At 67.2% G+C, this 56,301-nt stretch carries 51 protein-coding genes (1 of these 51 only partly in view); 19 read left to right on the top strand and 32 right to left on the bottom strand.

The features are described 5' to 3' along the window. From MFF62_RS17730 to bcsB, 10 genes are all read right to left on the bottom strand, one after another. On the bottom strand, positions 1-516 hold the 5' end (the start) of the coding sequence (locus MFF62_RS17730; RefSeq protein ID WP_238264447.1) for a SpoIIE family protein phosphatase. The gene continues 744 nt to the left of window position 1, outside the view; the window shows 516 of its 1,260 coding nt (coding positions 1-516); the start codon lies at positions 514-516; its stop codon lies beyond the left edge, outside the window. A gap of 96 nt (positions 517-612) precedes the next feature. Continuing rightward, complete coding sequence (gene bcsR / locus MFF62_RS17725) at positions 613-864, bottom strand: BcsR/BcsP family cellulose biosynthesis protein (RefSeq protein ID WP_238264446.1); 252 nt, start codon at positions 862-864, stop codon at positions 613-615. Further along, complete coding sequence (gene bcsG, locus MFF62_RS17720) at positions 861-2,417, bottom strand: cellulose biosynthesis protein BcsG (RefSeq protein ID WP_238264445.1); 1,557 nt, start codon at positions 2,415-2,417, stop codon at positions 861-863. Before bcsG ends, bcsR begins: the two co-directional genes overlap by 4 nt. Before the next feature lie 21 nt (positions 2,418-2,438). Further along, entirely contained in the window at positions 2,439-5,033 is a 2,595-nt protein-coding gene (bcsA, locus tag MFF62_RS17715) for a UDP-forming cellulose synthase catalytic subunit (protein WP_238264444.1), read from the bottom strand. Further along, positions 5,030-5,800, bottom strand: coding sequence for a cellulose biosynthesis protein BcsQ (gene bcsQ, locus MFF62_RS17710; RefSeq protein ID WP_238264443.1), 771 nt, complete (start codon positions 5,798-5,800; stop codon positions 5,030-5,032). The genes bcsA and bcsQ overlap by 4 nt, the downstream gene beginning before the upstream one ends. Then, positions 5,797-5,997 carry a hypothetical protein gene (locus MFF62_RS17705; RefSeq protein WP_238264442.1) on the bottom strand — a complete coding sequence of 67 codons (201 nt, stop codon included), beginning with the start codon at positions 5,995-5,997 and terminating at the stop codon, positions 5,797-5,799. The genes bcsQ and MFF62_RS17705 overlap by 4 nt, the downstream gene beginning before the upstream one ends. A 3-nt stretch (positions 5,998-6,000) precedes the next feature. Continuing rightward, on the bottom strand, positions 6,001-7,764 hold the full coding sequence (gene bcsE, locus MFF62_RS17700) for a cellulose biosynthesis protein BcsE (RefSeq protein ID WP_238264441.1): 1,764 nt from the start codon (positions 7,762-7,764) through the stop codon (positions 6,001-6,003). Between the two features lie 22 nt (positions 7,765-7,786). Then, complete coding sequence (locus tag MFF62_RS17695) at positions 7,787-11,587, bottom strand: cellulose synthase subunit BcsC-related outer membrane protein (protein ID WP_238264440.1); 3,801 nt, start codon at positions 11,585-11,587, stop codon at positions 7,787-7,789. After that, on the bottom strand, positions 11,569-12,759 hold the full coding sequence (bcsZ, locus tag MFF62_RS17690; RefSeq protein WP_404990781.1) for a cellulose synthase complex periplasmic endoglucanase BcsZ: 1,191 nt from the start codon (positions 12,757-12,759) through the stop codon (positions 11,569-11,571). Before bcsZ ends, MFF62_RS17695 begins: the two co-directional genes overlap by 19 nt. A gap of 1 nt (position 12,760) precedes the next feature. Beyond that, entirely contained in the window at positions 12,761-15,031 is a 2,271-nt protein-coding gene (gene bcsB, locus MFF62_RS17685) for a cellulose biosynthesis cyclic di-GMP-binding regulatory protein BcsB (RefSeq protein WP_238264438.1), read from the bottom strand. A 318-nt stretch (positions 15,032-15,349) separates the two neighbouring features. Here bcsB and MFF62_RS17680 point away from each other — a divergent pair, with 318 nt between their 5' ends. Both MFF62_RS17680 and MFF62_RS17675 read left to right on the top strand, forming a co-directional pair. After that, positions 15,350-16,198 (top strand): D-amino acid aminotransferase, encoded by an 849-nt coding sequence (locus MFF62_RS17680; RefSeq protein WP_238264437.1) that lies wholly within the window; start codon positions 15,350-15,352, stop codon positions 16,196-16,198. Positions 16,199-16,272: 74 nt separating this feature from the next. Beyond that, positions 16,273-16,548, top strand: a complete 276-nt coding sequence (locus MFF62_RS17675; RefSeq protein WP_238264436.1) for a hypothetical protein — start codon at positions 16,273-16,275, stop codon at positions 16,546-16,548. Positions 16,549-16,552: 4 nt separating this feature from the next. Here MFF62_RS17675 and MFF62_RS17670 read toward each other — a convergent pair whose 3' ends face one another. From MFF62_RS17670 to yfiR, 4 genes are all read right to left on the bottom strand, one after another. Beyond that, positions 16,553-19,099 carry an EAL domain-containing protein gene (locus MFF62_RS17670; RefSeq protein ID WP_238264435.1) on the bottom strand — a complete coding sequence of 849 codons (2,547 nt, stop codon included), beginning with the start codon at positions 19,097-19,099 and terminating at the stop codon, positions 16,553-16,555. Positions 19,100-19,372: 273 nt separating this feature from the next. After that, positions 19,373-19,900, bottom strand: coding sequence for an outer membrane lipoprotein YfiB (gene yfiB / locus MFF62_RS17665; RefSeq protein ID WP_238264434.1), 528 nt, complete (start codon positions 19,898-19,900; stop codon positions 19,373-19,375). 10 nt (positions 19,901-19,910) lie between these two features. Next, positions 19,911-21,188 (bottom strand): diguanylate cyclase DgcN/YfiN, encoded by a 1,278-nt coding sequence (gene dgcN / locus MFF62_RS17660; protein WP_238264433.1) that lies wholly within the window; start codon positions 21,186-21,188, stop codon positions 19,911-19,913. Continuing rightward, positions 21,185-21,742: a regulatory sequestration protein YfiR gene (gene yfiR / locus MFF62_RS17655; RefSeq protein ID WP_404990780.1), complete on the bottom strand. Its 558-nt coding sequence runs from the start codon at positions 21,740-21,742 to the stop codon at positions 21,185-21,187. Before yfiR ends, dgcN begins: the two co-directional genes overlap by 4 nt. Positions 21,743-22,077: 335 nt before the next feature. Here yfiR and MFF62_RS17650 point away from each other — a divergent pair, with 335 nt between their 5' ends. The 3 genes from MFF62_RS17650 (at position 22,078) to MFF62_RS17640 (ending at position 23,159) form a co-directional block, all read left to right on the top strand. Beyond that, a complete protein-coding gene (locus MFF62_RS17650; protein WP_238264432.1) occupies positions 22,078-22,281 on the top strand; it encodes a hypothetical protein in 204 nt (67 codons plus the stop codon). 108 nt (positions 22,282-22,389) lie between these two features. Beyond that, a complete protein-coding gene (locus MFF62_RS17645) occupies positions 22,390-22,812 on the top strand; it encodes a hypothetical protein (RefSeq protein ID WP_238264431.1) in 423 nt (140 codons plus the stop codon). 125 nt (positions 22,813-22,937) lie between these two features. After that, positions 22,938-23,159, top strand: coding sequence for a hypothetical protein (locus MFF62_RS17640; RefSeq protein ID WP_238264430.1), 222 nt, complete (start codon positions 22,938-22,940; stop codon positions 23,157-23,159). Positions 23,160-23,239: 80 nt separating this feature from the next. Here MFF62_RS17640 and MFF62_RS17635 read toward each other — a convergent pair whose 3' ends face one another. From MFF62_RS17635 to glpK, 3 genes are all read right to left on the bottom strand, one after another. Then, positions 23,240-23,623 (bottom strand): hypothetical protein, encoded by a 384-nt coding sequence (locus tag MFF62_RS17635; protein ID WP_238264429.1) that lies wholly within the window; start codon positions 23,621-23,623, stop codon positions 23,240-23,242. Between the two features lie 68 nt (positions 23,624-23,691). Beyond that, positions 23,692-25,305, bottom strand: a complete 1,614-nt coding sequence (locus tag MFF62_RS17630; protein WP_238264428.1) for a glycerol-3-phosphate dehydrogenase/oxidase — start codon at positions 25,303-25,305, stop codon at positions 23,692-23,694. Between the two features lie 21 nt (positions 25,306-25,326). After that, positions 25,327-26,862, bottom strand: coding sequence for a glycerol kinase GlpK (gene glpK, locus MFF62_RS17625; RefSeq protein WP_238264427.1), 1,536 nt, complete (start codon positions 26,860-26,862; stop codon positions 25,327-25,329). A gap of 33 nt (positions 26,863-26,895) precedes the next feature. Here glpK and MFF62_RS17620 point away from each other — a divergent pair, with 33 nt between their 5' ends. Both MFF62_RS17620 and purU read left to right on the top strand, forming a co-directional pair. Beyond that, positions 26,896-27,717, top strand: a complete 822-nt coding sequence (locus tag MFF62_RS17620) for an NUDIX hydrolase (protein ID WP_238264426.1) — start codon at positions 26,896-26,898, stop codon at positions 27,715-27,717. A 56-nt stretch (positions 27,718-27,773) separates the two neighbouring features. Beyond that, positions 27,774-28,640, top strand: a complete 867-nt coding sequence (gene purU / locus MFF62_RS17615) for a formyltetrahydrofolate deformylase (protein WP_238264425.1) — start codon at positions 27,774-27,776, stop codon at positions 28,638-28,640. Between the two features lie 66 nt (positions 28,641-28,706). Here the strand turns inward: purU and MFF62_RS17610 are convergent, their stop codons facing one another. Next, positions 28,707-29,477, bottom strand: a complete 771-nt coding sequence (locus tag MFF62_RS17610; RefSeq protein WP_238264424.1) for a DeoR/GlpR family DNA-binding transcription regulator — start codon at positions 29,475-29,477, stop codon at positions 28,707-28,709. 158 nt (positions 29,478-29,635) lie between these two features. On the opposite strand from MFF62_RS17610, the gene MFF62_RS17605 reads away from it, so the two are divergent. From MFF62_RS17605 to MFF62_RS17580, 6 genes are all read left to right on the top strand, one after another. Next, on the top strand, positions 29,636-30,754 hold the full coding sequence (locus tag MFF62_RS17605; RefSeq protein WP_238264423.1) for an ABC transporter ATP-binding protein: 1,119 nt from the start codon (positions 29,636-29,638) through the stop codon (positions 30,752-30,754). Between the two features lies 1 nt (position 30,755). Then, positions 30,756-31,856 carry an ABC transporter ATP-binding protein gene (locus tag MFF62_RS17600; RefSeq protein ID WP_238264422.1) on the top strand — a complete coding sequence of 367 codons (1,101 nt, stop codon included), beginning with the start codon at positions 30,756-30,758 and terminating at the stop codon, positions 31,854-31,856. Then, positions 31,853-32,737, top strand: coding sequence for a carbohydrate ABC transporter permease (locus MFF62_RS17595; protein ID WP_238264421.1), 885 nt, complete (start codon positions 31,853-31,855; stop codon positions 32,735-32,737). Before MFF62_RS17600 ends, MFF62_RS17595 begins: the two co-directional genes overlap by 4 nt. After that, entirely contained in the window at positions 32,730-33,560 is an 831-nt protein-coding gene (locus MFF62_RS17590; RefSeq protein ID WP_238264420.1) for a carbohydrate ABC transporter permease, read from the top strand. The genes MFF62_RS17595 and MFF62_RS17590 overlap by 8 nt, the downstream gene beginning before the upstream one ends. Before the next feature lie 10 nt (positions 33,561-33,570). Next, positions 33,571-33,879 carry a DUF2160 domain-containing protein gene (locus MFF62_RS17585; RefSeq protein ID WP_238264419.1) on the top strand — a complete coding sequence of 103 codons (309 nt, stop codon included), beginning with the start codon at positions 33,571-33,573 and terminating at the stop codon, positions 33,877-33,879. A 115-nt stretch (positions 33,880-33,994) separates the two neighbouring features. Continuing rightward, positions 33,995-35,725 carry an ABC transporter substrate-binding protein gene (locus tag MFF62_RS17580; RefSeq protein WP_238264746.1) on the top strand — a complete coding sequence of 577 codons (1,731 nt, stop codon included), beginning with the start codon at positions 33,995-33,997 and terminating at the stop codon, positions 35,723-35,725. A gap of 104 nt (positions 35,726-35,829) precedes the next feature. Here the strand turns inward: MFF62_RS17580 and MFF62_RS17575 are convergent, their stop codons facing one another. Together MFF62_RS17575 and MFF62_RS17570 are read right to left on the bottom strand one after the other, a co-directional pair. Then, positions 35,830-37,794 (bottom strand): diguanylate cyclase domain-containing protein, encoded by a 1,965-nt coding sequence (locus MFF62_RS17575; protein ID WP_238264418.1) that lies wholly within the window; start codon positions 37,792-37,794, stop codon positions 35,830-35,832. A 287-nt stretch (positions 37,795-38,081) separates the two neighbouring features. After that, complete coding sequence (locus MFF62_RS17570) at positions 38,082-38,942, bottom strand: LysR family transcriptional regulator (protein WP_238264417.1); 861 nt, start codon at positions 38,940-38,942, stop codon at positions 38,082-38,084. A gap of 88 nt (positions 38,943-39,030) precedes the next feature. Here MFF62_RS17570 and MFF62_RS17565 point away from each other — a divergent pair, with 88 nt between their 5' ends. After that, positions 39,031-39,648, top strand: a complete 618-nt coding sequence (locus MFF62_RS17565; protein WP_238264416.1) for a cysteine hydrolase family protein — start codon at positions 39,031-39,033, stop codon at positions 39,646-39,648. A gap of 7 nt (positions 39,649-39,655) precedes the next feature. Here MFF62_RS17565 and MFF62_RS17560 read toward each other — a convergent pair whose 3' ends face one another. The 6 genes from MFF62_RS17560 to MFF62_RS17535 all read right to left on the bottom strand — a co-directional run bounded on the left by MFF62_RS17560 (position 39,656) and on the right by MFF62_RS17535 (position 45,700). Further along, the gene (locus MFF62_RS17560; RefSeq protein WP_238264415.1) at positions 39,656-40,339 is read right to left on the bottom strand and encodes a hypothetical protein; all 684 of its coding nucleotides are present in this window, start codon (positions 40,337-40,339) and stop codon (positions 39,656-39,658) included. Positions 40,340-40,484: 145 nt separating this feature from the next. Then, entirely contained in the window at positions 40,485-41,684 is a 1,200-nt protein-coding gene (locus MFF62_RS17555; RefSeq protein WP_238264414.1) for a c-type cytochrome, read from the bottom strand. A gap of 21 nt (positions 41,685-41,705) precedes the next feature. Beyond that, positions 41,706-42,488, bottom strand: coding sequence for an ABC transporter ATP-binding protein (locus MFF62_RS17550; RefSeq protein ID WP_238264413.1), 783 nt, complete (start codon positions 42,486-42,488; stop codon positions 41,706-41,708). Continuing rightward, on the bottom strand, positions 42,482-43,510 hold the full coding sequence (locus tag MFF62_RS17545) for an ABC transporter permease (RefSeq protein ID WP_238264412.1): 1,029 nt from the start codon (positions 43,508-43,510) through the stop codon (positions 42,482-42,484). Before MFF62_RS17545 ends, MFF62_RS17550 begins: the two co-directional genes overlap by 7 nt. A 27-nt stretch (positions 43,511-43,537) precedes the next feature. After that, positions 43,538-44,563, bottom strand: coding sequence for an ABC transporter substrate-binding protein (locus MFF62_RS17540; protein ID WP_238264411.1), 1,026 nt, complete (start codon positions 44,561-44,563; stop codon positions 43,538-43,540). Between the two features lie 45 nt (positions 44,564-44,608). After that, positions 44,609-45,700 carry an LLM class flavin-dependent oxidoreductase gene (locus MFF62_RS17535; RefSeq protein WP_238264410.1) on the bottom strand — a complete coding sequence of 364 codons (1,092 nt, stop codon included), beginning with the start codon at positions 45,698-45,700 and terminating at the stop codon, positions 44,609-44,611. Positions 45,701-45,905: 205 nt separating this feature from the next. On the opposite strand from MFF62_RS17535, the gene MFF62_RS17530 reads away from it, so the two are divergent. The 3 genes from MFF62_RS17530 (at position 45,906) to MFF62_RS17520 (ending at position 49,470) form a co-directional block, all read left to right on the top strand. Beyond that, on the top strand, positions 45,906-47,123 hold the full coding sequence (locus MFF62_RS17530; RefSeq protein ID WP_238264409.1) for an acyl-CoA dehydrogenase family protein: 1,218 nt from the start codon (positions 45,906-45,908) through the stop codon (positions 47,121-47,123). 119 nt (positions 47,124-47,242) lie between these two features. Beyond that, entirely contained in the window at positions 47,243-47,863 is a 621-nt protein-coding gene (locus MFF62_RS17525) for a cysteine dioxygenase family protein (protein WP_238264408.1), read from the top strand. Continuing rightward, positions 47,860-49,470, top strand: a complete 1,611-nt coding sequence (locus MFF62_RS17520; RefSeq protein ID WP_238264407.1) for a rhodanese-related sulfurtransferase — start codon at positions 47,860-47,862, stop codon at positions 49,468-49,470. Before MFF62_RS17525 ends, MFF62_RS17520 begins: the two co-directional genes overlap by 4 nt. A 22-nt stretch (positions 49,471-49,492) precedes the next feature. On the opposite strand, the gene MFF62_RS17515 is transcribed toward MFF62_RS17520, so the two are convergent. From MFF62_RS17515 to MFF62_RS17490, 6 genes are all read right to left on the bottom strand, one after another. Further along, a complete protein-coding gene (locus tag MFF62_RS17515; protein ID WP_238264406.1) occupies positions 49,493-49,951 on the bottom strand; it encodes an MEKHLA domain-containing protein in 459 nt (152 codons plus the stop codon). A gap of 21 nt (positions 49,952-49,972) precedes the next feature. After that, entirely contained in the window at positions 49,973-50,221 is a 249-nt protein-coding gene (locus tag MFF62_RS17510) for a hypothetical protein (protein ID WP_238264405.1), read from the bottom strand. A gap of 176 nt (positions 50,222-50,397) precedes the next feature. Beyond that, positions 50,398-50,763, bottom strand: a complete 366-nt coding sequence (locus MFF62_RS17505) for a response regulator (RefSeq protein WP_238264404.1) — start codon at positions 50,761-50,763, stop codon at positions 50,398-50,400. 56 nt (positions 50,764-50,819) lie between these two features. After that, the gene (locus tag MFF62_RS17500; protein ID WP_238264403.1) at positions 50,820-51,359 is read right to left on the bottom strand and encodes a hypothetical protein; all 540 of its coding nucleotides are present in this window, start codon (positions 51,357-51,359) and stop codon (positions 50,820-50,822) included. Next, positions 51,356-52,087: a methyl-accepting chemotaxis protein gene (locus MFF62_RS17495; protein WP_238264402.1), complete on the bottom strand. Its 732-nt coding sequence runs from the start codon at positions 52,085-52,087 to the stop codon at positions 51,356-51,358. The genes MFF62_RS17500 and MFF62_RS17495 overlap by 4 nt, the downstream gene beginning before the upstream one ends. A gap of 62 nt (positions 52,088-52,149) precedes the next feature. Further along, a complete protein-coding gene (locus tag MFF62_RS17490) occupies positions 52,150-54,525 on the bottom strand; it encodes an MCP four helix bundle domain-containing protein (protein ID WP_238264401.1) in 2,376 nt (791 codons plus the stop codon). Between the two features lie 251 nt (positions 54,526-54,776). Here MFF62_RS17490 and MFF62_RS17485 point away from each other — a divergent pair, with 251 nt between their 5' ends. Continuing rightward, a complete protein-coding gene (locus tag MFF62_RS17485; protein WP_404990786.1) occupies positions 54,777-55,577 on the top strand; it encodes an AadA family aminoglycoside 3''-O-nucleotidyltransferase in 801 nt (266 codons plus the stop codon). A 180-nt stretch (positions 55,578-55,757) separates the two neighbouring features. Beyond that, on the top strand, positions 55,758-56,201 hold the full coding sequence (locus MFF62_RS30910; protein WP_404990779.1) for a DUF6932 family protein: 444 nt from the start codon (positions 55,758-55,760) through the stop codon (positions 56,199-56,201). The last annotated feature ends 100 nt before the right edge of the window (positions 56,202-56,301 follow it).

Raw genomic sequence — 56,301 nt, 5'->3', positions numbered from 1 at the left:
CGTACGCAGCATGGCCCGCTGGATCGTGCTCGCGTAGTCGATGCTGTGCATGATCTGGCGGTTGCGCTCGGCCTGCATGTCGGCTACCACGCGCATCAGTTGCAGGCCGTGGCCCAGGCCGATGTACTGCCCGGCGCGCGCCACGATAAAGCCGTCGGCCAGCGCCTTCTCGCCATACTCCACCGTGCGGAACGTCAGCGCGTCGATGCTCATCTCGGCGTCGACGACCAGCGGTTCCTTATCCATGAACGCGATGCAACTCTTGCGGTTGTAGAGCTCGCGGTGATACGGCTTGCTCATCTGCGACAGGAAGATCGACCGGTTGATCAGGCCGATCGGCCGGCCTTGCTCGGTGACGGGCAAGCAGGCGAGCTCACGGTGCAGCGCAAAGACTTCCAGCACGTCCTGGTTCGTGTGGTCGGTGGTGACCGATGGCGTAGGCACGGCCAGGTCCTCTGCGCATGGCTGCCGGAAGCGCGGTCGCGCAGCAGGGGAATCCACCAGGAAGCCGGACATGAGGAAGCAAGCGGGGAATTGGAAAATGGCCCCGAGTCTAGGCGGCGTTTATGTCGAATCCGTGACGAAAACTGCTGTAAATCCGGTGAGGCGGCCCTACTCGCGAGGGGTGGCGGCATTAGCGTATTGCGCGGGTTCTCCGGTCTCCGGGGCGGTAAGGTCCAACCCCATCGCCCGCGCCAGCAGCGGCCAGCGTTGCGTGGCCTCGGCGGTCTCCACTTCGCCTTGCTGGTCGAAGTAGTTGCCGTTGTCAAAGCCGTCCACCTTCTGGGCCAGCGCGTCGACATCGTTGTAGGCGATGGCCGCCTTGCGCGACGTGATCAGCCGGGTGATCGGGCGCGCGCTCATTTCTGTTCCACCCAGACGCCATCGGGCGTGTGCACCACATAGCCATCGGTGCGCTTCATCGTGACGGTGCCTTCGTTCTCGCCCACCATCTGGGTCTGCGGCAGGTCGTCCGAATAGTGGGACAGCTCCGGCGCGCCCTGGCGGAACGGACTGTCGGCGATCAGGTTGAACATCAGCTGCGACAGGCCCAGGAAGCTCATCGGCGCATCGATGGTCACGGGCTGCGGCGTTTCCGTGCCCGGCAACCCGACGAGTTTCACACCCACGGGTACGTGGATGATGTTCGGCGTCGGAATCTCGCGCAGGCCCGAGATCTGGTTCTTGTCCCCGCGCAGCGCGGCACCGTGCTCCGGCACGAAGATCACAACCGCCTTGCGACCCGATTTGGCGATGGTGTCGATGATCCGGTCCACGTCGTCCAGCAGCGCCTTGAGCCGCAGCGGGTACGACTCCAGGCTGGTCAGGCGCTTGCCTGGCAGCCGGTTGCCGTCGTGCAGCGTCACGGTGTTGTAGTAGAGCGCCACGGGCTTCTTGTCCTGCGCCAGCCGCTTGGTGTACCAGCTGTCGAACGTGTTGAAATCGCCGAGCACCGGCGAGTCGTCGAAGGCGCGCATGGCCACGGGCACGCCGTCGGTGGCCTCGGGCTGGATGCCGGGCATGCCGATTTCCTTGTCTACGAAGCCACGGAAATCGTCGAAGCGCCCGTCGTGGTTCATCAGCACATGCGGCGTGAAGCCGGCCTGCGCCAGGTCCGCGAAGATGTGGCATTCGGCCGGGGCCGGATCGTACAGGTTCTTGTGCGGTTGCTGTCCGCAGGCGCCGCGCAGCACGCGGATCGCGGCCGGGCCGCTGTAGCTGGCGGCCGAGCTGAAGTTTTTGAACAGGTAGTCGAAGCGCGACAGCAGCGGATGGTTCAGGCTGCGGGCGGCATCCAGGTCGTCCCACGACAGCGAGCAGATGTGCAGGATGATCACATCGAACTGCGCGTCGGGGCTGGCGGTCAGCGGTGCCACGGTGGCGGTGCGTTGCGCCTCCTGCTGACGGAACGCGGCCAGGATCGCGTCGTAGTTGTTGGTGGCGTTGATGTCGGCGCGTGGGCTGTCGGCGGCGCGTGCCACGGCCTGGCTCCTGCCCGGCAGCTCGATGCCCAGGCCGTACCAGAACGGCATCGCGAACAGCGCGATCAGCACGAACGTGGTGGTGCGCAGCCAGCGGTTCACCAGCAGGAAGACCGCCAGCACCAGCAGCACGGCCACCACCATCTGGATCGACACCAGCCGCTGCAGCAACTCCACCAGGTAGGCCGGCGTGAACGCCCGGATGTTCGAGAACTGCGAGATCACGCGTTCGAACGGCGGCAGCATCGATTCGCGCCACGCCAGCGCGGCGCCCACGCCTATCGCCAGGACCTGCCGGATCACGCGCAGCGGCCGCGATTCCATGGGCGCCACCAGCAGCAGCGCAAAGACGATGTTCAGGATCCATATCGGCTTCATCTGCCCGGTATGGAACAGGTAGAGCTTGGCGATGAAGTAGAGGTTCCAGAGTCCCATGTCGTGCTCGTCTGGCGGGGATCAGGGTGCGCGCGACCGGCGTCGCGCCAGCACCAGGTCCACCGCATCGATAAAGGCGTCGTAGAGCCGCAACAGGCCCTGGTAGCCCATTTCCATGACTTCCTTCAGGCTGCGCAGCGGCGCGTCGGCGCGCTCGTCGTCCAGCCAGTCGACCCAGGCGTCGGCGCGGCCGAACGTGCACTGGATCAGTTGCGTCTCGCGTTCCATCGTCAGGTCTTCCATGCGCACGCCCAGGTGCCGGTTGACGTTGCGCGTGACCACCGATGGAAAGTGATAGGTGCGCGACCCGCGCGACAGGCACACGCCCACGCGCGCCCCTTCCGGCAGCGCCACGTCGATCGGTAGCACCACGCCAAGCCCGCCCATCGAATAGTTCTCGGTCTTGCAGGCCAGCGTGCGGCCGTCGGGCAGCAGCAGCGTGGCCGGCACGCGCATGGGAATGCGGTGCGACACGCGCACCTGGCGCGCCTCGCGGGCCACGCCAATCGCCGCGCCCAGCATCATCAGGTTGAATAGCGCCCACGCCATGTTCATCAGCACCGTGGCGGGCTCCTCGGTACCCCAGAACAGCAGCCGCGTAATGCCGGCCGCAAGCCCGATCACGTTGAGCGCCAGCAGGAACAGATAGGGCTTGGAGATGGTCCAGTCCAGGTAGTCGTCGGCAATCTGGCCGCCCTTGGCCGTGACGTTGAACTTGCCTGCGCGCGGGTTGATGAACGCCACCGTGGTGGGCAGCACGATGTACCAGGCCAGCACCGACTCATAGACCTCGGCCCAGAACGAATGGCGGAAGCGGCCCTGCAGGCGCGAGTTGGTGATGTTGGCGATCAGCAGGTAGGGCACCACGTAGGCGGTGATCAGCAGCGCCGAGGTGTTGATCACGTGCAGGCCGAAGTACAGGTACGCGATCGGCATCGTCAGGAAGATCAGCCGCGGAATGCCGTAGAAGAAGTGCAGCATGGCGTTGCTGTAGCACAGCCGCTGGAAGAACTTCAGGCCACGCCCCAGCATCGGGTTGTCGAGCCGGAAGATCTGCGCCATGCCGCGCGCCCACCGGATGCGCTGGCCGATATGGCCCGACAGGCTTTCGGTGGCCAGCCCGGCGGCCTGCACCGTGCGCAGGTAGGCGCTGTTGTAGCCGCGCCGGTGGAGCTTCAGCGCCGTGTGGGCATCCTCGGTGACCGTTTCCACGGCAATGCCCCCGATTTCCTCCAGAGGCGTGCGCTTGATGACCGCGCACGATCCGCAGAAGAACGTCGCGTTCCAGAAGTCGTTGCCGTCCTGGATCAGGCCGTAGAACAGGCTGCCTTCATTGGGCACGCGCCGGAACGTGTCGAAGTTGCGCTCGAACGGATCGGGCGAGAAGAAGTGATGGGGCGTCTGCACCAGCGCGCATTGCGGGTCGGCCAGGAACTCGCCCATCGTCATCTGCAGGAACGAGCGCGTCGGGATGTGGTCGCAATCGAATATCGCGATGTAGTCGCCATCGGTCTTCGGCAGCGCGGCGTTGATGTTGCCGGCCTTGGCGTGGCGATTGTCGGTGCGCGTCAGGTAGCCCACGCCGGCGGCCTCGGCGAACTCGCGGAACTGGGGCCGGCGGCCATCGTCCAGGATGAAGACACGCAGCTTGTGCGCGGGCCAGTCCATGCTGCGCGCGGCGAACACAGTGGGCTGGATCACGCTCAGCGATTCGTTGTACGTCGGAATGAAGACGTCCACGGTGGGCCACTGTTCCGGATCGGCGGGCAGCGGCTTGGGCTTGCGGTGCAGCGGCCAGGCCGTCTGCAGGTAGCCCAGCGCCAGCACGATCCACGTATAGACTTCGGCCGCGTACAGCACGTAGCCGACGGCAGCCTCGATGGCGCTGGAGAACTGCAGCGTCTGCGTGGATCGCCACCAGATGTAGCGGCCTGCCATCAGTATGGAGATCGCGATCATGGTGATGGTGGCCAGCCGTCCCGGCACGCGACGCACCACGCTCAGCACCACCCAGACCACGGCGAACAGCACCACCTGGTCGGTCAGCGGCAGCGGCGTGGTGCTGACGGCGGCAGCCGCGATGGCGGCCAGCACCAGCGACACCGGCAGCACGAACGGAATACGGCCGATGCGTGCCGATACCGCTTCCGTGGCATACGCCACGCGATTCCAGTCGGGGCGCGGCAGGTGCGTCCGGATCTTGCGCCGCAGTCTGGCGGTGCCGTACCAGACCGGTTCCAGCACGTGATCGAGCCCCCGTCGCAACCAGTTCTTGCGGGCGGGCTCGACGTTGGCGCGCTGCTTGCGCGGATCGGCGGCCAGCCGCACGCGCGGCCGGGGCGGCCGGATGAACAATCGCCAGACCCATGTGCCGGCCGGAGGGCGCCGGCCCACGCCCATGCGCGCCACCGCGCGCCGGTAGAGCAGGGCGGCCCACTCGGCCGGTATATCGGGCTTGCCCGCGCGCGGCGGCCGGAAGAACACGCGTAGCACCCAGTCGCCCAGATGGGGCACGGTGCCGGTGGCGGTGCCCACGCCCAACTCGCGCGCAAGCCGGTCGCGTATCGCCGCCAGCCAGTGCAGGACTCCCGCCGCGTGCGCGTTATGCATCTTCATGGCTGGCTCCCGCCGACGGCGTGCGATTCGATCCACGCCGACAGCCACGATGCCAGCCCGTTCAGATCGTGCGCGGCCTGCGAATGCGGCGTGCTGCGGCTGAAGCATTCGCTGCGCGCCAGCGCTTGCGGCACGCTGCTGTCCTCGTGCACGTGGTACGGCAGCATGGCGTTGCCGAGCATGGCTTGCAGCATCGCCACGATATCGACGTCCAGTTGTCGTGCCGGCTGCAGCCGCGTGGCCAGGTAGCGAGCGGTCTTGCCGCGCGTGGCCAGGCTGTCGGTCAGGCGCCGGATCGTCAGGCAGGTCTCGGGCTGCGTCGGCATCAGCACCAGCACCAGGTCGGCCGCATCGATGGCCTGATTGGCGTAGGCCGACGGCCAGGGCGCGGTGTCGATCAGCACGGCGCCGTGGCGCGACAGGTCCACCTGCTCGATCTGGCGCGCCAGCCAGTTCGCGGGCAGGCGTTCGATGGCGCCCAGTTCCGCACTGTCGCCCCAGGGCACGAACAGCACGCCGTCATCGCTGCGCTGGCCGCTGGCCGCCCAGGCCGACGGCGACGCGTCGTGCAGGTGGGCGCCGATGCCATCGGCCGGGATGTCGCGCAGTCCGAAGTGAAAGCCCAGCACATTGCGCGGGTCGCACTCCAGTGCCAGCACGGCATGCTTGCGCCATGCCAGCAGCGACGCCAACTCGGCGGTCAGCGTGCTGCGGCCCGCGCCGCCCGTGGTGGAGACGATGGCGATGGTGGCGGCGTCGCTGCTCATCGATGGCCTCCGCCGCCAGTCCGGCGCTTGCCCCGGATCACCAGCGCGTCCAGTTGCGCGGGCAGCCGCACGGCGCGGCGTGGACGCGGCGCAGTCCAGCGCGGCAGCCAGCGCAGCAGGTCGAAGCGCCAGGTGATCCAGGCCAGCGGCGCCGCCAGGATCAATCCCCAGATGAAGTAGCCGAGAAAGATCGCCATGGTTCAGTCCTGCCTCTTGAGTGGCACCGGATGGGGATCCGGCAGCGCGCGTGGGGCGGCGTTCGCGCCGGCGCGGCGCGGTGCCAGCAGCGGCAGCGTGGTGGGCGGCGGTTCGGCGTCGTCGTGCTTGTCGTCGCGGTTGTCGTCTGGCCCCGGTTCATCGCGCCGCACAGCGGCGTCCGCCGGCGCCGGCAGCCATGTGCTGTAGTCGGGCGGCGGATGGTCGGCGATCGCGGCTTCAAGGCGCGCCAGTTCCGCCGTGATCGAATCGTTGTCGCCGCTGCGCAGGTCGCCTTCGAACAGCTCGGCCATCGGGCGCTTGAACACGCGCTGGCAGACGGCGTCCACGTCGTCCATGCGGCAGGCGAAGAAGAATGCGTAGAGGCTGTCGCCGCCGGCCGTGCACAGGTCGCCCGCGCGGCTCATCCGGCAGGCGCGCAGTGCGTCGACATGCGCCACCTCGGGCAGCAGCGGCAACTGCAGCAGCACGTGTGGCAGGCGGATCATGCGGCTGCGCGCCACAGCATCGCGTACCAGCGCGATGAACGTCGTCGCGGTGACATAGCCGCTGGTCGTGGTGGTCAGCACGGCGGAAAGCGCGGTGTGATAGTCGGCCAGGATCGGCCGCGAGAACACCTGGCCCTGCAGCCCGTCGATCATCGCCTGCATGCGTGCGAACGGCGTGCGCTGCGCAATCACAGCGTTGGCGCCAAGATTCAGCATCAGCAGTTCGTAGTGCTGGCGCATGGCCTCGCGATCTTCACGGACCACGATCTTGAGTGCGCGGCCGGCGCTGCGTCGCAGCCGGTGCACCTGGCCCGCCAGCGTTTCCAGATCGTGCGTGCCGGCATAGTGCAGGATCACCGTGGCGGCCACCGAGCGGCTGGCCGTGGCCACGGCGGCCTCGTTGCTGTCCACCACGCGCCAGTCCTCGGGGATGAAGCGTTCGCGCAGCACCGCATCGCGGCTGACGATCAAGCGCTGTTCGTCGGGCGCCAGCATGCCGGCTTCCTCGATGGTGTCGCTGTAGGTCTCCGATGCCACCATCAGCCGATGCTCGTCGGGCGCAAAGCGCAGGCGCAGCACCTCGCCGGCCACCACGGCCTGGTTGTCGCGCCAGAACGCCACCTCCCAGGTGTACTGGCCCTGCTGCTGCGACAACTGCACCGCGCCGGCGAAGCGGCCATGAAAGCCGTGCAGGTCCGGCGCGGGCCGCTCGTCGTCCGCCGTGGGTGGCGCCATGACCAGCAGCAGCGCGCAGCGCTCGCCCGCACACCATTCGCTGAGCCGCACGCCTTCTTGCGCCAGCGCGGTGGCGTCGCGCCAGTTGAAGAACGACTCCGCGCCTTCGATCAGGAACGTGGTGCCGCGCGCGCCGCATTGTTCGACCAGCGCGTCCAGCGCCTCCATCAGCGTGTCGATGCCGGACCGTCCGTCCTGCGCGCGCAGCGCGCACAGGTTGGCGCGTGCGTGCAGCGCTCGGTTCACCTCGATATCCAGGCCGTGTTCGCGCAGTGCCATGGCAATCGCGTCGGCATCGCGTGTGGACAGCACGCAGGCAGGGCCGCGCAGCGCGGTGGCGGCGGTCTGCCAGAACAGGGCATCGCGTGCCGGAGACGGCCTGGCGTACACCACATGGGCGCGGCCCGGCGCCAGCGCGGCCAGCGTCGGCGCCAGCCCCTCGATTGCCAGCAGGGTGCGCGCTTGCAGCCGGACCCTCAGCGGCGAGGCGCGTGGCGGGGCAGAGGTGGAGGCGGCGTCGTTCATCGCGGTTCCCTGGTTGTGCCGCTCAATAGGCCGAATACGGCCGGACCGGTGTGGGCGGGAAGGGCACCGGCAACTGTCGCTTGTCGAACAGGTACCGCAGCCACGCCATCGCACGATTTGGCGCATAGTCGCGTGAGCGGTCGATCGAGAAGCCGGCGCCCACCACCCAGTGCGGCGCGAACGTGTATTCGACCGTCGCGCCGATCGTGTAGCTGAATCCGCCGCCCGATCCGCCGCCGTAGGTGGCATTGCCGCTCATGGCTTGCAGGTCGGGCCGCGTGGGAAAGAACGGTGCGGCGTCTTCATAGGTCCATGACCAGCCGGCCGATCCGAGCAGGCGCCATGACCACTTGGCGTAGCGTCCGGTCCAGTCCAGTGGGATGCCCACCGATACATAGCGCTGCGGGCTGTAATAGCCGCCATGGCCGAAGGTATAGAAGCGCTGGTTTTCCGAGTAGTGCCACCAGTTGAGTACCAGACCGCTGGTCACGCGCTGGTCGCGCTGCGTGTAGACCGGTACGTCGAAACCGGTTCGCAGCGTGAGTTCACGGTTCGTCTTGACGTTCTCACCAGTGTAGAGGCCGGCACCGACGTCGGCAAACAGCCCAAGCCGGCCTACGTCGCGCGCATAGCGCAGGTGTACGCCATTGCGCACGATGCCGCCCCAGGTCTCGCCCGTGACCGGGTCGCGTGCACCCGCGTACGAGATCAGCGAGCTGGTCTGCGCGCGGCGCGACACATCCACGCTCACCGACTGCACGCCCAGGTCCGCGCGGTAGCGAAAGCCACCCACCACCGTGGACTCCAGGAAGCCTAGCGGCGTAGTGCCGATATCGGCGCGCCAGCTGTTGTAGGCGCCGTCGTACTCGTAGCCGGCGGCCAGCGCCACGCCCTTGTCGGTCTGGCCGATGTTGCCCAGCCCGGCGTTGCCGAGCGCCGGAATCTTGCCGAATTGTAGGTTGCGCACCGGGTCCCCGCCGTGCAGCGTGCCGGCATCGAGCAGCACGGTATCGGCGTGGAAGAACGCATGGCCCGTGTAGCCGTGCGGCACGCGCACGTAGAGTGGTATCTCGGTGGCGTGCAGCCGCGAGATGCCGTCGTCGCCCGACTTGTTCGATTGCATGACGGCCGTGGCCACTTCGCCATCGCGGCGTGCCTCCAGACCGGCCAGAGCGCGCTGGGCAGGTGTGCCATCGGGGCCAGGCAGCACGCTTTCGCGCTGCTCCAGCGGCAGGGCCGCACGGTAGATGTCGGCGGCTTCGTCGAAGTCGCCGCGCGACTGGGCGATGCGGCCGCGCTGCACGGTGATGTCGGCACGGTTCGGAAAGCGCGCGTCCAGCGCATCGACCACTTGCGCCGCCTCGTCCTCGCGCCGCATCGCGGTGAAGCGGCGCGCGACCGACAATCGCGTGTCGATGTCGTCCTCGGGTGTCTCCGCCAGCACGGTGCGCACGATGTCCAGCGCCTGGCTGGTCTGGCCCATCAGTTCGTACTGGCGCGCCAGCGTGAGCTGGGCGCCGGCATCATGCGGCGCGGTGGCCAGCACCTGGCGCGCCGCCTCGGCCGCGCCCCGGTAGTCGCCGCCGGCCTGGCGCAGGTCGGCCAGTTCCAGCAGCCAGCGGCGGTCGGTCTGCTGCGCGGCCGGCACGGCATACAGCACGTCGTGCGCGCGCCGCAGGTCGCCGGCTTCGATCTGGCGGTCTGTATCGCGCAGCGCCAGCCGCAGTGACTGGTCGGCAAAGTCGGCGCGCTGCTCGGCGGTGATGCCGGGCAGGGCGGTCGACTCGGCGATCCACTGGCGCAGCGCGTCGTCACGGTCGGCGGCCGCGAGCAGTTCGGCATAGCGCAGGCGGATGTCCTGGTTCGGCGCGTCGGGATGCGCCGCCAGCCAGTCGCTCACCAGCCGCAGGCCCTTGTCGGTCTCGCCCAGTGCAATCCATTCGCGGCCAATCGAGGCCAGCATGTGCGGATCGTCCTTGGCCTCCACGGCGGCCTGGTCGAGCAGTCGCCGCGCCTCGTCATCGCGGCCCTGAGCCACGAGCTGGCGCGCGTCGCGCAGCATCTGCTGGGCGGCCAGGTTGTGGGACAGGTTGCGCATGCCTTCCGAGCGCTGCGCCTCGGGCACGGCGGCCAGCGTGGTGGCGGCCGCGTCGATGTCGTCGACGCTGTTCAGGTAGAGCGCCGTGGCATAGCGCATGTCGTTGCCGGGCGCCACGCGCATGCCATCGTCCATCACGCTGCGGCCCAGCGCGGGCAGGTTCACGTCGCGATAGACGCGCGCCAGCGTGAACCGCATCCACGGGTCGTCGGGCCGCAAGCGGATGGCCTCTTCGAGATCGCGCATGGCCGGGCTACGCGCTTGCCGCGCCAGGCTCTGATCCGCGCGCACGGACAGCAGGTCGGCACGCATCGCGCGCAGTTCGGCGGCCGAGCCCTGCATGCGCGATGTCTGGCTGGCGATCAGCGGGTCTACCTCGGCGTCGCGGCCTTCCTTCTGCAGCACCTGCACCAGCAGGCGCAGTGCGTCGATGTCGGGCTTGGGGCGGGCCAGCATCTGGCGCAGCATTGCCTCGGCTTCCTGGTTGCGGTTCTGCGCGACCAGCGCTTCGGCCAGGATGTGCTGGGCGTCCGCGTTGTCGGGCTGTTGCGCCAGCGCCTGGCGAGCGAGCCGCTCGGCATCGGCCGGCTTGCCTTGCCGGTTCGCTTCGCGCGCCTTGGCCACCGTGCCCCAGAACGTGGCAGTGGCGATCAGGCTGCGCCACTTGTTGCTGGGGTCGAGCTGGTTGGCACGCGTGAACAGCTCGCGCGCCTCGTCGTGACGGCCTTCGCGCAGCCGCACCAGCCCCAGGCCGCCCACCACTTCGGCGTCGTTGCGACGCTTCTGATAGGCCTTCTGCAGCGCGATGTCGGCGTCCTTGAGTTGCCCGCGCTCGAGCTGGGCCAGCCCGCGCTGGCGCGCCTGGTACGCCGGGTCCGCCTCCAGCTTGCGCTGCGCGGTCACCTTCTTGCCGAGTGCGGCCAGCGTTTCCTGTGTGGGCTTGTCGTCGGGCACTTCCTTGAGGTAGCGCTCGAACCAGACGTAGTAGGCCGGGTCCTCGTTGACGCGGTACAGCGTGCGGCGCCAGATATCGAGCGCGGTCGTGCGGTCGCCATCTGGCCGCTGCGTGACCTCGTAGAGCAGGGCCATGCCTTCCTGGCGGGTACCCTCGCGGTCGGTCAGCAGGTCGCCCAGCGTGAGCTTGAGCTGCATGTCGTTCGGATTGGCCCGGATGCGCTGGCGTAGTTCGGCGATGGCGCGCGTGCGGCCGGCAGGCGTGCCGGACAGCACGCGGTAGTAGGTGCGCGCCAGGCTGCCGGCCGGTGCGCCGCGCGGAAACAGTTTTTCCAGCCGTTGCACGGCTTCCTCGTCGTGGCCGCTGCGCGAGAGCAACTGGATATTGGCCATTTCGCGCTTGTCGCGCGTGGCAATCCGGTACGCGTCATCGAGTTCCAGCGTGGCCGCGCTGTCGGGTGCCGCGGCGCGTAGCTTCCGCAGCAGCTTCTCGGCTTCGGCCGGCCGGTTCGAACGGATCTCGATCAAGCCCAGCAGCTTCAGTGCTTCGGGCTGGTTCGGGTCGATCAGCAACGCCTTGTCCAGGATGCCGCGAGCCATGTCCGTGCGGTTCTTGGCCTCCCACATCCTTGCGGCCGCCAGCAGTTGCGCCATCTGCGCGGAGGGCGCGGCCTGCGGGGCAGGGGTGGGGGCGGGGTCTGCGGCGAAGGCAGGCATGGCGGGCGTGGCCAGCAACAGCGCCAGCGTGGGGGCTAGCGCGTTGCGGGGCATGGGGATTCCCAGGCCGGCACCAGCGTGCCGTCCGCTTCGAAGCGGAAATGTCCGTCGAGATGGCCCAGGCCGAACAGCGCCAGGACCTGGCTGTAGTAGCCAAACGAGGGTTCCTTGGCCAGCGTGCGAGCGCGGGCCGCCTGCGCGCTGGCCGCGTCGCCAAGCCCCAGCGCGGCAAGGTACGGCGCCACCGCGGCGGAAAAGCCCGCGTTGCCCGCATTGGGCCCGAACGTGCCCGCCTGCGTGTCGACGCGCTCGGGCGGGTGGCCGTGGGCCACCACGTAGTCGGCCATCGGACGGAATGCGTGCAGCACCGATTGGCGCAGCGGGTCACGCGGGGCGGTCATGCCGGCCCACAGGTACACACGGATGGCGTTGTACGAGCCGCCGGCCTGCGTCTGCGTGTCGGGCAGGAAGCCGCGCCCCTTGCGGTACAGCACCCAGTCAGGCGAGAAACCCTTCGGTGCGGTATCCACCACCAGCCGCGCCGATGTTTCGACCAGCGTCTTCCATCCGCTGTCTTCGGCCCCGAGCAGGGCCGCGAGGCGGCGCATCAGCGGCAACGGTACATAGCTCGGATTCAGGCGCCAGGTATCGGGGTCCGGATGAAAGCCGACCGAGCCGGGCAGCACGGTGCGGCCCAGCCCCGGCAGCACGGCCGTTTCGTCGTGCAGGGCGCGCCGGGCGACCAGCGTGCCCAGTGCCGTGTAGCGCCGTTCCTTCCAGAGCCGGCCCGCCTCCAGCAGCGTGTAGGCAATCCACAGGTCGGCATCGGATGCCGGATTCGGGTCGATCACGCCCCAGGTGCCTGCGTGCTCGCCCTCGGTACGCTTGCCCCAGATCCATGCCGGCAGATGCCCAGCCAGATCGCCCTGGGCGAGGTTGTTCTCGGTCCAGGTCAGCAGCTTGTCGAAGGTGGCGCGGTCGTTGGCCACGAGCGCGAAGAACAGGGCGTAGGACTGGCCTTCGGACACCGTGATTTGCTGGTCGCTGCTGGCGTCGATCACGCGGCCGTCCTGGCTGATCGTGTTGCGCCGGAAGGCGTCCCAGTCGGGCCACGGACACGATGCGGCCATGGCTGGTGCCGCTGCGCCTGCCGCCGCGCCGACAAGCACGCAGGCGACCGCGCAGCGTATCGATATCCGACGCAGCCAGGCCCGTGCCCGCCGCATGTCAGCCTCCATTGCGGCGTGCCGCCAGCCGGCCCAGCGCCCAGAACAGTGTCAGCGCCACCAGCAGCCCGGCCAGGATGCCGGCCATGGCAAGCAGCGCGGGATGCGCCGACATATGCATCCACAGCCGCGCATACCACGGCAGATTGCCGACGTAATAGGTATCGCCCAGCCGCAGCCCTTCCAGGTCGCGCTGGCGGATCACGGTGAGATCGCCACGGATCTGGGCCACCTTGCCGGGGTCTTCCAGCACGTCCAGCACGTCGCGCACGCGGTCGTCGCTGGACGCAGTCAGTGCCACCACGCTGCGCTGTTCCGCGTAGGGCGATTCAAAGCCGATCAGCGCAGCCAGCGGGCCATCGGCAGCAAGGATCGCGCGGCCTGCCGGCGAGATATTGTCGGCCTCCACGCCGCTCAGCCAGTTCGACCAGGCGTGCGAGCGCTGGTCGCGCAATGCGATCTCGGTCCTGCCCTGCTGGATCAGCAGCGGCAGCGACTTGCCCCATTGCTGCAGCACCTGCGCGGCACTGCCGGTGCCGATCACCACGAGATCGCGATCCTTCACCGTTTCGATGGACTTGGCGGGCACCACGCTCACGCGCAGCGACGGCAGGCCGGTCCATTTGCCCATGTGCCCCAGCACGGTCAGCAGGGCCTCCTGGTCAATCGTGCCGGGCGCGTCGGGAATCACCACGGCGGTATCGGCCAGGTCGGCCATGCGGGTAAACGGGTAGCCGCTATTGGCGAAGAACGCCAGGTTGGGCAGCGCCGCGTAGTGCAGGAAGCCGCTGAAGTCGATCGACGAATCGGGGTCCACCGCGGCACGCGCCACGTTGGCGGCGGTGGACGCGCACAGCCCGGTCTTCTGCGAGTCGATATGGAAGCGGAACTGCATCTGGTTGTTGCTGCCCACGCGGAACGCCGGGATCAGGATCTCGTTGCTGACGCTGGCGCTGCCGCCCGACAGCAATGGCACGCTGACCAGGTTTTCGTCGGTCTGCACGGTCAGCGGCTTGAGCCGGTACGACCGCACAAGCTGGTCGTTCACGTCGATGCTGAGCACCGAGTCGTTGTAGGTGGACGGCGCCGTGTAGCGGTACTTCATGTTCAGCGGCACCGAGCGCTCGTTCCAGCCGAACAGGTCGGCGGGAACCTTCAGGTTCACGCGGATCGCGTCGGGGCTGGCGCCCGATACCTGGAGCTGTTGTGGGTCCGTCACCAGTTCCTTGAACATGACCGGCCGATTCACCGGCGCCCAGGCCGGCGCGTCATAGGGCTGGCGCGGCTTGCCCAGGTCCACCGTCTTCACCAGCGTGCTGGGCCCGGCCATGCCGGCCTTGCCCAGCACCACGGCGTTGGCGGCCACTTCCAGCTCCTGCGGCGTGCGGCCCGCCAGCACCAGCAGCTTGCGGCCCGGGTTGGCCGGATTGGGCATGACGCTGACGGTCGGGCCGTCGATCTTCTCCAGCCGGATGCCGTCGGGCTGGGCGTTGGGCAGGACCAGTGCGATGGCGTGGGCATCGGCCGGCGCCGTGCGTGTCACCGGAAAGCGCAGCTCGCGATAGCTGGCCAGCGCGCCCAGCCACGACGCCACCACGCCCGCCGCGCGCAGCGTGACCGGATCGGCATTGGCGGGCAGCACGAACGGCACGGTCACGCGGCGATTGTCGCGGCGGTCGAAGAACGGCGCGGGCAGCAGCGCCAGGTTATCGGGCAGCGTCACCGTGGACTTGGTCAGCGTCAGCGTGCTGGTGGGGCTGATGTCGGTCCACAGGCTGGAGTGGTAGGGGTCTTCGCAATGATCGAGCGTGTAGTGCGCGATCATCTGCACGTTGATGCGATTGAAATCGGTGAAGAAGCGCGGATCGAGATCGATCTCGCGCGAGACTTGCTGGCCTGCGTGCTCCTTGTCGAGCGGCAGCGTGGCCACGACTTCGTCGTTCAGGCGGATCTTCAGGTGCGAAAGCGGATAGATCAGCGAAGGCGAATAGGTAAAGACGAGCTTCAGCCTGGCCGCCGTCACCACCTCGTCAAGACGTACGCCGACGTTGACGGTGCGGTCGGGATCGACTCCGCGTAGCGGGATCGTGTAGTTGGCGCCCATCTGGGCAAAGGTCAGGGTCTGCGCGCGCCCGGGTGGTGTCGCGGCCGAATCCGGGGCGGGCGAAGGTGGTGTCGAAGCGGGTGCCGAAGCCGGTGCCGCAGTCTGGGCGCCAACTTCGAGCGGAAGTGCGGCCGGCAGCACGGCGGCCAACACCACAATTGTTCGCATGCAGCCACGTAGCAGGCCTGACACGAGTTCCGTCATATCGGGGTGCCCTGTGAATATCGCAGCAAGAACACTGCTTTCCGGGAATACTGCGTGGCGAATATAGCACGCAGTTTTCGGCCAGCAGCAAGGGTTTGCGGGGAGTCGGCAGTGAATTAAGAAAGATTCAATTCATACGGCTGCCGGCATACAAAAACTTTTTCTTGCATCTTTCCAATGCGTGATTCGCCACGTGTAGGACGGCATGCCGAATTTGCATAAAGGCAGTGCGCGGCATGTGGAAGAATGCCGGAACCGTCTTTCCTCCAAAGAGAAATTGCCATGTCCGAAGCCGTCGTCCTGCTGAACGGGGAGCTGCTCCCGTTGTCCGAAGCCCGCATTCCCGTGCTCGATCGGGGTTTCATCTTTGGTGACGGGATCTACGAAGTCATTCCGCTCTACAACGGCAAGCCGTTCCGCGGCGCTCAACACATGGCACGCCTGGCGCGCAGCCTGGCCGCCATCGGCATTCCCAACCCCCATACGGAAGCGGAATGGCTGGCGCAGATCGACCGCGTGGTGCAGGCCAACGGCCTGGCCGACCAGATGATCTACATGCAGGTCACGCGCGGCGTGGCCAAGCGCGCCCATGCGTTCCCCAAGGAAGTCACGCCCACCGTGCTGATCATGACCAACCCGATGGCCCTGCCGCCGGCGGCGTCGGTGACCCAGGGTGTGGCCTGCGTGACGATGGAAGACCGGCGTTGGCTGAACTGCCAGATCAAGTCCACGTCGCTGCTGGGCAACGTGCTGGCGGCCCAGGTGGCGGCCGAAGCCGGCGTGACCGAAGCCATCCAGTTCCGTGACGGCATGCTGACCGAGGCGTCGGCGTCGAACGTCTGGGTGGTGAAGCAGGGTCGCGTGTCCGCGCCGCCCAAGGACAACCTGATCCTCGAAGGCATCCGCTACGGCCTGATGGAAGAGCTGTGCGCCGCGCTGGACATCCCGTTCGAGGCCCGCCAGATCGCACGCGACGAGGTGTTCGCGGCCGATGAGGTGATGATTTCCTCGGCCAGCAAGGAGCTGCTGCCGGTGGTGAAGATCGACGACAAGACCGTGGGCAACGGACAGCCGGGCCCGGTGTTCCAGCGCCTCTACGCGGCCTACCAGGCGGCAAAATCGGCGTTGTAATCACATGCGTGCCCGGTGCCGGGCACGCGTGCTAGCATGGCCGCTGCGGTGGAACCACCGATAGGAGGCTGCTCATGGCCAAGCGCGCGCGCAGCCGGCGTGTCATCAAGGAAGAGGTGAGCCGGCGGATTCAGAACATCGACGAGATCGCGGACGACGGTACCCATGTCCGGGTGCCGGACCCTGAGCCCCACGAACGCGATGTGCGAGGGCGCAACTGGGACATGGCACGCTTTGGCAATGCGCGCGGCTTCGAGGCCGCCATCCGCGTGGTGGTGGACGAAGTGCGCGACGAATTCGATCTCGACGACGATCCGGCCAGTACGGTTCCGAACCCGTTCGGCGACTGAAGCGTCAGGACGGCACCCCGGGCCACGCGGTCTGGGGCTGCCAGCCTTCGATGCCCTTGGCCGGCAGCGGCTGGGCAAAGAAGAAACCCTGTCCCACATGGCAGCCCTGGTCGAACAGGAACTGGCGCTGGTAGGCGCTGGTCACGCCCTCGGCCACCACCGTGAGTTCGCGCGCGCGGCCGATGCGGATCACGGCCTCCACCAGCGTACGCGTGGCTTCGCTGGTTTCCAGATCCACCAGGAAGCTGCGGTCCAGCTTGATTTCTTCCACTGGCAGGCGCGTGAGCTGGCTCAGGCTCGAAAATCCCGTTCCAAAATCGTCGATGGACAGACGCACGCCCAGCTTGCGCAAGGCGCCGATGGTGGTTTCCGCCTCGGTCGTCTGCTCCAGGAACACACCTTCCGTTATTTCGATAGTCAGCGCGCCGGGCGGCAGGCCGTTGGCGTTCAGCGCGTGCGCCACGACGTCGGGCAGACCCGGGTCGCGGATGCAGATCGGCGACAGATTGACCGATACCGCCGGCACTTCGGCACCCGCGCGGCGCCATTGCGCGAGCTGGCTGCACGCTTCGCGCACGGCCCAGTAGCCCAGCGCGACGATCAATCCCGATTCCTCGGCCAGCGGCACGAAGACCGACGGCGATACGTCGCCCCGGCGCGGATGCGGCCAGCGTGCAAGCGCTTCCACGGCCCATAGCGTGCCCGTGGCCAGGTGCACCTGCGGCTGGTAGTGCATGCGCAGCCGGCCCTCGCCGATGGCTTCGCGCAACTCGGCCTCCAGCGTGCGCCGGTCGCCAAGGCGGCGGGCCAGCGCCGCGTCGTACAGGCAGATCTGGTTGGCCTGGTCCTGCGTGCGCTGGCGCTTGGCCTGGTAGACGGCCAGGTCGGCGTGGTGCAGCAGCGTTTCGCGGTCGCGCGCCTGGTCGGTCAGCAGGCTGATGCCGATGCTGGCCGATGGCGCCAGGCTCAATCCGTGCCCGATGTTGACCGGAGCGTCGAGCGCCTGCAGCAGGTCGTGCGCGGCGGCGATCGCGTCTTCGCGGGTGTGGTCAGGCAGCAGCACGGCGAATTCGTCGCCAGACAGGCGTCCCACCAGCGCATCGGCATGGCGGGTGTGCGACATCTGTTGCAGGCGCGTGGCCACCTCGACCAGGAACCGGTCGCCGGCCACATGCCCCTGGATGTCGTTGACGCGCTTGAAGTCGTTCAGGTCGATGAACACGAGCGCCAGCGGCGAGCCGTCGGCATTGGCGCGGGCCACGGCATCGTCGGCGCGTGCCAGCAGCAGCTGGCGATTGGGCAGGCCTGTCAGCGCATCGTAATAGGCCAGCCGGTGGATGCGTTCCTGCGCCTGGTCGCGCGACAACGCCAGCGCGCACAGGTCTGCCGCCACGGCCACGAGGTTTTCGTGGAAGGCGTCCGGCAGGCGCGATTCCGTGAAGCACAGCCCGAACGTGCCCAGCACGCGGCCGTCGGCGGCCCGCACCGGGGTGGACCAGCTTGCGGCCAGCCCGGCGGCCTGCGCGTCGTCGCGCAGCGTTTCCCAGCGCGGATCGCGCGAGATATCGCCCACGGCCACGGGCTTGCCCAGGAATGCCGCCGCCCCGCAGGAGCCCGATTGCAGGCCGATCGGCAGGTTGTCGAAGGCGGCCACGGAAGCCGGGTCGGCTGACGGCATCGCCACCAGCTTCAGACGGCCGTCGGCCACGCGCATCACGGACGCGGTGGCGCCGGGCGCCATGCGCTCCACGCGGCGGCACAGGTCGGCCATGATTTCGCGGGTGGGCAGGTCGCGGGCCAGCGCCTCCAGCGTGCGGTGCTGGATCGATTCGCGCACCTTGGTGGCAGTGATGTCGGTCAGCACGCTGACCGTGTTGACCATGCTGGCCGGTGGCACCGTACCCATGATCGGGCTCACGGCGATCGACAGCCAGCGCGGCTGGCCGGCCTTGTCGGCCACCAGCGATTCGTGCTGCAGCGGCCGGCCCTGCGCCAGCGGCGCCAGCAGGGCGCCGATCATGTCGGCGCGCGCGTTGAGTGGTTTCAGCAGTTCGTGCCACAGCCGGCCCACGGCCTGATGCCGGGCATAGCCGAGCAGGCGTGCAAAGCCGCCGTTGACGTGGCAGATGATGCCCCGCCCGTCGGTGATCATGACCGGGTTCTCGGCGTGGTCCAGGCACAGGGAAAGCATGCGCAGGCCGGCCGGGCTCAACGTTTCGCCGCGCCCGTCGTGATGGTCGCCCACGAACGCGGCAAATTGCACCGACGAGGCGGCATCGCCTTCGAGCGGGGCAAAGGCTGCGCGATGGATAGAAACATGGCGCACCGTGCCGTCGGACCGGTGGATGGCGATGGGGCGTGAGGTGTCGGTCCCGTCGCCGGCTGGCGCGGTGAGCGAGCCCAGCGCCAGCGTGCTGGCGCATTGCCCAAGCACGGCCGAGCGGTGGATGCCCCACAACGCCTCTGCGGCGGCGTTGAACAGGGTGACCTGGTTGCGCGCGTTGACAGCGACCACGGCATCGATCGCCTGTTCCAGCGCCTGGGTACGCATGCTTTCTGACTTTCTCGTTATTTTGGGAATTCGTTACGCGCTGGCCGGCAAGCTCCCCTTGCCCCACTTTGCGCGCCCCCGGGAGTGTACGGCTGATCCCTACCGCCGACGGGCAGGGTTTGCCCGGTTTTTTGTAGAAATTGCAACGGCGTCAACCCCACTCCCGGTGGCGGGCAGGCGCCTGCGTCTTATCCGGCACGGATCGCTGGTAAACGGAGCAGGAAATTAGAGTGTTTCTTCGGTTATGGTGGTGCGAGTTGTCACGGACGTTTGCTAGTCGACCGACACGATGATCGCCACGCGACGGTTTTCGGCGCGTCCGGCGGCGGTGCTGTTGTCCGCGATCGGGTGGGTCTTGCCCAGGCCGCGCACCTGCATGTGGTCGCGCGGAAAACCGCAGGTGGCCAGCACGCGGGCCACGGCCTCGGCGCGCCGCACGGACAGTTGCTGGTTGTATTCGAGGGTGCCGGCGTCGTCGGTATGGCCGTCGATGCGGAGGGAGTCGATACCCGCGCCGTGAAGCAGCCGGCCGATGCGCAGCAGCGCTGCCTGTCGTTCGGGCGTGATCGTGTCCTCGTCGAAGCCAAACAGCACCTTGTCCGGCAAGCCCAGTTCCCAGCCCAGGTCGGTCAGCGAGAAGCCCTGGCTTTGCAGCACGGCCACCTGCTCGGGCGTGAGCTTGCCCGGCGGAGGTGCGCTGGCGCAGCCGGTCAGGGCCAGCAGACTCGCCAGCGCCGCCCCCAGACTGGCCGCTGCGAGGTGGCGCAGATGCCGGCGGCGGGTGGCGTCGAGCGGCGGCATGGCGCGGCCTTTATGCGTGGGATTCCGGTGGAGCGGCCTCGGCACTGCGCCAGGTGGCGCCGGACTGGCGCTTGGCGCCGTACATGGCGGCGTCGGCCGCATGCAGCAGGGCCGTGCCATTGCGGGCGTGCAGCGGATACACGGCGACGCCGATACTGAGCGGCGCGACGATCGAGTCGCCATCGGGAAGCCCCACGGGCTGGTTCATGGCGTCGAGAATGTCTTCGGCGATGTGCACGGCATCCTCGGGCTGGCGCAGCGCGGCAATCAGCACGGCGAACTCGTCGCCGCCCAGGCGGGCCACGCAGTCGGTGTCGCGCAGGCAGCCACGGATGCGGTCGGCGATGCCGATCAGCACGGCGTCGCCGGCGGCGTGGCCGTGGCGGTCGTTGATACCCTTGAAATCGTCACTGTCTAGATAGAGCACGGCGGCGTACTGGTTGCGGGCCGCGGCAGCGCGCACGGCCAGGTCAAGCGCCTCGGTAAATGCGGCGCGATTGAGCAATCCTGTCAGGCTGTCGTGCGTGGCGCGGTGCGCCAGCGAACGGTTCTCGTGCTGTAGCTGCTTCTGCCACGCCTCCAGTTCGTCCAGCAGGACGTTGAAGTCCTCGGACAGCGCGTTGAGTTCCTCGATGCGGGCCGGGGGCATGCGCTGCCCGAACGCGCGTTCGGATCGCACGGCATGGGCCACGCGCATCAGGTTGCGCAACGGATCGACAATGTTGGCCAGCATCCGCGACGACATGTAGTGCGCGCCCACGGCCGTCAGTAGCAGGCAGGCCATCAGCCCCAGCGCGCCCTGCAGCAGGAAGTGGAGCAGGGCGATGGGGTCGCCCGCCACGCGCACGCTGCCCACCTGCTGCGATTCATGGATGATCGGCTGCTCCACCGGGCCGGACGTCAGCAAGTCGCCGGCCAGCGCGCGCAGCTCCGGAAAGCGGTCCTGGCCGGGGCGTTGCCACGCCGCCATCTGATGGTGCTCGCGGTCGAAAACCGTGACGGCGGCCACGTCTTCGGCGGCGGCGATGGCAGACAGGGTGTCCGCCGCGGCCGCTTCGTCGCGGAACACCACCGGTGCTTCCACCGTATAGGCGATGGAGCGCGCCACCAGCCGCAGGTTGTGGTCGGCATAGGCGCGCAGCGCGGTCAGGCCCAGGAATGTCAACGAAATGCCGGCAGTGAACACCGCGATCAGTGCCACGCCAAGATGGATGCGGCGCAGCGCACCGAACAGCGTCGGGCGCGTAGGTGCGGGTGGATGGGGGCGACGGCGGCCGGGCAGGTTCATGGCGCCGACGCCTTGCGGCGTCCCAGTTGCAGCACGCCAGGATGGACGTGGATGCCGCTGCGTGCGATGGCATCGAGATTGATCCGGAACGACACCTGATGCTCGCGGATGCTCAGGCAGAACATGCTGCCGCCCTCACACTCGAAATCCTCCTCGGTAATCACCAGCACGGGTTTGCCGACCAGGGACGCGGTCAGCGTGCGCCGGCGGGCGTCGTTGATCGCGCCCAGGTACAGGGCATCGCAGTCGGATGCCAGCGAAGCCGACCCGATGTCGGCCCGGCGGGCCTCCACAAGCCGCCCCGTGGACAATGTGCCGCCTTCCATCAGCTTGCCCGCGTAGCGCGCCGAACTGTCCACGCACAGGCGCACCGTCTCGCGCTCACTGGGCCAGCGCGCATAGCTGAGCAGGCTCATGACCACCCGGGCGACGGCGTCCGGCCGCGATACGGGCGCGGCGGCCGGCGCGGACGCCGGAGCGGACGGCGGCAGCGGCGAGGAGGCGGCCCCCGCCGAGGCGGGCGTCGATGCCTGCGCGGGTATCGAAAAAGACACGGAGAGCAGCACCGCAAGCGGCACGACCGCCAGCAACGCCAGCACCGCCGGCAGGAACCGGCGTGCACGGCGGCGCACGGCGCGGAGACGGAGTGGGCGTATCGCTGGGCGCGGCAATTGGGCGGGCGAAGTGGCTGGCGGACCGATGGATCGGGTGTGCGGAAGACTCCATCGAAGTGTCGGCAGGTTCTGGAAAAACTGTAGCGACAAACGCTTGCGCCCGCATCCGCACCGAATGTCCTAGGCCAGCCGAACGGGTGGGTTGGATGTGCTAGAGTTCCTGCCAATGCGTGCCTGCCAGCGCCTTGTCCTGTTGAGTCGAACGGAGAAACATCATGACGAGTGAAACCAGATCGCAGCTGAAGGCTTTTGTACAAACGGCGCCCCAGGCCGGGCGCTATGTCTGGGTGATTGCGCTGGTGGATTTCGGCGCGCAGCAGATCCGGCGCACCATTGTGTCGGACGATACCTTTACGACCTCTGACGCCGCCCGCGTGGCCGGCGACGCCGAACTGAAGGCGATGGCCGCCGACCACTGAGTCCGGCGGCGCTGCCCCGGTCCTCTCCTGTAGCACACCGTTACATCACACTGCCGGGGCGGTGGGTACACTGCTGTCCAGACATACCAGACACAAGAGAGGGTCAACTTGAATCGTCATACCTTGCTGCGCGCTGCCGCCGGCGCGGCGCTGCTGTGGTCCGCCACGGCCTTTGCCCAGGTCAACATCAATATCGGCATTGGCACGGCGCCACCGGCCCCGATCTACGAAGCCGTGCCGGCGCCGCGCGCGGGCTACGTTTGGGCGCCCGGCTTCTGGGTCTGGGACGACCATCGCCACAAGCACGCGTGGAAGCGGGGCCACTGGGTGACCGCGCGTCCGGGCTATGCCTACGAGGGACCGCGCTGGGTACAGGCCAGCAATGGCTGGGTCATGGCGCCCGAGCGCTGGAACCGCGGGCCGGACTACGACCGCTACCACGATCATCATGACCACCGCGACGATCATCGCGGGCCGGGTCCCAAGGGCTACCACTGCCCGCCGGGACACGCGAAGAAGGGTGAGTGCTAAGGGCGCGCCGAGGCGCGGGCTGACCGGTCTGCCGGGCGCCGCCAATCTCACGATGCGGTGACTGGACGGCGGGAGGCCATGCTAGGATTTCCGCAGCACGGCCGACTACTACCCGGAGCCCAGATATGCCCAAGCAGGTGTTCTCGCGTTCGCAGTATCTCGACATCCTCAACGAAAGCCTGCGCCAGCATCCGGGCTTCCAGCCTGGCATGGCCTTCGTGTTCCTGCCGCCGGGCGCCAGCGCTGACCAGGCGTCGGGTGTCGGTTGCACCGGCCCGCTGGACGCGATGCCGGTCTATTGCGAGATCGAACGCGTGGCGTCCGGGCTGATCGTGGTGGAAGCGTAGGGCGCGACTGCCCCGGAATTGCCCCGAAAACTGCGGGACCCATGAAAAACGCACCCCGGGGGGTGCGTTTTTCTTTATCTTCAGCCTTCGTCTTCCTCGTCGTCGAGGAATTCGCGCCGGAGCATCCAGTTGGCGATGGCTTCATCGCACACGTTCTTGAGCTTGCCCTTGTCGGGCAGCTTGTCGAACATCTGGAAGTTCACCAGCGCCATGCCCGCATCGGTGATGTAGAACAGGCGGTCCGGCTCGTCGTAGTGGACGACGCGTCCATCGATGCCCGACTCCTCGCTGTCGGCGGGCATGTCTTCGAGTTCCACCACGCGGCACGTGAAACGCGGGCTGCGCGTGTGGGTCAGGTACTCGAATTCGTCGTGCGTGATCTCACCGCCCTTGGCGGTGGTGACAGCGAAGCCCCAGATGAACCGGGGCATCGGCAGATCGGACAGGTCGTCAAGCTCGTCCATGGTGTTCTCCCTGATGCAATGCCCGCATTATCGCCGAAGTCTCGCACCGCGCCAGCCTTTCGCGTCCCTCAATCGAGCATGTACCCCTTGGCGAGCGTGCTGAAGTCGGCCAGTTCGGCCGCCTGCCATGCCGCGTCGTGGCCCAGTTCCTCGGCCAGGATCTCCGCCACACGGGGCGCGCCGGCCAGCGCGGCCCGCGCGTCCAGGAACAGGGCGCGATTGCGGCGGCCCAGCACGTCTTCCACGCGGCGGGCCAGTTCATGGCGGGCCGCGAAGCGGACATGCGCCTCGGTCAGGCCCGATGCCGGCACGATCATGGTGTCGGCGCCCGGCAGCGCCCGCACCAGCGGCAGGTCGGCGCCGTAGTAGCGGTCAGGAGACCCCGAGTTGGCGGGCGGCAGGTCGGCCTGCGCACCATTCAGGCCGTTGGCGCCGTGCAGGGGCAGGTCGGCGGTGCGGCAGGGCGCCGCGCGCAGCATCTGGCGCTGGATGGCCGTCTCGATCACGTCCTCGGCCATCTTGCGGTAGGTGGTCCACTTGCCGCCGGTCACGGTGATCAGGCCGGCCTTCGAAACCAGGATCGTGTGCTCGCGCGACAGCGACGCCGTGGACGATTCCCCGGTGGCCTTCACCAAGGGGCGCAGCCCCGCCCAGACGCTGGTCACATCGGCGCGCGTGGGATCGCGGGCCAGGTAGCGCGCGGCGGTTTCCAGGATGAAATCGACGTCGTCGCCAGTGGCGCGCGGCTCCAGCGGCAGGTCCTTGCGCGGCGTGTCGGTGGTGCCGACGATCACGTGGCCGTTCCAGGGCACCAGGAACAGCACGCGGCCGTCGTCGGTCTTCGGGATCAGAATGGCGCGGTCGCCGGGCAGGAAGCTGCGCGGAATGGTCAGGTGCACGCCCTGGCTCGGCGCCACCATGGTGCGGGCCTGGCCGTCTTCCATCTGACGTACCGCATCCACCCACACGCCCGTGGCGTTGATCACGCAGTCCGCGCACAGGCGGAAACTGGCGTCGCCGAGCGCATCTTCGGCGGTGACGCCCGTGATCACGCCGTTGCGCTGGGTCAGGCCGGTCACGCGCATGTAGTTCACGGCCGTACCGCCCACGTCGAACAGCGTGCGCATCAGCGCCATGGCCAGCCGCGCATCGTCGAACTGGCCGTCGAAGTAGAGGTTGCCGCCGCGCAGCGGGCGGCCGCCCACGTGCTCGGCCAGCGTGGGCGCGGCTTCGAGCGTTTCGCGATGGTTGAGCCAGCGGCTGCCCGACAGGTTCAGGCCGCCGGCCAGCATGTCGTAGACCTTCAGGCCGATACCGTAGAACGGCTGGTCGAACATCTGGTACGCCGGCACCACGAAGCCCAGCGGCCACACCACGTGCGGCGCGTTGCGGGCCAGCAGGCCGCGTTCGTGCAGGGCCTCGCGCACCAGGCTGATATTGCCCTGGGCCAGGTAGCGCACGCCGCCGTGCACGAGCTTGGTGGCCTTGCTCGACGTGCCCTTGGCAAAGTCGGCGGCTTCGAGCAGCAGGGTGCGGTAGCCCCGGGCGGCCGCGTCGAGCGCGGTGCCCAGGCCAGTGGCGCCGCCGCCGATGACGATGACGTCCCAGCGCGCCGTGCGCGACAGCGTATCGAGTAGTGCGGGGCGGGCCGGCGGCTGGACGGGAGGTACGGAGATTGGCATTGGGGTCTTCGGCAATCGGATTCAGTGTGCGGCAGTGGCGTCGTCACGGGCCCAGTCGCGGGCACGATCCACGGCGCGATGCCAGCGGGTAATGCGGTGGGCGCGTTCGTCGGCCGACAGCTTCGGCTCGAAACGCTGCTCGACCTGCCACTGGCCCGTGATCTCCTCGGGATCGGTCCAGTAGCCTGTGGCCAGGCCAGCCAGGTAGGCCGCGCCCAGCGCGGTGGTTTCCGTCACGCGCGGGCGCACGACCGGCGTGCCCAGCAGGTCGGCCTGCATCTGCATCAGCAGGTCGCTGCGCGATGCGCCGCCGTCCACGCGCAGTTCGGCCAGCGAGATGCCGGCGTCCTTCTGCATGGCGTCCAGCACGTCCACGCTCTGCAGCGCGATCGATTCCAGCGCCGCGCGGGCGATGTGCGGGCCGCCGGTGCCGCGCGTGATGCCCACGATCGTGCCGCGCGCAAACGGGTCCCAGTGCGGCGCGCCCAGGCCGGCAAACGCCGGCACCAGCACCACGCCGCCGGTATCGGCGCACTGGCGCGCCAGCGGGTCCACCTCGGGGGCGCTGTGGATCAGCTTGAGCCCGTCGCGCAGCCACTGGATCGTGGCGCCGCCCATGAACACGCCACCTTCCAGGCAGTATTGGGTGTTGCCGCCGATCTGCCAGCCGATGGTCGTGATCAGCCGGTTTTGCGACGTTACGGGCTTGTCGCCCGTATTCATCAGGATGAAGCAGCCGGTGCCATAGGTATTCTTGGCCATGCCGGGGCGCAGGCAGGCCTGGCCGAACGTGGCCGCCTGCTGGTCGCCGGCGATGCCTGCGATGGGCACGTCCACGCCAAACAGTCGGGTCGCGGTGCGCGCCACCTCGCCGCTGGACGGTGCCACCTCCGGCAGCAAGCTGCGCGGGATATCCAGGATGCCCAGCAGTTCGTCGTCCCAGCGGAAGTCGTGGATGTTGAACAGCAGCGTGCGCGAGGCGTTGGACACGTCGGTCACATGGCGCGCGCCATCGGTCAGTTGCCAGATCAGCCAGCTATCCACGGTGCCGAACGCCAGTTCGCCGCGCTCGGCGCGTTCGCGCGCGCCGTCGTAGTGGTCCAGCATCCAGCGCAGCTTGGTGCCCGAGAAATAGGCGTCGATGATCAGGCCGGTCTTTTGCTGGAACGTGTCGCCATGGCCGGCGGCCTGCAGGTCCTCGCACATCGGCGCGGTGCGGCGGTCCTGCCAGACCAGTGCGCGGCCCACGGGCTCACCGGTCTTGCGATCCCACAGCACCGTGGTCTCGCGCTGGTTGGTGATGCCGATGGCGCGTAGCTGCGAGCCGCTGACGTTGGCATCGCCCAGCACTTCGTGGGCCACGGCCAGCTGCGATTGCCAGATTTCATAGGGGTCGTGCTCGACGTGCCCCGGATGCGGATAATATTGCCGGAATTCGCGCTGGGCGATCCGTACCACATTGCCGGCGTGATCGAACAGGATGGCGCGCGAGCTGCTGGTACCCTGGTCCAGGGCCAGTACGTACTGCGGCGCTTGCGTGGAATGCGTGGGTGTCATGCGGTCCATCCGTAACGGTAAATTTGATTGCCCATGTCCGATATCGTCAGCGTAGTCACTGCCGGCGTTGCCGCGCGCAGCCCGTTCGATCCCGCCGCCCATTGGCGGCTAGTGGTCGATGGTGTCCAGGTGGGATGGCTGCCGCGCCGCCATGCGGAGATCCTCCAGGCCATGGGCGACGTGCTGGCGCCCGTGGACGGGCAGGGCGCCGTGGCACTGCTGCCCGGCTGCACCACGGCCGACGCGCGCAACGCGGCGCTGGCCCGGCTGGCGCGGCAACTGGCCGACGCAGGACACGTGCGTGGCTGGCGCAACGAACTGTTTGCCGTGACCCCGGCGCTGAATGCGGCGCCATTCGCGGTAATCGAGCGGGCGGCGGCGCGCTTCCTGGGGCTGCTGACGTTCGCGTCGCACATGAACGGCATCGTGGCCGGCCAGCGCGCGTTTTGGATCTCGCGGCGCAGCCCGTCCAAGGCCGTGGACCCCGGCATGTGGGACAACCTGGTCGCCGGCGGCATGCCGGCCGGCAGCGATCCGCTGGAAACGCTGGTGCGCGAATGCGACGAGGAATCGGGCATTCCGCCCGAGTTGGCCGGGCGGGCCGAGGCCCATGGCGTGATCGAAGTGCTGCGCGAAATCACCGAGGGGGTGCAGTGGGAGCACGTATATGTATACGATCTGCTGCTCCCGTCGGACTTCGTGCCGCAGAACCGCGACGGCGAGGTGGCAGAGCATCGCCACATCGATCCGGAGGCATTGCTTGCTATCATGGCGGGCCGCGCCATGACCGTCGATGCCACGCTGGTGACGCTGGATGCCCTCCGCCGACGTGGCTGGGCCACCGTCCAGCCCTGAAAGCCCGGCATCACGGCCACTGATTGCTCAACCCCGATTCGCCCGATTTGCCCAAGATGAGCTCCACCGGATTTATTCTCACGCTTTCCTGCCCCGATCAGCCGGGCATCGTGCACGCCGTGTCCGGCCTGCTGTTCCAGAACGACTGCAATATCGTCGATTCCGACCAGTACGGTGATGCGTTTACCGGCCGCTTCTTCATGCGCGTGCATTTCAGCGCTGCCCCGGGTGGCCCGGGCCTGGCCGACCTGCGCAGCGCGTTCGCGGCTGTGGGCGACCAGTTCGGCATGCAGTGGGAAATGTTCGACGCCACCGCGAAGCCGCGCGTGATGATCATGGTGTCGAAGATCGGCCATTGCCTGAACGACCTGCTGTTCCGCGCCAAGGCCGGCGGCCTGCCGGTGGAGATTGCCGCGATCGTGTCGAACCATCGCGACTTCTACCAGCTCGCCGCATCGTACGACGTGCCGTTCTTCCACCTGCCGCTGATGAATGCGTCGGCCGAGCAGAAGGCTGCGCAGGAAGCGCGCGTCTTCGAAGTGGTGCGTGACCAGAACATCGACCTCGTCGTGCTGGCCCGCTACATGCAGGTGCTGTCCGACGACCTGTGCCGCAAGCTGCAGGGCCGCGCCATCAATATCCACCACTCGTTCCTGCCCAGCTTCAAGGGCGCCAAGCCGTACTACCAGGCGCATGACCGGGGCGTGAAGCTGATCGGCGCCACCGCGCACTACGTGACGGCCGACCTGGACGAAGGCCCGATCATTGAGCAGGAAATCGAACGCGTGGATCACAGCATGGATCCCGAACAGTTGACCGCCGTGGGCCGCGACGTGGAATGCGTGGCCCTAGCGCGCGCGGTGAAATGGCACGCTGAACACCGTATTCTGGTGAACGGCCACAAGACCGTCGTTTTCAAGTAAGCGACGATGGTTTTCTCCCCTCTCCCGCGCGCGGGGGAGGGGAGAAAGACCCAGAGCGACAGGCATTCACGCCTGATCCGCGACCACACAGTTCACTCCGCTTTCCGCCAGCATCGTCTGGAAGGGCGCGCGTAGCGGCTCGTCGGTGAACAGCCGGTCGATGCTGTTCAGGGGCGCCAGCTCCACCATGGCCCGCCGGTTGAACTTGCTGGCATCGGCCGCCAGCCATACCTCGCGCGAGTGTTCCATGATCGTGCGCGCCACCTTTACTTCCCGAAAATCGTAGTCGCGCAGCGTGCCGTCGGTCTCGATGCCCGAGATGCCGATCAGGCCGATATCCACCTTGAACTGGCGGATGAATTCCACTGTGGCCTCGCCGATGATGCCGCGATCGCGCGACCGCAACACGCCGCCGGCCACGATCACCTCGCAGTCCGGGTTGTCGGCCAGGATATTGGCCACGTGCAGGTTGTTGGTAATCACGCGCAGGCCGCGATGATGGATCAGCGCGCGCGCCACCTCTTCCACCGTGGTGCCAATGTTCAGGATCAGCGAACAGCCCTCGGGCACCGCCGCCGCCACCGCCTTTGCAATACGCACCTTGCCTTCGGCATTGAGTACCTGCCGCTGCCGGTAGGCGATGTTCTCGGTGGTCGACCCCTCCATGCGCACGCCGCCGTGAAACCGGGCCAGCATGCCGTTTTCGGCCAGCAGGTTCACGTCGCGCCGCACTGTCTGCAGCGTTACGCCGAACTTGCGCGCGAGTTCGTCGATCGAGGCGAAGCCCTGGGTGCGGACTTCCTCCAGCAGGGCGGTCTGGCGGGGATTAAGCGTCATGTCCGGCATTCTAGTTCAAACACAAACGAAAACAAATGACGCACCGCAGTATTGTTTTATGTTCGCTTTTGCGCTAAAACGAGCGGTATGACTTGAAAAGTGCGCCTTGGCTGCGGTTTTCGAAGTGGCTGAGCAAGGACAGGAACATTGGAGACTGGATGCAGCTTAGCCTGGAAGGTATTGCGCAGCAGGTGGGATCGCAAGCCTATCTTTATTCGATGTCGCTGGCCCCCGTGCCGGGCGCTGTCACCATCCTGCTGGGAGCCACCCAGGCCGGCAAGACATCGCTGATGCGGGTCATGGCCGGCCTCGACAAGCCGGCGGCCGGCCGGGTGCTGGTCGATGGCGTGGACGTGACCGGCGTGCCGGTGCGCGAGCGCAACGTGTCGATGGTGTACCAGCAGTTCATCAACTACCCGTCGCTGACCGTTTTCGACAATATCGCGTCGCCGCTGCGGCTGCGGCGTGACAGCCGCGAAGACATCGCGGCTCGCGTCCGCAGCCTGGCGGTGCGGCTGCACATCGAACACCTGCTCGAACGCTACCCGTCGGAACTGTCCGGCGGCCAGCAGCAACGCGTGGCGCTGGCCCGTGCGCTGGCCAAGAACGCGCCGCTGATGCTGCTGGACGAACCACTGGTCAACCTGGATTACAAGCTGCGCGAGGAATTGCGCGAAGAGCTGACGCACCTGTTTGCCCAGGGCGATGCCACGGTGATCTACGCCACCACCGAGCCGGCCGAGGCGCTGCTGCTGGGCGGCTACACCGCCGTGCTCGATGCCGGCGAACTGCTGCAGTACGGCCCCACGCCCGAGGTGTTCCACTATCCCGCGTCGCTGCGCGTGGCGCGGGCCTTCAGCGATCCACCGATGAACCTGGTGCAGGGCATGCTGGCCGATGGCCGCGTGACGCTGCCGGGCGGCATCGTCATTCCGCTGCCGCAGGTGAACGCGCCGGGCGGACCGGTGACGGTGGGGGTGCGCGCGGCCGCGCTGCGCCTGAAGGCCATGCCCGGCGCGGTGGAGTTGCCGGGCAAGGTGGCACTGGCCGAGCTGTCCGGGTCTGACACCTTCGTGCACATCGATACGGCCGCCGGCAACATGGTGGCGCAGTTCGCCGGCGTGCTCGACCTGCAGCTCGGGGCGCCGCTGTCGCTGCATCTCGAACCCGAGCAACTCTATCTGTTCAACGACGCTGGCGACCGCATCCATGCGCCGCGCCGGCCCGGTGCGCTGGCCGACGTGGTCCGCACGCCCATTGCCGAGTCGGGAGCCTGATATGGCACGCATCGATCTCGATCTCGCCCATTCCTACGTCGCCAATCCGCAAAACGACGAAGACTACGCGCTGCTGCCGCTGAATTTCACGTTCGACGATGGCGGCGCCTATGCGCTGCTGGGGCCTTCCGGCTGCGGCAAGACCACGCTGCTGAACTGCATCTCGGGGCTGCTGCGGCCGTCGCAAGGCACGATCCGCTTCGACGGCAACGACGTGACCGACGCCTCGCCGCAGGCGCGCAATATCGCCCAGGTGTTCCAGTTCCCGGTGATCTACGACACGATGACCGTGGGCGAAAACCTGGCGTTTCCGCTGCGCAACCGCGGCGTGAGCGCCGCCCAGGTCAAGGAACGCGTGGGTAAGGTGGCCGAAATGCTGGACCTGTCGGGCGCGCTGGACCGCCGCGCCAGCGGCCTGGCCGCCGACGCCAAGCAGAAGATCTCGCTCGGGCGCGGGCTGGTGCGCCAGGACGTGTCGGCCATCCTGTTCGACGAACCGCTGACCGTGATCGACCCGCACCTGAAATGGCAATTGCGGCGCAAGCTCAAGGAAATCCATCACGAATTCCGCCTCACGCTGATCTACGTGACGCACGACCAGACCGAGGCGCTGACGTTTGCCGACCAGGTGGTGGTGATGTCGCGCGGCAAGGCGGTGCAGGTGGGGGCGGCCGATGCGCTGTTCGAACGGCCCGCGCATACCTTCGTGGGCCACTTCATCGGGTCGCCAGGCATGAACTTCCTGCCGGCCCAGTGGCGCGACGGCGCAATAGAACTGGCGGGGCGGCGCTACAAGCCCGACCTGCTGCCGGCCACGCAGTCGGCCTTGCAGGCCGCCGGCAGCTTCAAGGTTGGCGTGCGGCCCGAATACCTGCAACTGGCGCTGGCCAACGATCCGCAGGCCATGCCCGTGCGCGTGGAACGTGCGCAGGACATCGGCACCTACTGGCTGATGACGTCGACCGTGAACCATGGCGAGGCGGCCACGGTGCGCGCCCGCCTGGGCACGGAGGCCGCCGCGCTGCGGCCTGGTGATACCGCATGGCTGTCGGTGTTCAACCGGCACACCTGCTTCTACATCAACGAGGAACTGGTCTCATGAAGCCCGTCAACCAGAAAGCCTGGCTGCTGGTCCTGCCCGTGGTGATCTGCGTGGCGTTCTCGGCCATTCTTCCGCTGATGACCATCGTCAACTACTCGGTGCAGGACATCATCTCGCCCGATCGCCGCGTGTTCGTGGGTACCGAGTGGTTCGCCACGGTGCTGCGCGACGCCGAACTGCATGACGCGCTGCTGCGCCAGCTTGGCTTCTCGCTGGCCGTGCTGTGCGTGGAGATCCCGCTCGGCATCCTGCTGGCGCTGGCTATGCCGGCGCGTGGCTGGCAGGCGTCGGCTACGCTGGTCATCATCGCGCTGTCGCTGCTGATTCCGTGGAACGTGGTGGGCACCATCTGGCAGATCTTCGGCCGGACCGATATCGGCCTGCTGGGCGCGGCGCTCGACGGCATGGGTTTCGACTACAACTACACGGGCAGCGCGGTTGATGCCTGGGTCACCGTGCTGGTGATGGACGTCTGGCACTGGACGCCGCTGGTGGCGCTGCTCTGCTACGCGGGCCTGCGCGCGATTCCCGACGCCTACTATCAGGCGGCCCAGATCGATGGCGCGTCGCGCTTCGCGGTGTTCCGCTTCATCCAGTTGCCCAAGCTGCGCGGCGTGCTGATGATCGCGGTGCTGCTACGCTTCATGGACAGCTTCATGATCTATACCGAGCCGTTCGTGCTGACCGGCGGTGGCCCCGGCAACGCCACCACGTTCCTGTCGCAGTATCTGACGCAGAAGGCGGTGGGCCAGTTCGACCTGGGCCCGGCGGCGGCATTCTCGATCGTGTACTTCCTGATCATCCTGCTGACCTGTTTCGTGCTCTATAACTGGATGCAGCGCGCCGGCACGGCCAGCGCCGAGGAGGTATCCAATGGCTGATCGCAAGCTGCCCGGCCAGCGCCCGGGCTGGTGGCGCCCCGTGTTCCTGACGCTGTACCTGCTGTTCGCCATCGTGCCGATCTACTGGATGGTGAACATGTCGTTCAAGACCAACGAGGAAATCGTCTCCTCGCTGTCGCTGCTGCCGGCGTCGTTCACGTGGGAGCACTACGTGACGATCTTCACCGATGCGTCGTGGTACTCCGGCTATATCAATTCGCTGATCTACGTTCTGCTGAACACGGTGATCTCGATCTCCGTGGCGCTGCCGGCGGCCTACGCGTTCTCGCGCTACCAGTTCATTGGCGACAAGCACGTGTTCTTCTGGTTGCTGACCAACCGCATGACGCCGCCGGCCGTGTTCCTGCTGCCGTTTTTTCAGCTTTATACGACGATGGGGCTGATGGACACCCACCTCGGCGTGGCACTGGCCCACCTGGTGTTCAACGTGCCGCTGGCGGTGTGGATCCTGGAAGGTTTCATGTCCGGCGTGCCGCGCGAGATCGACGAGACCGCGTATGTGGACGGCTACTCGTTCCCGCGCTTCTTCCTGACAATCTTCCTGCCGCTGATCAAGGCCGGCGTGGGCGTGGCGGCGTTCTTCTGCTTCATGTTCAGCTGGGTGGAACTGCTGCTGGCGCGCACGCTGACGTCGGTCAATGCCAAGCCGATCGTGGCCACCATGACGCGCACGGTGTCGGCGTCGGGCATGGACTGGGGCGTGCTGGCAGCGGCCGGCGTGCTGACCATCGTGCCGGGCGCCATCGTGATCTGGTTCGTACGGCACTACATCGCGAAGGGCTTCGCGATGGGCCGCGTTTGAGGAAACGACGATGCTGAGCTGGATGGTATGGACCACCCCGGTGGCCGTCTTCTTTTCGCTGGTGGTGCTGATGCTGATCGGCATGACGATCTGGGAGGTGCGCTCGCCCACCGTGGAGCGCAAGGGCTTCCTGCCCATCGCCACCACGCGCGGCGACCGCCTGTTCATCGGCCTGATGTGTGCTGCGTGGATCAACCTGGCCTGGGTGGGCCTGGGCGAGAAGATGCAGGGCTGGTTCCAGTTGGCCGAGGCGCCGTCGATCTGGATCAGCGTGGCAATCTCGGCCGTGGTGCTGCTGTTGATCATGCGACGTGGATAGTCGATTCGCCAGGTTTTGCTGTCATGGGCTGCGAGATCTTTGTCCCTTCCCCGGGGCCGCAACCCAGTCAGAAATCCGGGGAAGGGTTGCTGAGGAGACACGAATGAAACAGCACGTGAAGTTGGGGATGTCGGCCCTGGCCTTTGCGGCCGCGGTGACATGCGGGCACGCCGCCTGGGCTGACGAGGCCGCGGCGAAGAAGTGGATCGACAACGAGTTCCAGCCGTCGTCGCTGGCCAAGGACAAGCAGCAGGCGGAAATGAAGTGGTTCATCGACGCCGCCGCCAAGCTCAAGGCCAAGGGCGTGACGCAGATCAGCGTGGTGTCTGAAACCATCACCACGCACGAGTACGAATCGAAGACGCTGGCCAAGGCGTTCGAGGAAATCACCGGCATCAAGGTCAACCACGACCTGATCCAGGAAGGCGACGTCGTGGAAAAGCTCCAGACGTCGATGCAGTCGGGCAAGTCGATCTACGACGGCTGGATCTCCGACTCGGACCTGATCGGCACGCACTATCGCTATGGCGCCATCCTGCCGCTGTCCGACTACATGAACGGCACGGGCAAGGAGTTCACGAACCCCGGTATCGACGTGAAGGACTTCATCGGCACCAAGTTCACCACGGCGCCGGACGGCAAGCTCTACCAGCTGCCCGACCAGCAGTTTGCCAACCTGTACTGGTTCCGCGCCGACTGGTTCGCGCGCAAGGACCTGCAGGACAAGTTCAAGGCCAAGTACGGCTATGACCTGGGCGTGCCCACCAACTGGTCGGCCTACGAAGACATCGCCAACTTCTTCACCAACGACGTGAAGGAACTGGACGGCAAGAAGGTCTTTGGCCACATGGACTACGGCAAGAAAGACCCGTCGCTGGGCTGGCGTTTCACCGACGCCTGGCTGTCGATGGCCGGTTCGGCCGACAAGGGCCTGCCCAACGGCATGCCGGTGGACGAGTGGGGCATCCGCGTGGCCGAAGACAAGTGCACGCCGGTGGGCGCATCGGTATCGCGCGGCGGTGCCACCAACAGCCCGGCCGCTGTCTATGCGCTGACCAAGTACATCGACTGGATGAAGAAGTTCGCGCCGCCGCAGGCCATGGGCATGACGTTCTCCGAAGCCGGCCCGGTGCCCGCACAGGGCCAGGTCGCGCAGCAGATCTTCTGGTACACGGCTTTCACGGCCGACATGACCAAGAAGGGCCTGCCGGTGGTCAACGCCGATGGCTCGCCCAAGTGGCGCATGGCGCCGTCGCCGTATGGCCCGTACTGGAAGCAGGGCATGCAGAATGGCTACCAGGACGTGGGTTCGTGGACGTTCTTCAAGAACACCGACCCGAACCGCCTGGCCGCCGCGTGGCTCTACGCGCAGTTCGTGACGTCGAAGACGGTGTCGCTGAAGAAGTCGCTGACCGGCCTGACTTTCATCCGCGACAGCGACATCAACCACGAGTACCTGACCAAGAACGCGGCCAAGTACGGTGGCCTGGTCGAGTTCTACCGCAGCCCGGCCCGCGTGGCCTGGACGCCGACCGGCAACAACGTGCCCGACTATCCGAAGCTGGCGCAGCTCTGGTGGAAGAACGTAGCCACGGCAGTCACCGGCGAGAAGACGCCGCAGGCCGCCATGGACAACCTGGCCGAGGAAATGGACCAGGTGATGGCCCGGCTGCAGCGCGCGGGCATGGCCCAGTGCGCGCCCAAGCTGAACCCGAAGAGCGATCCGTCGAAGTGGCTGTCGTCGGAACACGCACCGTGGAAGAAGCTCGACAACGAGAAGCCGAAGGGCGAGACCATCGCCTACGACAAGCTGCTGCAGGCGTGGAAGGAAGGAAAGGTCCGCTGATTTTTTCCTGACCCTTCGCTGAACGGGGTGTTCAGCTGGCAGTGCGAAGCGGCGGCGCGTAACAGCGTCGCCGCTTTTTTATTGCGCCACGCGCGGCGTGGACGTCAAACCTCGGTCGAGGCATCCTCCGCGCGCCGTGTTCCCACCGATGCATAGCAAGCCTTGCCATGCCGCTTGGCATCGTAGAGCGCCATGTCCGCGCGCATGAACAGCTCGCTGACCGAGGTGCCCTGGTCGGGACGATGCATCGCGCTGCCGACGCTGGCCGTGGAAACCAGCCGGTGGCCGTCGATCTCGAACGGCCGCATCGCGGCGTGCACCACGGTGTGGGCGATGCGCTCGACGGTATTGGGATTGGCGACGTTGTCCAGGATCACGGCGAATTCGTCGCCGCCGATACGGGCCACGGCATCGCCGCTGCGCACGCAGGCGCGCAGGCGTTCGGCGAACGCGATCAGCAACTGGTCGCCCACCGGGTGCCCGTAGGTGTCGTTGACGGCCTTGAAGTCGTCCAGGTCCACCAGCAGCAGGGCCGCGCGGTAGCTGCCGGCATCGGCCCGCGCCATGGTTTCCTGCAGGCGGCGGTCGAAGCCCTTGCGGTTGAGCAGGCCGGTCAGGTGATCGGACAGGGTCTGCGCTTCGAGGCTGCGTAGCTTCTGGCGTTCGCCGGTGATGTCGCGCGCGAACATGTGCAGGCCGGTGACGGCGTCCTTCGTGTCGTTCCAGGCGGGCTGGAAGGTCAGTTCCCAGGCCACGCCCTCGGCGTTTTCACGCGTGTACGTCACCGACTGCCCGGCGCAGGCTTGTTCGAGGTACGGCTTGCTGGCCACGTACTCGGGCGTGCCCCACAGTTCGCGCAGCGTCAGCCCCGTGATCTGGTCGGCCGGCAGGCCGAAATGGCGCGCATAGGCCCGGTTGACGAAGACGAAGCGTTCGCTTGCATCGACGAAGGCCACGAGGTCGGGTACGTGATTGGCAATCGCTTCCAGGCGCTTCTCGCTGGCGGCGGCGCTGTCTTTGGCTGCCTTCAGCGCGGCTTCGCGCTCGGTCAGCTGGGTCATGACCTCGGAGAACGCGCCGGCCAGTTCGCCAATTTCGTCGTCGCGGCGCACGGGCAGCTCGGCTACGGCCGACGGCTGCTCGCAGAGACGCCGCACGGTGCGGTGCAGGTGTTCCAACGGGGCCAGCAGATGCCGGATGACGGCCCACATGAGCGCCCCTGCCGCTAGCAGCGTCACGAAGCCCAGGATGATGGCCCGGTGGCGCACCTCCACCAGCGGCGCGTAGGCTTCGGCCGCCGGCAGGACGGAGATCACTTCCCAGCCGTTCGATTCGAGCAGGTAGCGCGCGACGACCGGTTGCTCGGGCGCGACTGTTTCCAGCGATGACTCGGGCACGTCGGCGCCGCAGGCTTCGCCGACGGCCTGGGCCGGGGCGAGGACCATCGACTGGTCGGGATGCATTGCGTAGCGCGGATTGGGCCCCGCCGAGACCAGGCAATAGAAGCCGGTCACGCCCACGCGGTGCTGGGCCAGTTCGCGCAGGAAATTGTCGGCCGACAGGTTCAACACGCCGCCCACCACGCCGCGCAGGTTGCCATGCGAATCGCGCATCGGCACCGCCAGGATCACGCCCGGCGCATTGCTGTGCTTGCCTTGCAGCAGGTCTGAGACGGCAAAGTCCGCGCCGTTGACGATGGACTTGAAGTAGTCGCGTTCGCCCACGGTCATCTTCACGCCATCGGGTACGGCGGTGCTGAAGGCGAGGGTGCCATCGGTCCAGGCCAGGAACGTGGCGTTGAAGTGCTCGGGCATGTCCACCGTGTCGATGGCCAACTGGCGCAACTGACCGGTCGGTCGGTCCAGTACGGGCGCCAGCGTACGCGCAAGCCGGCGCAGCACGACGGCGCGCGATTCGAGCTTTTCATCGAGTTGGTCCGCTACCAGCTTGACCAGTGTGTCCTGCTGGGCCTGAATGACTTCCTTCAGGCGCGTGTATGCGTAGACCTGCGAGAATCCAACCCGCACCACGAATACCAGCGTGACAACTGCCGCCGCGGCGATTGCCATTCGATACTTCAAAGAGTGCCGCATGAATCTCTTTTTGTTCTGCGCACTGACCCGTTTCTTGCGGTTGCCTGGGCTTCAATGCAACGACCCTGCCCATTTAGTGAAAAACATCCTGCGAATGCACTTCGCGGATATAGCGGCAGCCGGTTCAAAGCCTAGCAGAACCCTTACTTTTTTTGACGAAGCAACACTCGGAAACGGGTGCGCCAACACACATGGCGTGACGTATGCGGCGCGTAGTGGTAGCGACGCGACACTTGAGTGTCGGCGCCGCCGGTCACGGCCGCTCAGGGGCAAGTCGCCAGGGCTTCCGCCAGCCAGTCGATGACCGGCCGGAAGCGCGATGCGCCGCGAAACTCGGGCGGGTAGGCCAGCCAGATTTCGCGGACCACTTCGGGAATGCCGCGCACCAGGCTCAGCCCCGGTTCGTCGGCGCCCAGGTAGTGCGGCAGCAGCGCCACGCCCAGGCCGGCCCGCACCCCCTCGCGCACGGCCAGGAAGCTGTTCGACTGGAAAGAAAAGCGCCGTCCCAGCGCTTGCGGCCATTCCACCTCCGGTAGTGCGAATCCTTCGTCGAGCAGCCCGCACAGCGGCGTATCGCGCGACTCGGCCACGGCGGCAGCCATGCCGGCCGGCGCATAGACGCCGAAGTGGATCGTGCCGGCGCGCTGCGCGACCAGCGAGTCTTCCTGCGGCCGTGCCAGCCGCACCGCGATATGCGCGCGGCGCCGGGCCAGGCTGGTAACGCGGTTGTCCACTTCGAGCCGCAGTTCCACATCGGGATTCAGGGCGTAGAACGCGGGCAGCCGGGGCGTCAGGAAATGGCTGCCCAGCGATGCCGTGGCGGCCACCCGGACCACGCCCGACACCCCCGGGCTGGCGCCTTCGATTTCGCGTGCCAGCCGCTCCGCGGATAGCTCCATCTCGCGGGCGGCCGTCAGGGCGTTGCGGCCGGCGGCGGTCAACACGAACGTGCCATCGGTGCGCGTGGCCACCGGTTTGCCGAGCGCGGTCTCCAGCCGGCGGATACGCCGGATGGCCGTGGCGTGGGTGATATCAAGCTCGCGGGCGCAGGCGGAATAGCTGCCGACCCGCATCAGCGTGGACAGGGTGAGCAGGTCATCCCAAGTAATTGTGCTTTTTTGCACAGCTAGTGTGATCTCGTGGCGAATTGGCGTACAGCTTACCGGCCCCTACGATGCCTGCATAGTCACCGATACCTGCACGGAGTCCGCCATGTCGTCAGCCCAGACCTCTCAACCTTTCACGTTGCTCGATGCAGCCGGCGCCAGCCGCCAGCCGTCGGCCTGGTCCGAAGCGGTGCTGGTACTGGTGGACCACCAGCGCGAATACGTCGACGGCAAGCTGCCGCTGAGCGGCATGCCGCCGGCCGTGGCCCAGTGCGCGGCGCTGCTGGAACTGGCGCGTCGGCACGGCACCCCGGTGATCCACGTCGTGCACCACGGCAAGCCCGGCGGCGCGTTCGACCCGACCGGCCCCTACGCGGCCATCATCGAGGGCCTGACGCCGCGCGACGGCGAGCTAACCGTGGTCAAGAGCCTGCCCAACAGCTTCGCCGGCACCGACCTCGCGGCGCGGCTGACTGCCCTGGGCCGCAAGGAACTGATCGTGGCCGGCTTCCAGACCCATATGTGCATCAGCGCCACGGTGCGTTCGGCACTGGACCACGGCTACCGCGTCACGCTGGTAGCGGCCGGCTGCGCCACGCGCGACCTGCCGGACCCGCTCGGCGGTGAAGCACTGGCCGCCGCCGAATTGCACCGGGTCACGCTCGCGGCGCTGAACGACCGCTTCGCGACCGTGGTGGCCGACGCGTCGGTCTGGTCGCACTGACGCACGCCTAGCCGCTGCGCGCGGGCATCGTGTCGGCATAGCGCCAGTACTCGAAGTCCACGATCGTGGTGTTGGCGTTGGTGGTGACCAGGTCGAGGATGAACGGCAGGCGCGGGATCAGCATGCGGACCTGGTAGCGCGCGGCGCGCTTGAGTATCGACGGCGGCGCGATCCGTTCGCCATAGCGCATCGCCAGACGCAGGATATGAACCGGCACAAGGCGCTGCGGATCTTCCATGCGCGTCATGGCGGCGTTGCGGTACAGTAGCGACGATTTGGCCAGGCTCGCAAAGCGCGTGCGCAATTGCGCCAGCATGGCCGGGGCCAGTGCCGCGCCGGTTCCCGTCAGGCCCAGCGCGGTCGGGCCGCGCACGTTCTCGCGCCACAGTCCGCCCACCACCAGCAGCGGGTCCCGCTTTTCCGGCGGCGCCTGCGGCGAGCAGTCTTCCGTGATGCTGAACATCGCGCCATTGAGATCGTAGAGATGGCTGCGCTGGCCGAAGCGGCGCTGGTAGCCAATGATGCAGTCGAGGTCCTCGTCCAGGATGGGCCGCGTATCGCGCGGCAGGTAGCAGGGCCGGATCTCGAACAGGCCAGCCGATACGGCATAGCGTCCCGTCCAGGTGCGCAGTGCGTCGGCTTCCATGGCGGGGTCGATATCGGTACTCGCAGGCAGCAGTTCCAGCGACATCGTCTTCAGGGGGTAGCGTTGTAAAGGACTCCCAACGCTACGCGCCGCACTGCTCGACGTCTTTAGGACGTTTCTGCTTTTTCTGCGGAAATTTCTCTTCCTGGCTTCAACTTGATTCTGCGCAATCAGAACGATGCGTGTGCGCTCAGTGCACGAAGCCGCCCTGAACGAAGCGCACCGGCTCCGCATCCATGCGCAGCAGCAACGCGGTGAGGCCGTCGGGTGCAGCCCCGTGGTCTGCCGTATTGCCAGCCGCCCGGGTAGCCGGTTGTCCCGCCGTGCAAACCAGGCTCGCATCGCTCCAGCCACTGCCACCCGGTGCGTCGAGCGCGCGCAGCCAGCCGTCACGGTCGGCCAGCCAGGTGGTGCCCGCCAGTCGCGCGGGATCGGCCCCGGCGATGCGCGCATACACGGGCCAGACAGCCGGGGTGGACGCCACGCAGCCAGCGCGGAAGTCGGGCACCGAGGCCGGTGGCCGGCCATCGCGCGTGACCAGCAAGGTCAGAAAGCGTGGATCGTCGATGGGCAACGTGTCGGGAGATCCGTCGAAGGCCACCACGCGCACGCGCTGCCCGCCACGCCAGTCCGCCAGCGTACGCGGCGCCGTCTGGCCGCAACGCACCGCAACCTCGGGCAGCCGCAGCGGCACTGGCCACGTGCCTTGCAGCGCGGTGCCCGTGCCGGCGGCCAGCGTCTTCAGGTAGTCGATTACGGCCCATGCCTGACGGTCGTCGAGTTGCTGGCCGAATGGCGGCATCGTCTCGTGGCCCGCCGCATCGTGCATGCCGGCCACGATATGCCAGAACAGCTCGCCTTCGGCGCGTCGGCCCAGCAGTGGACTCAGGAACGTGGGCGGCCAGCGCGACAGCGTGCCGGCCAGCGGCCCTTCGCCGCGGCCGTCGTCGCCATGGCAGGCCACGCAATGGCGTGCATAGAGACGGGCGCCCTCGGCAATCGAATCAACGGCGAAGCGGGTGGGGCTCTGGTGGAAGCTGGTCGGTGCGGCGGGTGTCAGCAGCAACGCCGGCGTTGGCCACGGTGCCGCCACCAGCGCCAGCGCGCCGATGCCGAGCCACAGCGCGCGCCGGCGGCGCCAGCAAAGTGCGATGACCACGCAGGCCAGCGCCACGGCTACCGCCAGCAGGCTCAGGCCCAGCTGGCGCGCCAGCCCCAGGTCGATCAGCAGCGTTTCTCCGGCGATGCGCCGCGCCCAGGGCCACGCGGGCTGGCCGTGCACGTCGCTGGTCCAGCCCAGCGCGTACCAGAGATCGAGCAGCGCAAGCTGGCCTTCCTGCAGGACGCGCAGCAGCGCATTGAGCCACGCCTGCGGCGGCGGCCCGTTCATAGTGCTTGCCGCCCGTACGTCTCACCAGCTCGCATCGAGACCCAGGTGCCGTAGCGCCTCGTGCCGCAGCGCGGTCAGGCGCGGATCGCCACGATGGCGCGGGTAGGGCAGGTCCACCGTGATCTCGGCCGTGATGCGCGCGGGGCGCTGGCTGAACACGATCACGCGCTGCGCCAGGAACAGCGCTTCTTCCACGTCGTGCGTGACCAGCAGCGCCGAGAAGCCCGCGCGTTGCCACAGTTCGACGAGATCGCTCTGCATGGCCAGCCGTGTCAGCGAGTCGAGCTTGCCGAGCGGTTCGTCCAGCACCAGCAGGCGCGGATCGTTGACCAGCGCCCGCGCCAATGCCACGCGCTGCGCCATGCCGCCGGAGAGCTGATGCGGAAACGCGCGCGCAAACGCTTCAAGCCCCACGCGCTTGAGCGCGGCGTCGACGCGATGGCCTTCGCGGCGCAGCAGGCCGCGCGCCTGCAGGCCCAGTGCCACGTTGTCGCGCACGCGCCGCCACGGGTAGAGCGTGGGGTCCTGGAAGACCACGATGCGCGACGGGTCGGGCCGGTCGATGGGCGTGTCGTCCTGCAGGATCTGCCCTTGCGACGGGCTGTCGAGACCCGCCACCAGCCGCAGCAGCGTGGACTTGCCGCAACCACTGGGCCCCAGCAGCGCCACGAATTCGCCGGGCGCTACTTTCAGATTCACGCTGTCGAGCACTGGCAGTTGCTGGTCGCCATCGCCAAAGGCATGGCTTACTGCGCGGATGTCGATCCGTGCGCCACGGGTGGAGTCTGTTGCGGCCGTTACCATTTGACGGTTCCTTTCTGCCATGAGAGCGCGCGGTCGCGCACCGCGAACAGCAAAGTGATGACGCCCGAGAACAGCAGGGCCATGACGATCAGCGCGGCGTACATGTTCACGTACGACGCCCAGCCCTGGGCCCAGGTCAGGTACCAGCCCAACCCCGACTTCACGCCCATCATCTCGGCCGTGACCAGCACCGAGAACGACGCGCCCAGCCCCATGAACAGCCCGACAAAGACTTGCGGCAGCGCGGCCGGAATGGCCACGCGCAGCACCATGAACCATTCGGAAGCACCCATCGTGCGCGCCACGTCGTAGTAGCTCTTGTTCACGCTGGCCACGCCCGACCACGTGAGCACCGCCACCGGGAACGCCGTGGCCAGCGCGATCAGGAACACGGCGGCCGAATAGCTCGACGGAAAGAAGTAGAACGTCAGCGGCAGCAGCGCCGTGGACGGCAGCGGCCCCAGCACGCGCAGCACCGGATGCACCCAGTAGCCGATGCGGCGCGACCAGCCGATCGACACGCCGATCAGGAACCCGGCAATGCCGCCGTAGCCCACGCCAAGGCCCAGCAGCTTCAGCGTGTTCAGCACGCTGTCGCCCAGGCGGCGCCAGTCATCGACATAGACTTCGATCAGCGCCTGCGGCGGCGCGAAGAACGGCGTGGGCAGCACGGCGGTCTTGGCAGTCAGTATTTCCCAGGCGGCGAAGCCAATGGGTAGTGCCACCAGCCAGGGCCCGGCCAGCCGCAACGACGCGCGGGCACGCCGCAACGGCGCTACATATCCGCCCGCCAACGCCACAGCCAGCAGCGCGGCGGCGGCCACCAGCAACGCGATGCCGAGTTCCTCGGTGTAGGCCCAGTCGGTGAAGCCCGCCACCTTGTTCGGCCAGCGCCACGTGAGCCAGCCGAACGCGCCCCACGTCAGCGCGGCGACGATGCCGGTGGGCCAGATGCTGGCGGGCTGGCGTTGCGCGCCGGCGTGCAGCAGCGGGGCGTCGAGCGTTTGCTGCGAGATTGCCATACGGTTCTCCGGTGTGGTTCGCGTGGCCTAGCCCAGCACGTTGGCGTAGACGTGCTGCGCCAGCTTCTTGGCGTCGGTCGATTTCTTGAGCACGCCGATGCGCTGGAAATCGCCCGCATAGAACGCGATTTCCTCCTGCAGGTCGACGCCGGTCGGGTGATGGGTATAGGTCAATGTGGCGTAGAGCTTGCGCAGGTCCTCGGGGCTGATCTTGGGCGAGTACTTGGCGAAGACCTTGGCGGCTTCGTTCGGGTTCTCGTTGACGAAGTCGGTGGCCTGCACGATCGATCGCGCCAGCGCGGCAGCGGCGGGGCGGTCGTTGCGCACCAGTTCGCCGCGCGCGCCCACCACGCAGCACACCTTGCGCGCGTACTCGCCGGTCAGGTTGGTGGCCAGTTCCACGTAGGCGCCGTTGGTGCGTTTTTCCAGCAGGTAGAGATTCGGGTCGCCGTCGGCGATGGCCTGGATCTCGCCCTTGTCCACGGCCACGCCCAGCAAGTCTGCCGGGTACTGGCGCCAGGTGATGTCGCGGTCGGGGTCGATGCCGTGCTTGGCCAGCAGGATCGTGAAGAAATGCTTGCCCGGCGCGGCCAGGTCGCTCACGCCGACGGTCTTGCCCTTGAGCGCCTGCAGGTTCGTCACGCCGGCCGCCTTGGCCCCCACCAGCCGCACACAGCCGCCGTGCGAGCTGCCGATGATCTTGACGTCGAAGCCGGCTTCCAGCGGCTTGAGCCAGCGATGGATCATGCCGACGGCGGCATCGGCCTTGCCCGTGGCAATCGATTCCAGCAACTGGTCGGTGGAGCCGCTGTAGTTGATCAGGTCGATCTGCAGGCCGTTCTTCTCGAAGAAGCCTTTCTCCTGCGCCACCACGATCGGCGTCAGGCAGAACGAATTCTGGTTCCACGCAAAGGTCAGCTTGCGCGGCGCGGACCACGCCTGCCGGCCCAGGATCAGGGCCGGCGCCGCGATGGCGGCACTGCCGGCCAGCCGCAGCACGTTGCGGCGGCCGGTGTTTGGTTCTTTGTTGGGTTGGTAAATGTCTTGGCTCATGATTTCCCGCTCCCTGTTGTTGTGGATGCTTGCGGTTCAGGCGGCTCAGGCGGCGCGCCGGTGTTGCCCGGCGTCGTGCCGCGCCACCAGCTCGCGCACGCGCGGAATCAGCTCGCGGCCGTAGTCGGTGGCGTCTTCGAGCGGATCGAAGCCCCGGATCAGGAACGTGGTGACGCCCAACTCGTAGTACGCCAGCAGCGCGTCGGCCACCTGTTCCGGCGTGCCCACGAGGCCCGTGGAATTCGACCTGCCGCCGGTCTCGCGCGCGATGGCCGTCCACAGTCGCTGGTCGACGCGGTCGCCGCGCTCGGCGGCAGCAAGCAGCCGGCGCGCGCCTTCGCTCTGCTGCGGTCCGCCCCGGCTGTAGCCGGCCTGCACGCGCAGCGCGCGGGTGCGTTCGAGGATGGCGTCGGCGCGCTGCCATGCCTTTTCCTCGGTATCGGCCAGCACGGGCCGGAACGACACTGAGAAGTTGACCGTGCGCCCGTGTTTGGCCGCCTCGGCGCGCACGCGCGTGGTCAGCTCGCGCACCTGGTCGAGTGATTCGCCCCACAGCGCATAGACATCGGCATGCTTGCCGGCCACGGCGATGGCCGCCTCCGACGCGCCGCCGAAGTAGATCGGCAGATGCGGCTGCTGGGCGGGCTTCACTTCCGAGAAGCCGCGCGCGAAGCGGTAGAACTGGCCTTCATGGTCGAACGGCTGGGTTTCGGTCCAGATGCGCCGCAGGATGCCCAGGTATTCGTCAGTGCGCGCGTAGCGCTGGTCGTGGTCCAGGTAGTCGCCGTCGCGCTGCTGTTCGTCGTCGGACCCGCCCGAGATGAAATGCACGCCCAGCCGGCCGCCGCTGAACTGGTCCAGCGTGGCCATCTGGCGCGCGGCCAGCGTCGGCGAGGTGAAGCCGGGCCGGTGCGCCAGCATGAAGTGGACGCGCTCGGTCACGGCGGCGGCGTACGAGATGGTCAGCGTGGCCGACGGGCCGGTGGAGTGGTGCGGCACCAGGATGCGGTCGAAGCCGGCCTGCTCGTGGGCCTGCGCGAACGTGCGCACGTAGTCGCGGTCGACCACGGGGCCGGCAGGCGGATGGATCTCCGATTGCTTCTGGCTCTGGATCATGCCGATGAAGTTGACGCTCATGAGAAGGGCTCTCCTAGTTTGCCGCGTGGTTGTCTGGGTGTGGAGGAGAACCGTACGCCGGCGCCCGTTGCGCCCCAACGAATAAAAACGCCGCTCCATATGCGCGAAAACCGTGGCTCGATATGCGATTTGCGTCGTTCGCGCGCCGCAGGCACGGCGCTACGCTATATGCCCATCGCCCCCCATCCTGCTTCGAAGGAACTGCATGTCTTCGTCATCGCTGCATCGCCTGCCAACGCCAGCCCCCCGGCTGGACGACGTGCTGGCCGAACTGTCCGCGCGCTTTGCTGCCACCGCCGCCGATCACGATGCCCATGGCACGTTTCCGCACGACAACTTCGCGCTGCTGCACCGGTATGGGCTGATCGCGCAGGTGGTGCCGGCCGCGAGCGGCGGCGCGGGCGCGGGGCTGGCCGAGACGCGTCGCATCGTGGCCGCCGTGGCGCGCGGCGACTCGGCCACGGCACTGGTGCTGACGATGACGTACCTGCAGCATCGCGTGATTGGCCGCGCCGATTCGCGCTGGCCCGAGCCGGTGCGCCGGCAGGTGTTTCGCAGCGCGGTGGACGACGGGGCGCTGATCAACTCGCTGCGCGTGGAGCCCGAGCTTGGGTCGCCCGCGCGCGGCGGGCTGCCCGCGACGGTGGCCACGCGTGTGGGCGACCGCTGGCGGCTGAGCGGGCACAAGCTCTACACCACCGGCATCCCGGCGCTGCGCTGGCTGGCCGTGTGGGCGCGCACGCACGAACCCGTGCCGCGCGTCGGCATCTTCCTGGTACCCAAGCCGGCGGCGGGGTCGGACCAAGCGCCGGGCATCCGTGTGATCGAGAGTTGGGATCACCTGGGCCTGCGCGCGTCGGGCAGCCATGAAACCGTGTTCGATGACGTGTGGATTCCGCTGGAGAACGCCGTGGATATCCGTCCACCCGCGGACTGGGCGCCGGCCGGCGGCAGTCAGGCCGATATCGACGCCAGCGCCGACCAGCAGGCGTGGATGGTGACGCTGCTGGGCAGCCTGTACGACGCGGTGGCCCGCGCTGGCGTGGACTGGGTGCACCAGTTCGTGCGCGAACGCGTGCCGGGCAGCCTGGGCAAGCCGCTGGCCAGCCTGCCGCGCGTGCAGGAATCGATCGGCACGATGGCCGCGCTGCTGCGGACCAACCAGGTGCTGCTGGACGACATGGCCGCACGCAGCGACGCGGGCGCGCCGCCACCGCCCGCCGAGAGTGGGCTGGTCAAGTACACGGTGACGTCGAACGCGATCCGCGCCGTGGAACTGGCGCTGCAACTGGCCGGCAACCACGGCCTGAGCCGCCACAATCCGCTGGAACGCCACTATCGCGACGTGCTCTGCAGCCGCATCCATACACCGCAGGACGACGCCATCCTGACCGCCGCCGGACGCGCGGCGCTGGGCGTCTGAGGGGCCGTGCCGGCCCGACCCCATCGTGCTATGGTTGCAGGCGAATCGCCGCATACCATGGGGCACGGACCCACAGTTCCCATGGACCCAGACGGTGAACCCCACCCGGAGACACGCTCATGGCTGACACGCTTCCCGGCGCACGGCAACTGACGCCGCTGCGCGATTTCATTACTGCCTTTTCCACGTTGCTCGACGAGCAGCCCGACGAACCGCGCATTCTCGACGAGGGCGGCAAGCTGCTGGCCCGGCTGGTGGCGCGCGACGACTGGCTGCCCGACGCCTTTGCGCAGCCGCATCCCGAGTACTACCAGCAGGTGCTGCTGCACTGCGATTCGGCCGAGCGGTTTTCCATCGTCAGCTTTGTCTGGGGGCCGGGGCAGCGCACGCCCATCCACGACCATACGGTGTGGGGCCTGATCGGCATGCTGCGCGGTGCCGAGTACTCGCAGCCTTTCGCGATTGGCGCCGATGGCGTGCCCCGCCCGCACGGCGACGCGGTGCGGCTGGAGCCGGGCCACGTGGAAGCGGTGTCGCCGGCCATTGGCGATATCCACCGCGTGCACAACGCGTTCGACGACCAGGTGTCGGTCAGCATCCATGTCTATGGCGCCAACATCGGCGCCGTGAGCCGCCATGTCTATCCGGAAGCGGGCGGCAGCAAGACCTTTATCTCCGGCTACTCCAATTCCACCTTGCCCAACCCCTGGGACCGCTCGAAGGATCCCGTCGCGTCATGACTCAAGCTCACCCATCGTTTTCCGCCACGACCAGCCTGGCCGTGCGCCAGGCGCTGCTCGACCGCACCGAGATCGCCCTGATCGACGTGCGCGAGGAAGACCCGTTCGCGCAGCAGCATCCGCTGTGGGCGGCCAATTTTCCGCTGTCGAAGATCGAACTCGAAGCCTGGGCGCGCATCCCGCGCCGCGACACGCGCATCGTGGTCTACGGCGAGCACGATGGTGAAGACCTGGCGCCACGCGCGGCGACCGTGCTGCGGCAACTGGGCTATACCGACGTGTCGCTGCTCGACGGCGGGCTGGACGCCTGGATCGCCGCCGGCGGCGAGGTGTTCCGCGACGTGAACGTGCCCAGCAAGTCCTTCGGAGAGGTGGTCGAGGCGCAGCGCCATACGCCGTCGCTGGCGGCGCCGGAAGTGCAGGCGCTGATCGACAGCAAGGCTGATGTGGTGATCGTCGACGCGCGCCGCTTCGACGAATACCAGACCATGAACATCCCCACGTCCACGAGCCTGCCTGGCGCCGAACTGGTGCTGCGCATCCGCGAGCTGGCGCCCGACGCGCGCACGCAGGTGGTGGTCAACTGCGCGGGCCGCACGCGCAGCATCATCGGCACGCAATCGCTGATCAATGCCGGTATTCCGAATCCGGTGGCCGCGCTGCGCAACGGCACCATCGGCTGGACGCTGGCAGGGCAGACGCTGTCCCACGGCGCCAGCCAGCGCGCACCGGCCCAGGTGGGGCCGGCCCATCTGGCCGATGCCCGTGAAGGCGCTCGCGCTATCGCCAACCGGGCGGGCGTGCGACGTATCGCGTTCGACGCGCTGGCATCGCTGGAGGAACCGGGTCGCACGGTCTACCGCTTCGATGTGCGCACGCCGGACGAGTATGCCGACGGGCATCTGCCCGGCTTTGCCAGTGCGCCGGGCGGGCAACTGGTGCAGGAGACCGATCACAACGCGCCCGTGCGCGGCGCGCGCATCGTGCTGGCGGACGATGACGACGTGCGCGCGAACATGAGTGCGTCGTGGCTGGCCCAGATGGGTTGGGAGGTCTACGTGGTGGAACCGGTCGACGACGCGCACCGAAGTGAGCGCGGCGCGCGGGCGGCGAACCGTCCGGCCACGCCGGACGTGCGGACCGTCACGCCCGCGACGCTGGCGACGTGGCTGGAAGCGGGCGACACCGCCGTGATCGACGTGACGGCCAGCGCGAACTACGTCAAGCGCCACATTCCCGGCGGGTGGTACGCGATCCGGGCGCAACTGGCGCAGGCGCTACGCGCGATTCCGCCGGCACGACGCTATGTGCTGACCTGCGGATCGAGCCTGCTGGCGCGCTTTGCGGCCGTGGATCTGCAGGCGCTGACGCAGTCGGCTGAAGCCGAAGTATTCGTGCTGGAGGGTGGCACGGCCGCGTGGGCGGACGCCGGCCTGCCGGTGGAGCAGGGCGAGACGCGGCTGGCCGTGGCGCGCACCGACCGCTATCGGCGCCCGTACGAGGGCACCGACAACGCGGCGGCGGCGATGCAAGCGTACCTGGACTGGGAGTTCGGCCTGATCGCGCAACTGGAGCGCGACGGCACGCACTTCTTCGAGGTGGTTTGAGCGAAGGGAGGCGGCGGGCCGGTCAGAGATCGCGCGTGCGCGGGACGATCACGGCCTGGCCATGCAGCACGCCGTCAGCATCGAACATCTGCCACAGCGTGGCTTCCTCGATCATGAAGCGGCGGCCGGACTTGGTGATGCGCACGCCCTTGTAGCCGGCTTCGTAGCCAAGCCGCTGCACGCGCTCCAGAAACTTCTGGCGTTCCTCGCGGTTCGGCGCTTCGGCCGACAGCCGCGAGGGCAGGCGCGTGATCTCGTCCCAGTCGTATTCAAAGCGACGCTGTGCCGCCTTGTTACCGTAGATGAAGACCGGATCCGGCGCGGTGTTGTGCGCCAGGATGGCGAAGGGCGCTTCTTCGTACAGCCACGCCGTGGCTTGCGCCACTGGCATCGGCTGCGGCACCAGCGGCTGGCCTAGCAGCCGGGCGTAACTGCTGGCAAGCAGTTCGTAGAACGCGGGATCGCTGTAACGGGGGACCATCAGAAAAACTCCAGCAGCGGCTCAGGCGGACTTGGCAGACGACTTGCTATTCGACGCGCTGCTGAACTCGGCGAACACGCGCGCCTGCACCGCTTCCATGACCTGCAGCGCGCTCGCGTCGGCGGCGTCGCTGGCGGTCACGCCGGTGGCGTCCTTGGGCTTGGCGCCCACGGGATAGAAGACGAAGCTCGACGCGAAATCCTTGCCTGCTTCCTTCTTCAGCGACCGGTTCAACGCCTTCAGGTACTTCTTCTTCGAAATCTTCGACATGGCGACGGCTTTCCTTTCATCAATGTGAATCATAAAGCACTATCCGGAAAATCGGAGTGAAGCTATGGTAGTCGGCCGATATGGACCGAATCAACTTCTGATTACCCATGTCTCCGATGGTTCGTCGCCCCATGGTTTGCCGCTCCATGGTTCTTCACGCCGCCGGTCTCGGCCCGTCAGGCCGCCAGCTTCTTGAGACCTTCCAGCGCGGCGGCGCCCTTGAACGGCTTGACGATCCAGCCCTTCACGCCAGCGGCCTTGCCCCGATCCTTCATGGCCGGGCTGCTCTCGGTGGTCAGCATCACCACGTTGACGGTCTTGTTGGCCAGTTCCGAGCGGATCTTCTCGATCATGGTCAGGCCGTCCATATTGGGCATGTTGACGTCGCTGATCACGAGCCGGATACTGGGGTCGGCCTTCAGGCGCGCCAGGCCGTCCTTGCCGTCGACGGCGGTCTGCACGTCGAGCCCGTTGCCGCGCAGAAAGCTCGCCACCTCGTCGCGCACCGCGCTGGAATCGTCTACTACGAGAATCTTTGCCACTTCGTTACTCCTGCGGGAAATCATCCAAACATCAAAATCGCGGGGCACCTGGGCTGTCAGAACAGTTCCAGTTCGCCGTCGCTGCTCGCTTCCTCTACCGCTTCGCCGACATGGAAGTCGACGGGTACACGCGTGAACAGGCACATCGTCACGCCCAGGCGTGCCGATGTGCCGATGATCACGTCGAAATCGGCGCGATAGTCGGGTTTCAGGCTGTCCACGTGGCGCAGGCTTGGGCCGGCCAGCACATACGGCGTGGACATGCCGAGATCCGGAAAATGCCGGCCCAGGTCCTGGTTGATGGCGCCACAGCACAGGTTGCCCAGTTCCAGCAGCGCGTCGTGTAGCTGGCTGGCGTCGCCGTGCGCGAAGTAGTCCGCGGTGCCGGCGTCGGCCGGAAAGCGCAGGAACAGCATGTAGCGGAAGCCCATCGACGAGATCGTGAGCACCACGACCACGTCGTCCGGCATGCCCACGCTGGGAGCGGCGTCGACGTGCGCCAGCGTGCAGGCATCGTCGGGCTGAAGCACCAGCCGTGACTGCACCGCGCGATGCAGCACGCGTTCAAGGCTGTGCCGGGCCTGGGTGCTGATCATGCCGCCGCGCCCTGGCAAGTCGACTCGAACTGCTCGGCCAGCAGCGCCACGCTGGCCAGCGAAGCGGTAACCATCTTGCCGCCGGCCTGGATGTCCTGGAACGTGGCCGTGGTGGTCAGGTCGCTCTGGTGCAGGCTGTCGCCATAGCTCTTGGACAACGCCTCGGAACGCGCTGCCAGCGTGCGTACCTCGCTGGCGACCACGCCAAAGCCCCGGCCTGCCGCGCCGGCGCGTGCCGCTTCGATCGAGGCATTCAGGGAGACGATCACCACATGCCGGACGATGGACGCCAGCTCGGTGTTCTGCTCGTGCATGGCCCGGTTGCGCGCCATCAGCGAGATCATCTGCTCGTGCCAGCGCTCGAACGTGTGGGCCAGCCCGCGCAGCCGCAGGGTTTCCTCGGCAATGCGGCGAGCCTGGCGCAGCGCATCGGCCTGCTGTTGCCGGCCAGTTGCCAGTTCGGCGGTGTGCTGGGCCATGGCTGTTGCCTGCTCGGCCGCCGTGGCCTCCAGCTTCTGCACCTGCGCCTGCAATGCCTGTGCGTCGCGGCCCGATTCGTCGATGCGGTGCGCCAGTTCGGCATTGGCCTGCTGCATCGCCGCCAATGCGCGGTCGTGTTCCGCGCCGGCCTGCGCCAGCATCCGTTGCGTGTTGTGGCGCCACGCCAGCCAGGCTGGCACCGCGGTGATTGCCGCGCCAAGCAGGGCGCCTATCAGGTACTCACTCATCCTGCCAAATCCTTACGCTTTGCATTTGCCTCTTTTGGCAACAATCCCGGCCTGGGCGATGGCTAGTGCGCCATCGGCGCCGGCGTCTCGGCCAGCACGGCCACGCTGTCCACCGCGTAGTGTTCGGGCAGGCTCACCACCGTCTGGAACTGCCGGAACGGAGCGCCCACGTGGTTGTCGGTGAAGCGCAGCTCGATGCTACCGCCCGAGCGCGACAGGAATTCGCGCACCGCATCCATGCCCACGCCGCGCCCCGAGATGGTGGTGACGGTGGCGGCGGTCGAGAATCCCGGGTGGAAGATGAACTGCGCGATGGCGTCGTCGCTGGTGGCGGCATCGGCATGGATCCACCCGCGCTCGATGGCGGTGGCGCGAATCTTGTGCAGCGCCAGCCCGCGGCCGTCGTCGTCCACCGTGATCTGCAGCAGTTGCTGGTCGACCCCGGCTTCGATATGGATGTTGCCCGCCGCCGGCTTGCCAGCCGCCAGCCGTGCGTCGACGGGCTCGATGCCGTGGTCGATCGCATTGCGCAGCAGGTGAGTGAACACGTTTTCCAGCATGCCCGTCACCTCGGCGCGCAGCCGGTAGCCGTTGTCCTGGATGCTGACCTGCGGCGCAGCCTTGCCCAGCTCGGCAGCCAGCGAGGGCAGGGCATCGACCACTGGCGACAGGACCTCGGCGATGCTGGTGGCATCGAGCACGCGCAGGATGCGGTGCACCGCGGCTCGCATCGACAGCAGTTCAGCCAGGCTGTCCGTGCGCGCACCTTCGAGCAGGCGCAGGCTTTCGCGGATACGGCCGATCTCGGCATCGGCCAGCGGCGTGGCCGTCAGGCCCGCCGTGCGGCGCGCCTTGCCCTTGCGGCCCAGCTTGTCCTCGCTGATCGTGGTGTAGTGGGCCAGCGTGTCGCGCACGCGCGCCACGTCGTGCAGCAGCGCGTCGGGATTCCATTCGCTGGCTTCGCTTTCCAGCTGGCGCAGCAGTTCCAGCCGCTGCTCGGCTTCGTGCACCACGTCGGTCAGGTGCTGGAGCTTGTAGGTGCGCGCATTGCCCTTGATCGTGTGCATGTTGCGGAACAGGGCGGCAATGGCGGCGTTGTCAGCCTCGGTCGACTGGCGAATGATGTGTTCGTTCTCGTGCACGAAGCCGTGCGCCGTTTCCATGAAGTGGTGGAACTTCTCTTCGCTGACGGCCAGGATCTCGCCGATGATCTCCAGGCTGCGGCGCTGCTCGCTGGCCTCGGCGGCCAGCTCGCGAAGCTGCGTCACGTCGCGCACGCACAGCATCAGGCGGATGATCGTGTCGGTGTCGTCAGTGATGGCGGACCAGCTCAGGTCCAGCACCTTGACCTGCCCGTCGGGCAGGTGCTTCTCGATCTCGGTGGGCAGCAGGTGCTCGTTGAACACGAAGTTGATGCCGTCTTGGTTCAGGCAGGCGTCGATGGCTGCGTCCACCTGCGAGAGCGCATCGGCACCCAGCGCGGTATCGGCAAACACGAGGTCCAGGAATCGGCGGCCGGCGATATCGCGGGTCTCGAAGATCGTTTCCAGGTAGGCCGAGTATTCGGGGTGCACCACGCCGCCATCGACCACGGTCAGGATGCCCTGCTGCATGTTCTGCAGAATGGCCTGGATGTCAGTGGTCTTCTGCCGCAGCAGCGAGGCGTTTTCCTGGATGCGCTCGATCATCTGGTTGAACGCGACGATCGAATGGCCGATCTCGTCCATGCGTCCCACCTCGATGCGGCGCGTGAAATCCTGGCTCGCAGCGATCTCGCTCATGGTGGATTGCATGCGCGTGAGCGGGCGGGCAATCTGGCGATGCAGCAGCCAGCCAATCAGCGACAGCAGCACCACGGCGGCGGCGGACACCGCGCCGATGGTGCCGGCGGCGCTGGCCAGCCGGCTGTTCAGCGTGGCAATCGCATCGTCCTTCTCGCGGTTCTTCTCGATGCGCAGCGTATCGACGATCTTCTCCATCTCGTCGCGATAGCGCGCCACGTTGGCGAACAGAAACGCCTGCGCGATTTCGTCGCGGCCGGCGGCCTTCATCTCCGCCGTCTCGCGGATGGCATCGAAGTAGTTGGTCAGGCTTTCATCGGCCTGCGCCAGCAGACCCTTCTGCGCGCGCGTGGCGGCGCTGCCGGACTGTTTGGCCAGCGCGTCGCGCAGCGTGGCCTGTTTGGCCTTCAGGTCTTCCTGCGCCTGCGCCAGCAGATTGGCGTCGGGCGCGTAGACCAGGGTCATGGTGGCAAGCTGGATGTCCTTGACCAGCGACACCACGTCGGCAGACGCCAGTGCGCTGGGCACGACGCCCTCGGTCACCTGTTTCACTTCAGAAGCGCTGGATCGTGTCTGCAGTACGGCGTAGCCACCAATTGCGGCCAACGCCAGACACATCAGGACGATCAGCAGCACGATGCGCTGACGAATGGTCATGGCAAAGCTCCCCGGCATTACGAATGTCAAGCCCCTCTAGGAAGGGGATCTGCCCCGTCTTTCGCGCGGCATCGATTTTTCGCGGTGATTATGGGGATTGCACTGTGACCTCGGCATGACATGGCGTGGCTCGGGTGTCCCCCACAGAGGGAGGGGGATATCGGCCGACCCGTGACCGAAGCGGCGGAAAATCGTATGCTGCCCCGTCGAAACTGACCTGAACGAGTCTGCCTATGACCAATATGGCCCACATGTTCATTCCCAGGGAAATTGCCGAGCAATGCCTGCTCGCCTGCGCGGCCATCGCGCGACACCTCGGCGCCACGCTCGCCAGCACCCACCTCTTCGGATCGGCGCTAGACGGCGGCCTGAAGCCCGCCAGCGACATCGACCTGCTGGTCATCGCCAGCGAACGACCCGACGAACCGGCCAGGCAGGCGCTGATGCGCGACCTGCTGACGATATCGGCACCCCCAGGCAGCGACGCTCGCCTGCGCGCGCTGGAAGTCACGGTCGTCGCCCGCGACGAAATAGTGCCGTGGCGCTACCCGGCGCGCCGCGAACTGCAATTCGGCGAATGGCTGCGCACCGACCTGCTCGCCGGCATCTTCGAACCCCCGACGACCGACCACGACCTGGCCATCCTGCTGACCAAGGTTCGGCGGCATAGCGTGGCGCTGATCGGCGCATCGGCTGCAAGCATTTTGGATCCAATCCCCCCGAAAGACTTCACTGCCGCCCTGCGCGACACCGTGGCGCAGTGGAACAGCGAAGCCGATTGGGACGGCGACGAACGCAACGTCATCCTGGCGCTTGCAAGGATCTGGTACAGCGCCGCAACGGGCGAGATCGCGCCGAAGGATGTGGCGGCGGATTGGGTGTTGGAGAGGGTGCCTTTGGGATACAGGCAGGTGCTGATGGATGCGCGGGCTGGGTATTTGGGTGTTGAGCAGGCGGGGATGGTGGTGAGTGGGGAGGATGTGGCGGGGTTTGTTCGGTTTGTGCGGGGGGTGGTTGAGGGGAGGTTGGTGGGGGAGGTGGGCGACGTGTGAGCCAGGTCAGAGGGTAAGGTGTCTCGGGTCGCTTCGCGCAGCCTTCATGTGTAAGATCGTTCGACCATAAATCGGGTCGAAGAAAACAGTTCAGTCGCCTCTTGGGAGGGCGGTGCTGGTGGCGCAACCGCTTGGGCGGCTAGGGGCTACTTGCAAGCCCATTGGTCGAGCCAATTCCATATGAGCCTAGTGCCTATTCCGGCTTGGAATGCAATGCTGGTGCTTCCACCTGTCAACGATCTTGACCCTGTCAGTCCGGACAGGTCGCCATACGAAGTTTCAGTCCATTCTGTCGTGATGCGATTTGCGACATCTTGGCAGCGTTGTCAGATCTTGCGAGGCTTTCTAAATTTTCGTGCTGCTCTCCACGCGGCTGGCATCACATCGGGATTCCAGTGGTTGAACGGGAGCTTTAGTGAGAACGTTGAGATTCTCGAGGCCCGCAATCCGAGAGATGTCGACGTGGTGAGTTTTTTTGATGACCCGAATGGAGATCTCGCGCAGAATTTTCCTGCCGGTCTCGCGGATCACGATGAGGTCAAGAAGCAATTCCTGGTCGATAGCTATTGGGTGGAAACTGTGCTGCCCGGGCGTGAACGGGCCCGTCAGAAATTTTGTGTTTAGGGCATAACATGTCGCCAAGGAGCATGTCATGCCACGTAGAACCAAGACGAGCCAGGCCGCCGATCGTGAGCTGCCGACCATTCCCGAAGATCTGATCGCC

The organism is Cupriavidus pauculus, from assembly GCF_022179805.1.
GTDB lineage: Bacteria > Pseudomonadota > Gammaproteobacteria > Burkholderiales > Burkholderiaceae > Cupriavidus > Cupriavidus pauculus_E.
Note: the sequence above shows the minus strand (reverse complement) of the source record. Positions and strands in the feature narration are given on the sequence as shown.

Coding starts and splice junctions, on each gene's coding strand:
- MFF62_RS17560 (WP_238264415.1), bottom strand. CDS start 40,339: ATGTCGCTGGAACTGCTGCCTGCGAGTACCGATATCGACCCCGCCATG.
- MFF62_RS17630 (WP_238264428.1), bottom strand. CDS start 25,305: ATGCCAATCTCCGTACCTCCCGTCCAGCCGCCGGCCCGCCCCGCACTA.
- MFF62_RS17705 (WP_238264442.1), bottom strand. CDS start 5,997: ATGGCGATCTTTCTCGGCTACTTCATCTGGGGATTGATCCTGGCGGCG.
- MFF62_RS17590 (WP_238264420.1), top strand. CDS start 32,730: ATGGCTGATCGCAAGCTGCCCGGCCAGCGCCCGGGCTGGTGGCGCCCC.
- MFF62_RS17650 (WP_238264432.1), top strand. CDS start 22,078: ATGACGAGTGAAACCAGATCGCAGCTGAAGGCTTTTGTACAAACGGCG.
- MFF62_RS17490 (WP_238264401.1), bottom strand. CDS start 54,525: ATGACCATTCGTCAGCGCATCGTGCTGCTGATCGTCCTGATGTGTCTG.
- MFF62_RS17550 (WP_238264413.1), bottom strand. CDS start 42,488: ATGGTAACGGCCGCAACAGACTCCACCCGTGGCGCACGGATCGACATC.
- MFF62_RS17525 (WP_238264408.1), top strand. CDS start 47,243: ATGGCTGACACGCTTCCCGGCGCACGGCAACTGACGCCGCTGCGCGAT.
- MFF62_RS17555 (WP_238264414.1), bottom strand. CDS start 41,684: ATGAACGGGCCGCCGCCGCAGGCGTGGCTCAATGCGCTGCTGCGCGTC.
- MFF62_RS17520 (WP_238264407.1), top strand. CDS start 47,860: ATGACTCAAGCTCACCCATCGTTTTCCGCCACGACCAGCCTGGCCGTG.
- MFF62_RS17510 (WP_238264405.1), bottom strand. CDS start 50,221: ATGTCGAAGATTTCGAAGAAGAAGTACCTGAAGGCGTTGAACCGGTCG.
- MFF62_RS17600 (WP_238264422.1), top strand. CDS start 30,756: ATGGCACGCATCGATCTCGATCTCGCCCATTCCTACGTCGCCAATCCG.
- MFF62_RS17675 (WP_238264436.1), top strand. CDS start 16,273: ATGGCCAAGCGCGCGCGCAGCCGGCGTGTCATCAAGGAAGAGGTGAGC.
- MFF62_RS17620 (WP_238264426.1), top strand. CDS start 26,896: ATGTCCGATATCGTCAGCGTAGTCACTGCCGGCGTTGCCGCGCGCAGC.
- MFF62_RS17535 (WP_238264410.1), bottom strand. CDS start 45,700: ATGAGCGTCAACTTCATCGGCATGATCCAGAGCCAGAAGCAATCGGAG.
- MFF62_RS17540 (WP_238264411.1), bottom strand. CDS start 44,563: ATGAGCCAAGACATTTACCAACCCAACAAAGAACCAAACACCGGCCGC.
- bcsG (WP_238264445.1), bottom strand. CDS start 2,417: ATGGGACTCTGGAACCTCTACTTCATCGCCAAGCTCTACCTGTTCCAT.
- MFF62_RS17515 (WP_238264406.1), bottom strand. CDS start 49,951: ATGGTCCCCCGTTACAGCGATCCCGCGTTCTACGAACTGCTTGCCAGC.
- MFF62_RS17595 (WP_238264421.1), top strand. CDS start 31,853: ATGAAGCCCGTCAACCAGAAAGCCTGGCTGCTGGTCCTGCCCGTGGTG.
- MFF62_RS17545 (WP_238264412.1), bottom strand. CDS start 43,510: ATGGCAATCTCGCAGCAAACGCTCGACGCCCCGCTGCTGCACGCCGGC.
- bcsE (WP_238264441.1), bottom strand. CDS start 7,764: ATGAACGACGCCGCCTCCACCTCTGCCCCGCCACGCGCCTCGCCGCTG.
- MFF62_RS17610 (WP_238264424.1), bottom strand. CDS start 29,477: ATGACGCTTAATCCCCGCCAGACCGCCCTGCTGGAGGAAGTCCGCACC.
- bcsA (WP_238264444.1), bottom strand. CDS start 5,033: ATGAAGATGCATAACGCGCACGCGGCGGGAGTCCTGCACTGGCTGGCG.
- purU (WP_238264425.1), top strand. CDS start 27,774: ATGAGCTCCACCGGATTTATTCTCACGCTTTCCTGCCCCGATCAGCCG.
- MFF62_RS17500 (WP_238264403.1), bottom strand. CDS start 51,359: ATGATCAGCACCCAGGCCCGGCACAGCCTTGAACGCGTGCTGCATCGC.
- MFF62_RS17670 (WP_238264435.1), bottom strand. CDS start 19,099: ATGCGTACCCAGGCGCTGGAACAGGCGATCGATGCCGTGGTCGCTGTC.
- glpK (WP_238264427.1), bottom strand. CDS start 26,862: ATGACACCCACGCATTCCACGCAAGCGCCGCAGTACGTACTGGCCCTG.
- MFF62_RS17575 (WP_238264418.1), bottom strand. CDS start 37,794: ATGGCAATCGCCGCGGCGGCAGTTGTCACGCTGGTATTCGTGGTGCGG.
- bcsQ (WP_238264443.1), bottom strand. CDS start 5,800: ATGAGCAGCGACGCCGCCACCATCGCCATCGTCTCCACCACGGGCGGC.
- yfiB (WP_238264434.1), bottom strand. CDS start 19,900: ATGCCGCCGCTCGACGCCACCCGCCGCCGGCATCTGCGCCACCTCGCA.
- MFF62_RS17680 (WP_238264437.1), top strand. CDS start 15,350: ATGTCCGAAGCCGTCGTCCTGCTGAACGGGGAGCTGCTCCCGTTGTCC.
- bcsB (WP_238264438.1), bottom strand. CDS start 15,031: ATGCGAACAATTGTGGTGTTGGCCGCCGTGCTGCCGGCCGCACTTCCG.
- MFF62_RS17495 (WP_238264402.1), bottom strand. CDS start 52,087: ATGAGTGAGTACCTGATAGGCGCCCTGCTTGGCGCGGCAATCACCGCG.
- dgcN (WP_238264433.1), bottom strand. CDS start 21,188: ATGAACCTGCCCGGCCGCCGTCGCCCCCATCCACCCGCACCTACGCGC.
- MFF62_RS17635 (WP_238264429.1), bottom strand. CDS start 23,623: ATGGACGAGCTTGACGACCTGTCCGATCTGCCGATGCCCCGGTTCATC.
- MFF62_RS30910 (WP_404990779.1), top strand. CDS start 55,758: ATGAGCCTAGTGCCTATTCCGGCTTGGAATGCAATGCTGGTGCTTCCA.
- MFF62_RS17695 (WP_238264440.1), bottom strand. CDS start 11,587: ATGCCCCGCAACGCGCTAGCCCCCACGCTGGCGCTGTTGCTGGCCACG.
- MFF62_RS17530 (WP_238264409.1), top strand. CDS start 45,906: ATGTCTTCGTCATCGCTGCATCGCCTGCCAACGCCAGCCCCCCGGCTG.
- bcsZ (WP_404990781.1), bottom strand. CDS start 12,759: ATGCGGCGGGCACGGGCCTGGCTGCGTCGGATATCGATACGCTGCGCG.
- MFF62_RS17485 (WP_404990786.1), top strand. CDS start 54,777: ATGTTCATTCCCAGGGAAATTGCCGAGCAATGCCTGCTCGCCTGCGCG.
- bcsR (WP_238264446.1), bottom strand. CDS start 864: ATGAGCGCGCGCCCGATCACCCGGCTGATCACGTCGCGCAAGGCGGCC.
- MFF62_RS17585 (WP_238264419.1), top strand. CDS start 33,571: ATGCTGAGCTGGATGGTATGGACCACCCCGGTGGCCGTCTTCTTTTCG.
- MFF62_RS17605 (WP_238264423.1), top strand. CDS start 29,636: ATGCAGCTTAGCCTGGAAGGTATTGCGCAGCAGGTGGGATCGCAAGCC.
- MFF62_RS17640 (WP_238264430.1), top strand. CDS start 22,938: ATGCCCAAGCAGGTGTTCTCGCGTTCGCAGTATCTCGACATCCTCAAC.
- MFF62_RS17565 (WP_238264416.1), top strand. CDS start 39,031: ATGTCGTCAGCCCAGACCTCTCAACCTTTCACGTTGCTCGATGCAGCC.